The organism is Polynucleobacter sp. UK-Kesae-W10, from assembly GCF_018881575.1.
GTDB lineage: Bacteria > Pseudomonadota > Gammaproteobacteria > Burkholderiales > Burkholderiaceae > Polynucleobacter.
Window position 1 is genome coordinate 171,139 of sequence record NZ_JACVQB010000002.1, and the last position, 57,671, is coordinate 228,809.

Consider the following 57,671-nt stretch of genomic DNA (forward strand, 5'->3'; position numbering starts at 1 on the left):
GATCGGGCCTTCTTGGATAATGTTTGTACGCAAATTGTGGAGCTCGATCGGGGCATCTTGCGCAGTTATCCCGGTAACTTTACGCAATACGAGGTTTTAAAAGAGCAGGAGCTCAATGCAGAATCTTTAGCAAATGCGCGCGCCGATAAGCTATTGGCCCAAGAGGAGGTATGGATACGCAAGGGTGTAGAAGCACGTCGCACTCGCAGCGTAGCCCGTATTGCCCGCCTTGAAAAGCTCCGTACCAGCCGTGCTGAGCGCAGAGACGCAATGGGGCAGGTCAAGTTAGCAGTTTCAGCAGGAGATCGCAGCGGCAAGATAGTGGCTGATCTGCAAAATGTCAGCAAGTCATATGACCGACCTATTGTGACTGACTTTACTGCGACGATTTTGCGTGGCGATAAGGTTGGATTGCTGGGTCCTAACGGCGCTGGTAAAACGACTTTACTCAAGCTGATTCTCGGTACTATTGCGCCGGACTCTGGTACGGCCACAATGGGTACTCGTATTGAAGTGGCTTATTTCGATCAAATGCGAGAGGGACTAGATCTCAATGCCTCCCTGGAGGATTACATCAGCCCTGGTAGCGAATGGATCGAAATCAATGGCAATAAAAAGCACGTCAAGAGTTACTTAAGTGATTTTTTATTTGCGCCTGAGAGAACCAATTCTCCGGTGAGCACCCTATCAGGTGGGGAGCGCAACCGCTTGTTATTGGCCCGTTTATTTGCAAGACCAGCAAACGTCCTAGTCTTGGACGAGCCAACCAACGACCTTGATATCGATACCCTTGATTTGCTAGAGCAGTTATTGCAAGACTACAAAGGTACCGTGTTCTTAGTCAGTCATGACCGCTATTTCTTGGATAACGTTGTGACTAGCATCATTGCCAACGAGGGCGATGGCTTCTGGCGTGAGTATGAGGGTGGATACGAGGATTGGAAGATTCAAAAAGCGCGCTCCGAAAAAATTCGCGCTGCTAATTCCAGCCAAAAATTGACTAAGCCAGATGCCAAAGTAGAAGCTAAGGCTGAACCTGCTCCAGAGGTAAAGCCTGCGGCTAAGAGTGGAGTGCAAAAGCTCAATGGTAAAGAGCGCCAAGAGCTTGAAGCCTTGCCTATTCAGATTGAAGAATTGGAAACGGAGCAGGCGGATATCGGAATTGCGATGAGTAATCCGGATCTGTATAAAAATGAACCCGAGTTGGCTGATAGCATGCAGGCACGCTTGACCGAAATTACAGAACAGCTTGATCACAAACTGCAACGTTGGGAGCAGCTGTTAAGCCGCTCCGAATCGTAAGCAGTTGGACTATTTAGTCGCCTCTTTGAAGGCGGGCTCTTAACTGAGCGATTTCATCGAGAAGATCCAATGCTAGGGCAACCCCTGGCACATTGAGTTCAAGATCGTGCGTGAGATGGGCTGCTGTTTTGGCTCTTCTTAGTGAATCGCCACCAAAGCGCCAGTCTTCGGGGGAGGGGCCTGTCGGGCTCAATACGCCCTCAGTTACCCAAGACATAATCAAATCTTGTGGGGTACGTGAGGCATGCGAGAGCTCAACAATACTCATGTGTACTTCATTTTCGACAACGCTACCTTCAATCCAGGTGATATTAGTTTGAGTCATCGCATCATCCCTTCAAATGGTTTCTGGGGTTGAAATCAAAAGCCTTTTCAAAGTTTTGATAGGCTTCTTTATGGGCATCACTATCAGCGGGTGGTAGTGCAATCGTTGGCACAACATACAGATCACCAGGTTCTGCACTCGGGATGCCTTTACCTTTGAGGCGCATCTTCCGTCCAGCCGTTGTTCCTGCAGGTATTTTTAGTTCTAAGGTTGTGCCTGCTGGTGTCGGTACATTGACTGTGGTACCAAGCGCAGCCTCCCAAGGTGCCAAAGGAATATCAATGAAGACATCCTTGCCATCGACACGGTAAATCGGATTAGGATGAAAATCGACCTCTAGATAGAGATCACCGGCAGGGCCTTCTCCAATGCCTGGGCCTCCCTGGCCAGAGAGTCGTAAATTCTGTCCGGCCTTGATGCCTTTGGGAATGCTCACATCCAGCTTGCGCTCTTGAGTGCTGACATGTCCGCTTGCATCTAGAGTAGGCATGTGAAGGGCAATCGTACGCTTAGCGCCGTTATAGGCATCAGCAAGATCAATCAAAATTTTGGCATGATGATCTTGGCCTTTGAAGTTCATGCCCTGACGGGTATGGCTACCGCGACCACCTTGACGGTGTTTGCCTCTACCAAAAAGAGATTCAAAAAATTCACTTTGATCACCTTCGAAGCCGCCGCCATAACCAGGGTGGCCGCCACCATAGCTATCGTCGGCATATTCAAAACCTTCATTCCAATTGGGTGGGGGCGTAAAGTCTTGACCGTTTTTCCAGTTAGCGCCAAAACGATCATAGGCAGCGCGCTTTTCAGTGTCCTTGAGAACGGCGTAGGCTTCACCAATCGCTTTGAATTGTTCTTCAGCCCCAGATTCTTTATTCACATCAGGGTGATATTTACGCGCCAGCTTGCGGTAAGCCGTTTTAATTTCTGCTTCGGTAGCAGTACGCGCTACACCTAGCGTTTCGTAGTAATCCCTAAATTTCATAAGTCTGTACGAATCCTTCAGTAGTCATTCTCAGCGGGTTACTCGCCGCTGTGCCGATAGATGAATTCTACAGTCCTATTAGCTCATCACCCCAATTTGCCAGGGAACAAACTCATAATCCCCCAATCCTAGAAGCTCGCTCTTTGTGGGTTCACCAGAAGCGGTTCTGAGGAATAGCTCAAAAATACGATGGCCCATTTCTTGTACGGAAACGGTACCTTCCAAAATTTCCCCGCAATTGATATCCATATCCTCGGTGAGGCGCTCATACATAGGAGTATTGGTAGCCAACTTAATGCAGGGTGCAGGCTTCGAGCCAAACATAGAGCCCCGGCCGGTGGTAAAGGCAATCAGGTTTGCCCCGCCCGCAATTTGGCCCGTGGCAGATACAGGATCAAATCCTGGGGTATCCATAAAGACAAAACCCTTGGCGGTGACAGGCTCAGCATATTTGTAGACTGCCATCAGCGGGCCGGTGCCACCCTTCATAGAAGAGCCGAGTGATTTTTCAAAAATATTGGCTAAGCCTCCGATTTGATTTCCGGGACTCACTTGTCCATTAATTTGCACATCCCGACCCACAGAGTATTCATCTTTCCACCAACGAATGCGCTCAATCAGTTTTTCTCCAATCGTTTGATTGGCCGCTCTACGGGTTAGGGTATGTTCTACGCCATAGATTTCGGGAGTCTCTGACAAAATACCAGTACCTCCATGGCGGGACAAAATATCAATCGCCGCACCTAGTGCAGGATTGGCGGTAATAGAGGAAAAGCCATCCGAACCGCCGCATTGCAAGCCCACGCAGAGGTGGCTAGCGGAAACAGTTTCGCGTTTGGCTTGATTGGCTTCAGGAAGTAATTTTTTCACGGCCTCAATACCGGCTTCAATTGTTTTGCGAGTGCCGCCTGACTCTTGCATGATGAAGGTGTGTAGATTCGATCCTTCTTTCAAGCCCTCTTGCTCCATTAAGCCTTTTAATTGGTTGCGCTCACAGCCCAAGCCGACGATGAGGGCGGCGGCAAGGTTAGGGTGGCGAGCATAACCGGCCATGGTACGGCGTAGAAGTTCCATGGGCTCTCCACTCATCTCCATACCGCAACCGATGTCATGACTGAAAGCAACTACACCATCGACGTTGGGATAGTCTTTTAGTCGCTCTGGAGTGAACCAATCAGCAATTTTATTGACAACTGTTGCTGAGCAGTTCACGGTTGAAAGAATGCCGATAAAGTTGCGTGTACCTACTTTGCCATTGGCCCTGATATAACCTTGAAAGCTTGCACGCTCGGATTCTGGTAGAAGAGTGGTTGGCTTGAATTCACTTGCGTAGGCGTAATCTCGGTCGAACTCTCTAAACTCCGTATTATGACTATGCACCATGGTGCCTGCTTCAATATCTACATTGGCGAATCCAACTGTCACGTTGTATTTCAGAATCGGCTCACCCTGGAGTATTTTTTTCGCAGCAATTTTGTATCCTGCTGGTACTTGACTGCGACTAGTGAAATTCTCGCTAGCCACTTCGGTGCCAATGCCAATATCTACGCGGGCTACAACAATGTTGTCGTTGGGATGGAGTCGAATAATCGGCCCAATGACGCTTTTTTCTGAGGTTTCAATCATGTCAGTAGCTTATTTAGATGTCAGTAAGATGATCCTAAGCCTAAATTCCTAAATTCTTTAATGACTCAGGTCAAAGAAGAGTACTTCAGCCTCTTTGCCATTGCTTATATTGAGTTCAGTCTCATTTTCGATCAGCAGGGCATCCCCACCAGTGAGTGGTTGACCGTTGACGGTCAGATTCCCGCGGATCAAGTGGACATAGGCCTTGCGTTTTGGATCTAAGGAGAGCTTGGCGGATTCAGTGTCATCGAAAAGCCCGGCATACATCTTCGCATCAGCATGAATTTTGACGGCACCATTCTTACCTTCGGGTGATGCGACAAGACGCAATTTGCCACGCTTATCAATCTCGGGGATAGTTAACTGTTCATAACCTGGATCAATTTCTAAAACATTGGGTTCAATCCAGATTTGTAAAAAATGGGTAGTTTGATCTTTTGCATGATTAAATTCACTATGTGTAACGCCAGTGCCAGCACTCATGCGTTGCACATCACCCGGAGGGATGCCTTTGACGTTGCCCATACTGTCCTGATGTGCCAGTTCACCTGAAAGCACATAGCTGATAATTTCCATATTGCGGTGACCATGTTTCCCAAAACCCATTCCTGGAGCCACACGATCCTCGTTAATGACCCGTAGATTCCCCCAACCCATAAATTTGGGATCGTGATAACCCGCAAAGGAGAAGGAATGAAAGCTTTTTAGCCAGCCGTGATCAGCGTAGCCACGATCTTGGGATTTTCTCAGTTGTAGCATGATTTAAGCCTTAAAAAGAGTGTCATCAGATAAGGACATTATCATTAGCTTTTGAGATATTTGCTGACGGGTAGCATATGGGAAGCTTCAAACAGAATGTGCAGGAGACCTTTTTAGGTATATCTGAAGCTGTACAAGAGTGGTGGTCAGACTTTACCCAATTTTTAGAGGAAGCCTGGCCTCTATTGCTGTTGATGCTCGTTATCCTAATGGGAATTTGGTGGTACGCAGATCCTCCGCCTCCTAGGCATGTCGTAATGGCAACAGGTTCGCCTGGTGGATCTTATGAGGCGCTTGGAAAAAAGTATGCGGATTACTTTGCCACTAAGGGCGTGGTCTTAGAGCTTGCTGCTACTGAAGGTGCGCAAGATAACCTCAATCGTTTAATCGATCGAAATGATGCCGTACAGGCTGCCTTTGTTCAAGCTGGTGTAGCGCATCCCAAGAAAGTTAGCGGCATTCAAACCTTGGGTGCGATTGCTTATGACCCCATTTGGTTTTTTTATCGCGGCCAAGAGGTCAAGAGTTCTGATTTAGAAGTCATCAGAGGCCACTCAAAGTTTTTTCATGGAAGAACGGTCTCGATTGGTGTCGAAGGTAGTGGCACTTACGCGCAAGCAACCCATATTCTGAGAGCATCGGGCCTAGACAAAACAAACGTACAGTTTGTTCATTTGCCCGGTGAAAAGGCGGTTGCAGCCCTCCAAAGTGGTCAAATCGATGGGGCGTTCATAGTGGATTCCTACGAGGCTAATAATGTCCAGACTTTGCTGAAAGATCCAAAGCTCCATTTAGTGACTTTTAAGCGTGCGGAAGCCTTCGCTAAAGAGATTCCTTATTTTCATATCCTGTCAGTGCCAGAGGGCGCGTTTAGCTTGGAGCGCAATTTTCCGAATCAGGATATCAAGCTACTAGCTACTACTACGAATTTATTAATTGATGACCGCATGCATCCTGCGATCCAATTTTTGTTTATGGAAGCGGCACGTGACATTAATGGGAAAGCCTCATTCTTTTCAAGAAGAGGAGAGTTCCCTTCTTTTAAAGATTCTCTTTTGCCAGAGAGTCCTGTAGCAATTCATTACGAAAAAAACAGCTATCCCTTATTGATGGCCTATGTGCCATTTTGGTTAGCGGAATTGATTAACCGTTTGATTTTTATTCTGCTGCCATTTTGCGTTGTGGCTTATCCACTCTTGCAGGCACTACCGGGTTACCGCAAAAAGCGGATGCAAAATAAAATTATTCGCCTGTACGGCGAACTTAAGGAATTCGAGCAGCAATTATTGCTTGAGGGGTATAGGCCCGAACAGCGTGATGAGTACTTAAGAAAACTCAATCAATTAGAGTATCAAGCCTTAAATATTAAAGTCTCTAAAAGTATGGCCAGTGACTACTACGCCCTCCGTAGCAGTATTGACTATGTACGCAATTGTCTTGATAAGGGTGTGAACCCTTATCAATTCCAAGAGCCTGTAGACCCCGATCTTTAAAAGTGCGCTTATTCGCTCTCGCTATGCCTGCTCGGAAACTTAAACGAAGCGTAGCGCACGACCGCATTGGCTAAGGCCAAGATCAGGATAGTAATCCCCATAAATAAGATCGCCATGTCAGCTTCATGTTTTGTATTGACCAGATCAATAATTAGGCGAGTGACTGCAGTAATAGCCACATAGATCAAAAAGCGAACCGGCATATGGTTGGTCTTAAAGTAAATGCCAACCATGGCGCCAATTTCTAGGTAAATAAATAATAGTAAGAGGTCTTCAATAGAGGCCGAACCTTTGTTGACCATTCCCAAGAAAGCAACTGCTGCAGACCAGACAGTTGCAGCGCCAATCCCAAATAAGGCAATGCGGTGAAATAGTGAAACGAACAGGTTACCAATAGGAACTGTCCACTTCTCAATGGCTTGTTCAATCTTGGTCGCATCTTTTGGTGAAGTCGGGGTCATGCTCATAAAACCTCCAGCGTGCTATTGATGTGTCTCAGTATATTTCTCAATGGCGCTGTGTAAATAAAAAAAGAGGCGCTAAGACCTCTTTTTTTAAAAGTGTTGATCTGGGTCAACCCAGCGTATCGGCCCAGATATTGTGTGCCCAGCCCCAGGCATAGACTCCTTCTAGGGTGCTGGGGCCCGGAGAGACGCCGCCAGAACCTGGGGCGGGTTTAAAGGTTTTTTCGGCGGCGATGTACTGGTGCACGCTTGCCACGTGAATAACTTCTTTGGCATTCACAAAGCTGTAGCAAGTATTTGTTAGTACTGGTGAGGGGTTTACCTCCCAATCATTGAGCTCCGCAACAATGGCAGCGGCAGCGACTTTGGCGTGTTGATTAGCCATATGCCCTGACTTGGGCATTGCATAGGCAACCTGGATGGAGTCGCCAAGCACATGAATGTCTTTTTGTGCAGTGGATTCAAAATTTAAAAAGTTCACGTTGACCCAGCGACCATTAGAGTTGGCGAGTCCCGTTTTCACAGCAATCTCACCAGCACTCATAGCGGGGAGCAAGTTGAGAACATCTGCTTTGATGTCATCTTGAATTTCAAATTTAATGGTTTTGGATTTACCATCAACCGCGGTCACATTATGTTTTGGTAAGTACTCCACAATGCCTGGGTATTGTTCTGCCCACACTTTTTTAAATAGTGCACCCTTAGAGACCACATCTTGGTTGGCATCCAGAATCAAGACCTTGGATTTGGGTTTGTATTGCTTAAAGTAGCTTGCTACTTGGCAGGCCCGCTCATAAGGGCCAGGAGGGCAGCGGTAAGGCGCTTCCGGGATGCTGATGGCATAAGTGCCGCCATCGCGCATCGCGGCTAGCTGTCGATGAAGCGCAACAGTTTCTGGCCCTGCCTTCCAAGCTTGTAATGTTGCACCGGTCTTATTCGCTTGACTCAAACCTTCAATGCTATTCATGAGCAAACTCACGCCAGGGGAAGCAATCACCTTGTCATACGGCAAGATTTTTCCAGAAGTCAGTTTGACAGTTTTTTTATCTGGATCAATGCTAGCTACGCTATCTTGAATAATCTTGACGCCGTGACGCTTGCTTAGGTTGTCGTAAGGACTCGTCAACTCTGCTAATGTGCGCGAGCCACCAACAACGAGATTGGACAGCGGACAAGAAATAAAGGATGCATTAGGTTCAATGAGAGTCACTCGTGCTGTGTTGTTGGAGAAGAGGCGTAGATACTTGGCGGCAGTCGCACCACCATACCCACCGCCAATCACCACAATCTCCGCCTTTTGGAGATTGGCACTTGCCTGGCCTGAAAATCCTGCTAGAAGGCCAAGAGCAGCAGTGCTTTGGCCAATAAAATGTCGACGATCCATGATGCGCTTCCTTATTTCTTGCCAAGTTGTTGAGCGATAATTTCTAATTGCTCGTCAGAGTAGCCTTTGGCTAATTGCGGCATGATGGTTCCCTCACGGGTGCCTGATTTGAAAGCTTTTAGTTGACCCAGCATCTGCTCGCTACTCAGTTCATTGATGAGTGGCATGCCTCCATTCACCACACCTTTACCATCGGTACCGTGACAGTTCGCGCAGGTTGCTGCTAGGCCGCGCTGATAGAGCGCAGTAGCGTCCCTTGTTTGAGCGCTGCTCATTGCCGAGAGAGTACTCAAGGCAAGCCCTAAAGCTAGGGTAGGCGCAATAATGGTTGCTCGCATGTAAATCATCCTCATACTGATTAAGGCAGCGCTAGAAGGGTAGCCTGCATATATTTTTCTCTTGCACTATCTTAAACAAGAAGCTTTGAAAAAGCAGGGTCTGATTCACAAGATTTTCCGATAACTACAGTAGCAAAACTCGATTAAGCGGCATTTCCTGGGTTTTGGGGTGTAAGCCCTATAAACTATAGGCATGCGCGGTTCATATACCCTTCGATACGCACTGCTGACCCTAGTGTTAGCGGTTTTTAGCTATCTTTATGGATTGGATAGTCGATTTGCCCCTAAAAATGGCGATGAGTATCCCTATATGCATATTGTCCGAATGACGGCTGATGCTGGTCATTGGTTACCGCTGCAGTCACAAATGGACGGCATTAAAAATACTAAGCCGCCACTCATTTTTTGGCAGGGTATTGCCAGTACTTCTTGGGCAAGCGAATGGTCGCTAGTGCATCTGCGTTGGCCCAGTGTTTTGTATACAGCGCTAACAGCCTTCTGTTTGTTTTTAGCTGTACGTCGCTTTAGCGGTAAAACCCAAACTGGAATATTGGCGGCTTTAGTTTGGCTTTCATTTTTTGCGACCTATCGATATGGTCGGCCATTCTTAACCGATCCACCCGAAGTGTTTTGGTTGAGCCTGCCTTTCCTGGCAATCTTGTATTGGGGTAAAAATGCCTTTGACTCCAAATGCTTTTTTCCTGTATTTGCAGGCATCTGTTTTGGATTGGCACTCTTTGCTAAATCCTTTGCCTATATTGCACCAGCCACTTTAGCGCTTGGCTTGTACTACTGGCATTGGCGAGAGTGGCGTCTTTCACAAGTGCTAGTGCGTGATGCTTATAAATTGGTGATCGCTGGGGTATTAGCCTTGGCAGTCTTTGCTCTTTGGTTTGCCTTGGACCCACAGCCTGAGGCTGTTTGGCGGGAGTTTGTGCTGGGCGAGAACGCTGGTAAGTTTTCTGCGCGCTCTTCGAACTATTTGCTAGATCTTGTGAAGGGCGGGGACAGTATTTGGATGCTGTTGTTAACCACCTTAGCAAATGCTGGCTTATTCACTTTTGTTTTATTGGCTACTTTGTTGCAATGTTGGCGCGAGCGTCGTTTCTTATCCTCTGAAGAGATCTTCTTGTTTTTATGGATCGCAGCTTTTTTACTGATCTTTAGTCTGCCAAGTCAACGCTCAGGAAGATATCTCTTGCCTGTCATGCCAGCATTTGCCGCTTTGATCGCTTTGCATTGGGAGCGCTTGCCCTTATGGGGCTTCAGGATTGCTTTAGTATTGCAGGGCCTCATCCTTGCGCTCTTATTGTGGATCGGTATTCATTTGCAACTTTCTAGCGCTATGGGAAGTGTGGGGCCGTGGATCTATAGTTATATCCATTGGGTATTGATGGCTGTTGCAGTGGCAACAGTGCTTCTGGGATTGATAAGACAGTCCCAATGCAAACCGGCAGCGCTCGCAGCCTGCTTTTTGGTTTATTGCGCACTAGCCAGCAGCCTCAGCCCCCTTGAGGGCGCATTAGGACGCTTCTCAGCGCAAACGATTGCTCAGCTTCAGGGTAAGGATGTGTGGATTCCTTGTGACTACAGAGCAAAAGACGAGGAATATCGCTTGCTCTTGCCCGGCGCTCAATTGCATGGCTATCTTGCAAAAGACGCAGGTGAAGTGGAGTACTTAAGCGCTACTTATCCTTTGGTAGCAGTGCAGGCACCATTTGGAGCTGATCTGAACTTATGTGAAAACTGTCAGATTGTGGGGCAACGTATGGAAATGCGCGCCCGTCATTCAGATCAAGAAATTCGTGAGATGTTACGGGGTCATATTGGCGAACATTTATTTGCCATGGAGTATTTAATTACTACGCCAGTCTCTAATCCTGATTTGCTCAATGTAAAGGATGTCTGTAGATGAGGCGTGTTATTGCCCTATGTTTTTTGCTGCTAGCTGCAGTCATGGGATTTATTCATATTGCCGGTCGACCTGCGTGGGCACCATTTTTGATAGTGGAGAATGCTGCTGCTAACCCGGATGAAGAGACGCAGCCTGCGGCAAAAGGAAAGGCGCTCTCTAAGCCAGCCGTTCTCACTCCCCATGCTGATTGGTTGCCCGATACTGGCGCTCCTTCGGTGCACGCCGCCTCTTTAATTGCGCTGAAGGATGGAGGTATTCGTGCATTTTGGTTTGCGGGAAGTCGAGAGGGCGCTCCCGATGTAGTGATTAATACTTCTGCATTGGATACCAAGACCAATACGTGGACTTTGCCAACCGTTGTGATGGACCGCGTTACTGCCGAGAAAGGCTTGGCTCGCTACATTGCTAAGTTAGGCAACCCCGTGCCAGCACGTTTGCCCGATGGTCGCTTGCAATTGTTTTTTGTCACGGTATCGATTGGTGGGTGGGCTGGTAGCTCAATTAGTAGCATGATCTCAGAAGATGATGGTCTTACATGGAGCAAGCCGCAACGCTTGATCACATCACCTCTACTCAATCTAAGTACTTTAGTGAAGTCTCCTGCCATCACTTTTGCCGATGGGCACTTAGGTTTGCCGGCTTATCACGAATGGATTGGACGCTTTGGTGAGTTTTTAAGGCTCGATGTCACACAAGTGATTGATAAACGCCGCATGAGTTCAGGGCGCGGAGCAATTCAGCCTTTGGTATTTGTGGGTGATGCTCAGGATGCGACTGCATACTTTAGGCAAACCAGAAGTGCGGGGCTGCCAAAACAGATCCCAGTAAGTCACACGCAAAACGCGGGACAATCATGGCAAGCAGCAGGGGATCTAGAGATTGCCAATCCGAACTCTGCGGTAGCGGGCCTTGTTTTATCCAATGGCATGCAATTATTAGCGCTCAATGATGTCCAGGCAGGCCGCCATCGTTTGGTATTGATGATGAGCAATCCCAAAATAGGCCAATGGCACACTATTGAGGTTCTAGAAAATGATGAAGCATTGCCTGATGAGCAGCGCAAAGAGTATTCATATCCATACTTGCTGACTGACGATAGCGGAGATGTGCACCTCGTCTATACCTGGAACCGTACGAAGATCCGGCATTACCATTTTTCTAAGCCATGGCTAGCGCAGGCTCTGAGTCAATTACCGCAAGCGGGTACTAATGCCAACCCACAATCTGAGGGCGCACAATGACCAACTTCCTACAGACTTTCGCTTTAGCGGAGATGGCGATTACTTGTGCCATCCTATGTATTTGGGTGATGCAAAAGGTTTCAACACAGTTGTTACCCACTTTTGTCAAAGCATTGTTCGTGTTGGTATTGGCAAATGCATTTTTCTGGCCACTCGGCTTCTCATTAGAGTTGCCGTTGGCTGGCTATGTGCGCGGTATCACAGGGGATCTCAGTATTGTGACGACACTATTGTTGTGGAGTGCCTTATTGAAAAACCATAAGCCAGCGCCGCTCGGTTTTAAATTGAGCGTTGCCATCATTGCGCTGGTTTTTTATCCATTAGCCTTGGGTCTAGGCATGATCGACCCCTATGCCTGGGGGTATGGATCTATCGCGCTTTTGATTGCAGTTCTGATCTGCGCTCTGATCTGCGGCCTGACAAATTGGACGCAGGGCGTTTGGATTATCGCGCTTGCCATTATTGCTTGGGCGTTTGGGCTGCAAGAATCTACCAATCTTTGGGATTATTTACTGGATCCATTTTTGGCGATCTGGGCCATTTTTTCTGTTGTCAGCAATATTCTTCGGGCGCGTAAGGAGAAGGCGCGTTCGGGTTATTTGTTTAGACCGGGTTAATGGGCATTCAAGTGCAAAGTAGTAAAGTAAGGTGAATCGAGTGCGCTATTGAGATGAGTCAAGACTGAGGCAAATATGAAGCAGGTAAGTCAACTGAACATGCCAGCATTTGGCAATAAGAGCATCCGGCAGATCCTATCAGCCATCGTTTGCGGATCTACATTGAGTGGATGCGTCATGAACCCAGGCCCCTATCAGCCAAGTGGAAACTATCCGCCTGTGTATATGCAAGATGGTGGCTATGTTAATCAAGGCTACGCGCAAGACCCAAATTACAACGCTGGTCCACAAACGATTTCTACTGCGCAACTGCAGTCGTTGGTTTCTCCGATTGCACTTTACCCAGACTCATTGCTTTCATTGATGCTGCTGGCTTCGACATATCCACTAGAGATTGCAGAGGCTTACAACTGGCGAAACAGTAATGCATCCCTCAAGGGTGACGCTCTTCAAAATGCGCTAAAGGCGCAGTCGTGGAACGATAGCGTGAAATCATTAATAGCATTTTCAAAAGCATTTAACTTGATGGGTTCAAAGTTGCAGTGGACGCAGAACTTGGGGAATGCTTATAAGCTCCAGGCTGCCGATACGATGCAAGCGGTACAGAATCTGCGGAAGCTTGCCGTTAAAACTGGCAGCCTAAAGTCGAATAAAGAAATTACTGTGACCACGGATGCAAACGGCAATATCCTCATCAGCTCGGCTAATGAAAAAGTGGTTTACATTCCAAACTACAACCCGACGGTAGTGTATGGACCATGGCCATATCCTGATTACCCGCCATATCCTATTTATGACCCTGCTTGGGGTTTCTTGGATTTTGGTCTGGGCTTTGCGATTGGCGATGCCTTTTGGACCTATCCCAATTGGTCTAACGGCACGATTAACTCTACAACGATCACCCCATCTGGGCGCGTTCCTGCGCGACCTGTGATTGGGCCGGCCAGCATTGTGAACCAGCAGCGCTTATTGAATGACTGGAAGAATAATGCTACCCCTGGGGAGAAGCAGGCGGCTCGTCTGGATGGTCAACGTGCTAACAATGCGTTCCAGAAAGATGCAACACCTCAAGAAAGAAATCAAGCCGAGCGTCTCAATCAAGAGGCGCGTAACGATGCTCAAGTCGATAGGACTGACCCCAATGTCTATCGTGAGGCGGCCCAAGAAAACGCTTTACGTGATCAAGCTCGCTTTGATGGTGATGAAGATCGCTCACGTGGCTTTGGCGGAGGCCACATGGGTGGATTTGGAGGTGGTGGAGGCGGCTTTGGTGGTGGAGGTCACATGAGTGGATTTAGTGGCGGCGGTGGTCATATGGGCGGTTTTGGTGGCGGCCATATGAGTGGATTTAGACGTTAATCTTTATTAAGAGAAAAGCATCATGAAAAAAATATCGACAGCATTCGTTCTGATTGCATCAATTCTTTGCTTTGCCCCAAGTGCATTCGCACAGAAAGACCTCCCAGCAGATGATGCTAGCACGGCAGCATTTGTAGAGCTCTGCAAAAATCCTGACGATGTCGCAGGACGCAGTTTTTGTTTTGGCTTTGGTGAAGGCGTGTATCAGGAGTATTTGGCGTCGCGCACACCAAATGCCAAGCCAGCTATCTGCTTTGCAAACCGAAGTGATACTCGTGATCAAGTGCTGCAGAAATTTTTAATATGGAATAAAGCCAATCCCCAGTTCAATCAAGAGAAGGCGGCCAAAACCTTAATACGCTTTTTTATTGACAATTACCCCTGCAAACAAGGGTAAGTCGATAGGCCAATAAAAAACCAGCTTAGCGCTGGTTTTTTATTGACTAGGTATTTATAAAATTAATCTGCATAAGCTCCAGCCTTACGAATCACTGGACCCCACTTGTTAATTTCTGCTTCCAGATGTTCTTTAAGGCCATTTGGAGTTCTCTTGGCAGGTGGCACAATTTCAATATTCGATTCCGCTAAGCGAGCTTTAACTTCAGGATCGTTCAGGGCAACATTGAGAGCCTTGTTAATCTTGGCAACTACAGCTGGAGGTGTGCCTTTAGAGACGTACATACCATGCCAAACTTTGACCTCAAAGCCTTTGAGGCCTTGCTCATCTAAAGTTGGAATATTTGGTAGTGCTGGAAGGCGCTTAGGAGTGGTCACACCATAAGCCTTAACCAAGCCGTCTTTAATATAAGGAACGGTTTGGGTGGTTTGGTCACACAATAAGTCGACTTGGCCGCCCAGCAGGTCTGTCAAGGCAGGACCAGTCCCTTTGTAAGGAACGGTTGTGAGTTCTACGCCTTCGCGGGACATAAATAAGAGTCCGCAAAGCTGTGAAACTGCACCCGGGCCAGCATTGGCTAAGGTTACCTTGTCTTTATTTGCTTTGATATAGACCTCGAGCTCCTTGAAGTCTTTTGGAGGAAAGTTTTTACGACCCAGGAGCACCATTGGCACATCTACAACTTGACCGATGTATTCAAAATCCTTCATTGGGTCAAAGTTCAGCTTCTTGTATAAGGCCGGTGCAGTGGCCATTCCCATATGGTGAATGAAGATGGTGTAGCCATCCGGTGCGGAGCGCGCAACGCGAGTTGCGGCAATGGTTCCGCCAGCGCCTACGGTGTTTTCAACGATCACGGTTTGACCGAGCTCTTTGCCCATCGGCACGGCAATGAGACGGGCCACAGCGTCTGTCGGGCCACCAGCAGAGAAGGGGACCACCAAAGTGATTGGTTTATTAGGGTATGGATCAGCAGCGAGTGCGGTTCCCGCAAGGAATGCAGTGCTGGCCAGTGTCAATAAACCAGCAAATAGCGATTTACGTAATTTCATCATGAGTCTCAGTAGTGTTTGTTATAAAAAGCGCGAATGTACTACGTTGGTACAACCTTATTTTGCCAGTATTTTGGCTAATTGCGGGCCTGCTTGCGATTAGTGTTTACCAGCAAGAGCAAGTGTTCTCTGAGCTAGAAGGACTACTGGGCGATCAATCATTTTTCCATCGAGCTTTACAGCACCTCCTTTTGAGGCGTGATCGGCCTCAATGACTCTTTGGGCCCAAGTGAGCTCCTCTTCAGTAGGCATAAAGGCTGCTTTCACGATAGCGACTTGTTTGGGGTGTATGCAGAGCTTGGCACCGAATCCCATGCGCTTTGCTCTCTCAGAGTCTTCGGTGATCCGCGGAAGATCATCGGTTGATGGTGTAACCCCATCAATAGGAGGGGCAATTTGCGCCAAACGGGATGCCAGGACTATTTGGTAGCGGGCAGGTTGTAATTCCGTTTCTTGTGCATCGCAAACCATACCAAGATCTGCCTGCAGATCAAGATTACCTAAGGCAAGGCGCAATACTTGGTTGGAGTTTGCAATCTCACGCAAATGATCTAATCCTTTAGCGGTTTCAATCATTGGAATCATCGCGGTGTGCGGCAACATGAGGGCCGCACCATTGATTTGATCTAAAGATTCACTTTTGGGAATGAGTAGGCAGCTGATTTTGAGTTCTTGCGCCAAGATTAAATCCGCCGAATAGAACTTCGTGCCAGGAGAGTTGCTGCGAATCACTAAGCGTTTTTTTTGTTCCTCAGAAAACTGGGGCCATGCAGCACGAATGGCATTGCGTGCCGCCTCTTTATCTTCCTCGGCAACAGCGTCCTCAAGATCTAGTACAACACCGCTCGCCCCGCTATCGAGTGCCTTAGCAAAACGTTCAGGGCGCGTGCCTGGAACGAATAAAAAGTTACTACTAAAGCCAAGGGGAGTATCGAGTGGGTTCATATTCAAAGGGTGACTAGTTTATTCAAGCAAATATTATTGGACGGGTAGTAATAGACCAATCTTGGCCTGATTACGGATATTCCACAAGCGATCAATTGCCTGGGCCATTTCTGCGGGGCTAGCGCCACCACTAAAAGCCGCTAGGCGCATGGCTTTATCAGTGATTTCAGCTCTAGAAAGAGTATTGCCTGGATCGCCTTTTGGCTCATCAACGCGACCTGTCAATATTTGGCCGTTATTTAAATGTACTTTCACTTTGCCAATCCAACGCTGCGGGTAAGCGCCATCCACTTCGGGATCTAAGGTCATAGAAACGTGATCGCGGAATAAGCAAATCGCATCATCGTGAAAATGGTCATCAAATTCTTGTAAGCCAGCAAATTGATAGTGTGCAATTAAAGCCAGCACAGTGCCCATCGAGAATTTGGATTGATGCACAGTTGCAGGATCGGTGACAGGACCCAGTACGTCAATAGCACCTTGATGCACTAAGGTTTCTACTTTGGCGATATCGCTCGGTTTGAGGTGGTGTGCCAGCATGACTTGCAAAAGTGCGTCAGCAGCAGGATGGGTATGACGACAGGAGGCGTGGTACTTAAAGCTGGTTTCAGCCAGAGTCCAGCGGGTGCCCAAACGATCTACTAATTTGCTGGGGTCCGCATCGCTTGACATGCCAGCAGCCAAGCCTTGCTTGCCTTCAAGAATGTGATGTGCCCCAGTAAAGCCAGACTGGGCAATATAAGCAGACATCAGTCCAGTGGAGGCAGCGTGCGCTGTATGCAATTGCTTAGAATCAGCGGCATCACGTAAGAACTCCCACAGTCCTGCAGATTGGGTTCCAGCAGAACCAAAGGCATGCAACATTTGTTCTGGGTTGAGTTTAAGCAAGCGACCCACTGTAGCAGCGGCAGCAATCGTGCCCGCAGTACCTGTAGTGTGAAAGACCTTGTAGTGTGATCGCCCTAAAAATTCACCCACACGAATGCCGACTTCATAACCCGCAATTGCGGCAACTAACAATTCTTCGCCAGATGCGCCGATTGCTTGCGCACACGCTAAGGCCGGTGGAAAGACAACGGTAGCGGGATGAAAGACTGAACCATTATGAACATCATCTTGCTCAGCTACGTGAGAGGCTGCTGCATTTGCCATGGCCGCTAAAAAAGGGCTCGAACTCGAGCGGCTAATGAGGATCTCTGCGGGGCCTGGGTGCGTAGCATTAAAGCCACCCATGTTTTGAGCAAATTGGGTAATCGTTTCAACAGGGCGTGAGCCTTTGCCTGCAATGGCTGAGCCAAACCAGTCAACGAATAAATCTTCTGCGCGAAGGATGACATCGTTTGGTATTGCATCAATTTGCAGATTGGCCGCAAAAGTGGCTAGTTCACGCGAGAGATCATTAGTAGACATTGGATGGATCTTTTAAAGGAGTGGCTTAAGCGAGAACAGCGGTGGCTTGCATGGTTAGCCAGCCTTCATGATCTTGTGCCCAAATAGAAATCGTTTTGCCAGAGGGATCTTTTTCAAGATCAGGTTTTGCATTTACCTTAAACAAATTGATGTCAAAAGTCGGGCGAATCGCGCGGAATTCAAAACTGTTGAGCCTGCAGCCAGGAATGCTTTGGCGCACGAGGTCCACTAGCAGTGTGGCAATTAATGGACCATGAACGATGAGGCCGGGGTATCCTTCCACTTCGGTAACGTATTGACGATCGTAGTGAATGCGATGCCCGTTAAAGGTCAGTGCGGAATAGCGGAATAGCAGGACATCATCCGGGGTAATGGTTTTGCTCCACTGCGCATCACTGGGGGCTGGTGTGGGCGCGACAGGTTTGTCATCAGGCCCTGGCGCATCGCGATACACAATGTCATGCTCTTCGATAATCGCTAAACCCTCTTGATTCGAAATCTCGTGTTTTACTAAAACGAAAATTAAATCACCGGTGCGACCCGCTTTATGAGTAACGGATTCAATTGTTGATGTGCGGGTAATCTCATCGCCTACGCTCAGGGGTTTGAGCCACTGCACGCGACTACCTGCCCACATGCGGCGAGGCAACGGCACGGGAGGTAAAAAACCACCACGCTTCGGATGGCCATCAGGACCAATTTCAGATTGACGGGCGTGTGGCAAGAAATACAGCCAGTGCCACAGTTCAGGCAAAAAGCTCCCTTTAGTGGGGTCTGGATCGGGGCGATCTAACGTTGCCGATAGCGCTCTTACAGGCGCTGCTGTAACGGAGTCAGATAGTGACTCGGTTTTGCCGAGCCACTCTTGAAGATGGGTAATGGTTTGGGGTTCGATTCGCATAACTTCCATTATGCCAATCTTAAGAAAAAGGATTTAGCCGATTAAAACGCCAGCAAAATAGATGAGCAGACCAGCCAGCGCGCTGCCACCTAGAACGGCCATTACGCCTTTTTGGAATTTAAATAGCGCTAATCCTGTAAGAGCGCAAATCAATATAGAAATCCAGGAGATGGAGCCACCTAGACCATGCGGTAAAAAGACGTGATATGCAAAAAATAGGCCAAGATTGACGATCACGCCAACAACTGCAGCGGTGATTGCTGTCAGTGGGGCAGTAAAGCTGAGTTTGCCGTGGGTGGACTCCACCAAAGGACCGCCGACCAAAATAAAGAAGAAGGAGGGCAAGAAGGTGAACCAAGTGGCAACGCAAGCACCGAGCACGCCAAACCAAAATGGATTGCTATTGCCGATGAGATGTTGAATGTGTCCCGCTAGATAGCCAACAAACGCAACTACCATGATGAGGGGGCCTGGCGTGGTTTCACCAAGTGCTAAGCCATCAATCATCTGATTCGCGCTGAGCCAATGAAAGTGATCGACCGCACCTTGATAAACATAAGGCAATACTGCGTAAGCGCCACCAAAGGTCAGAAAGGCTGCCTTCGTAAAGAACCAGGCGATATTGGGATAGAGGGTTTTCCAGCCAAAGATGAGTAGTAAGGCGCCTATGGGTAAGAGCCAGCATGCTAAGGCAACAGCGCTATGCAATAAGGTTTTTTGGTAACTAAACAAGGCATGCGCTGGTGTTGGGGTGTCGTCATCAATCATGGCAGCGCCATAACTCTTGAGATCTTTATTGCCGCGTCCGCTCGCTTGAAAATATTCTGGATAGCGTTTGCCGCCCCAGTATCCAATGGCTGCTGCAATCACAACAATAATTGGAAACGATAAGTTCAAAATAAAGATAGCTAAAAAGGAAGCTAAAGCAATCCACTTTAAAGCTGAGTTATGAATCGTGCGTTTACCAATGCGTACTGCTGCATGCAACACGATTGCGGTGACCGCAGGTTTAATACCAAAAAAGATCGCAGTAATCCAAGGCACTTGTCCAAAAGTGAGGTAGATCCAAGATAGCGCAATAAGAATCATGAGTGAGGGCAGCACAAATAAGGTGCCCGCTAAAATTCCACCCCAACTGCGGTGCATGAGCCAACCGATATAAGTGACAAGTTGTTGCGCTTCAGGTCCTGGCAGCAACATGCAGTAATTCAGCGCATGTAAAAAACGCCGCTCAGAAATCCAGCGGCGCTTCTCAACTAACTCCTGATGGAGGACTGCAATCTGGCCTGCGGGGCCACCAAAGCTAATAAAGCCAAGCTTTGTCCAAAATTTGAGGGCCTCTCGCAGGCTAACGAAGGGAGGACGACTCAAGCGTCTTCCATTCCGCCAACCACTTGGCTAAAGCCGTTATCCACATAAATGATTTCGGCAGTGATGCCGTTTGCTAAATCCGACAATAAGAAAGCGGCAGTATTGCCCACATCATCAATGGTTACATTGCGACGTAATGGGGCAGTTTGTTCAACAGCTTCCAAAATTTTTCCGAAACCTTTAATGCCGGATGCAGCCAAGGTCTTAATAGGGCCAGCAGAAATGCCGTTAGCACGAATACCTTTAGGGCCCACTGAGCCAGCGAGGTAACGTACTGAGGCTTCTAATGAGGCTTTGGCTAAACCCATGGTGTTGTAGTTCGGAACATTCTTCATGGAGCCTAAATAGGTCAATGTCAGCAAAGAAGATTTGTCACGTAGCATTGGGAGCGCTTCTTTAGCCATCGCAGGGAAGCTATACGCAGAAATGTCATGCGCAATTTTGAAGCCTTCACGTGAAAGGCCTTCTAAGAAGTCGCCCGCAATTGCCTCACGTGGTGCAAAGCCAATCGCATGAACAAAGCCATCAAACTGCGGCCATGATTTGGCTAAATCTTTAAAGAGGGCAGAAATCTGCTCATCACTACCCACATCACAATCAAAAATCAGTTCGGTGTTGAATTCTTTTGCGAAATCGACGATGCGGTCCTTGAAGCGCTCTCCAACGTAGGTAAAGGCCAATTCGGCACCTTCACGATGGCAGGCCTTAGCGATGCCATAGGCAATAGAACGGTTGGAGAGGAGGCCGGTAATGAGGATTTTTTTGCCGGATAGAAAGCCCATGTTGTTTCCTTTGCTTCAAATATGATTAGCTATCTACAATTGTTGCATATATGCCAGCCCAAACCCCTTTTCGCCAAATTGCCTATTTCTTGCTGCTTTCCCTGCTGGCGGGGCTTGCGGGCAATATTACGCAGGCGGCGCAAGGAATCGCGCAGTACGGCAAACCCAAGTATGCGGATGGATTTGCCCATTTTGACTATGTAAATCCCAATGCCCCCCGGGGTGGCACCTTGGTTTTACCTAACCCTGGCCAGAGAACGAGTTTTGATAAGTTCAATCCCTACACATTGCGGGGAATCACTGCCCCTGGCATCGACCTCATGTTTGAATCTTTGGCAGAGGGGAGCGCGGATGAGGTATCGAGTATTTATGGTTTATTGGCCGACGATATTGAGGTAGCTAAAGATCGTCAGTCTGTGACATTCCATATTCGTCCAGAGGCGAAATTTTCCGATGGAAGTCCGGTACTCGCTGCAGATGTGAAATATAGCTTTGACACGCTGATGAGTGGTCTGGCTCATCCTCGTTACAAAACTACGTTTGCGGATGTGAAACAAGCTGTAGTGATTTCAGATCGCGTAGTGCGTTTTGATTTCAAAAATAACAATACCGAGCTTCCGATCATGGTCGGCACTTTGCCAATCTTTTCTCGCAATTGGGGGAAAAAACCCGATGGCACGATGACCCCCTTTGATAAGTTGGCTTTTGAGACGCCAATCGGCAGCGGGCCCTATCTGATCGAGTCCTATAAGGCTGGGAAGTCGATTACCTATAAGCGTAACCCACAGTACTGGGTTGATCAACTCACCAAGCCATTAAATGTGCGCATCGGTTTTTATAACTTTGATCGCGTGCTCTATAAGTTATATAGCGATGATGCTGTACGTCTTGAAGCTTTCAAGGCTGGTGAGTTTGATGCGCTGGTGGAATACCGCGCAAAGATTTGGGCCAAAGGCTATGTGGGCTCTAAATTTGATAATGGTAGCTTGCTCAAAAAAGCTTTCATCAATCACAACGGCGCAGGCATGCAGGGATTTGCGATGAATGTGCGCAAACCTAACTTGCAAGACCCCCGAGTTCGTCAAGCATTAGGTTTGGCGCTTGATTTTGAGTGGCTCAATCGCCAAATATTTTTTGATCAGTACGGCCGTATCAGCAGCTACTTTACGAATAGTGATTTGAGTGCAAATTTTGATGGACCTCGCAAGCCAACAGAAGCGGAGTTGAAATTACTTAGACCTCTAAAAGCGAAATATCCGCAATGGGTTCCTGATGCGGTATTTGGACCTATGCCTGCACCACCATCGACTAAGCCTCCTGGCAGCCTGCGTCAGAATCTACGTCAGGCGCGTGAATTGCTCATGCATGCGGGCTGGCAGTATCGCGATGGGGCTCTGCGAAACGAAAAAGGGGAGCCATTTCGCATTGAGATGGTGGAAAACGGTGGATTTTTCTTGCGAGTTCTCTCAGCTTACGGTCGCAACTTAGAAAAGTTAGGCATCCAGCTCGATATTCGTACTAGTGACTTTGCTTTGTATCAAAAGCGTATGGATGAATATGACTTTGATATGACCACTACGCGTTTCCCGGATTCGCAAAATCCTGGTAATGAATTATGGGACCGCTTTGGTAGTCAGGCTGCCAAATCAAAAGGCTCGGACAATATTATTGGCATACAGTCGCCGGTAGTCGATGCTTTGATCGAAGCGATTACCAAAGCGCAGAATCGTGAAGAGCTCCGCGCCGCGTGCCGTGCGCTGGATCGTGTCTTGTGGAATAGTTATTACGTCATACCGCAGTGGTACAACCCTACTCATCGGGTTGCCTTCCGAAAAGAAATGCGTTACCCAGAGCCACCTTTGTACTATCAAGCGGAGCCCTGGATTATGCAAAACTGGTGGAAAGAAGAGAGTAAATAATGCAAGGACAAATGCGCGCCTATATCTTTAAGCGTTTATTGCTCATGATTCCTACCTTGTTAGGCGTCTTGACGCTGACTTTTGCGGTCGTGCAATTTGTTCCCGGTGGTCCTGTTGAGCAGATGGTCTTGGAGCTCAAGGGCAAAGGCGATGCCGCAGTAGGCGGCACGGAATCTTCTGGTGCTGGCGCCACTTATCGTGGGCGCCAGGGTATCGATGCGCAGCGCCTTGAGGAAGTGAAAGCCTTATATGGTTTTGATAAGCCTCCACTGGAGCGTTATTTCATGATGTTGGGTCGTTTTGCGCGCTTTGATTTGGGTGAGAGCTATTACCAGCACGAAAGTGTGTGGCGCTTAGTGGTTTCCAAATTACCGGTATCGATCAGTATTGGTTTGTGGACCTTCTTTATTACCTACTTAGTTTCAATTCCCTTGGGTATTGCCAAGGCGGTACGGGATGGGTCACGCTTTGATGCCGTCACGAGCACCATGATCTTGGTGGGCTACGCTATTCCTGGTTTTGTTTTGGGCGTGCTCTTGCTGGTGCTGTTCGGTGGCGGTAGCTTTCTGCAACTTTTTCCATTGCGAGGGCTGACCTCAGATGATTGGAGTGATCTCAGTCTGATGGGCAAGGTCATGGATTATTTATGGCACTTGGTACTGCCAATTACGGCATCCGTTTTAGGTAGTTTTGCAGTGGTCACCATGCTGACAAAAAACGCTTTTCTAGAAGAGATTCGCAAGCAATACGTCTTAACAGCTCGGGCGAAGGGGCTCACTGAGAAACAAGTACTTTGGAAGCACGTGTTCCGCAATGCGATGTTGCCATTGGTGACTGGCTTTCCTGCGGCGTTTATTGGAGCCTTTTTTACAGGCTCACTGCTAATTGAAACCCTCTTCTCTCTTGATGGGCTTGGCTTGCTCTCGTATGAGTCAGTCATGCGTCGAGATTACCCAGTGGTGTTTGGGACCTTGTATCTCTTTACCTTGATTGGCTTGTTTACCAAGCTCATTTCCGATCTTTGCTACGTCTATGTTGATCCTCGTATTCAGTTTGGAGCAGGGGGTGGATCATGAGTCGTTGGCAGCGCTTTAGAAATAATCGTCGGGGCTATGCCAGCTTATGGATATTCATGATCTTGTTTGGGCTTTCGCTTTGTGCAGAGCTGATTGCCAATGACAAGCCATTAGTAGTGCGCTATGACGGACATTTTTATTTTCCGATTGTGAAAAATTTGCCTGAGACGGTTTTTGGTGGTGACTTTGCCACCCCAACCGATTTTTTAGACCCGGATATTCGTCACAATATAACGAGTGATGGTAACTGGGTGATCTATCCACCCATTACCTATAGTTTTGAAACCCTCAATTATTTCTCGCAGGTTCCTAATCCTGCACCGCCTTCTTGGCAAAACTGGTTAGGCACCGATGACCGGGGAAGGGATGTGCTTTCGCGCCTGATTTATGGCTTTCGGCTCTCTATTTTGTTTGGCTTGGCACTGACGGTAGTTGGCGTGACCGTTGGCATCATTACTGGATCCCTAATGGGATTTTTTGGTGGTAAGTTTGATTTGATTTCACAGCGCCTGATTGAAATCTGGTCAGCCATGCCCGAGCTCTATCTCCTAATTATTTTTGCCTCTATCTTTAATCCGAGCGTGGCCTTACTCATCATCTTGCTCGCTGCTTTTGGCTGGATGGGGCTATCCGATTACGTTCGTGCAGAGTTCTTTCGTAACCGTGCCTTAGAGTATGTGCGTGCAGCACGTGCTTTGGGTTTAACGAACTTACAAATTATGTGGCGCCATATTTTGCCCAATAGTTTGACACCGGTAATTACCTTTTTACCATTTCGTATGAGTGCTGCCATTTTGTCTTTAACTAGCCTGGACTTTTTAGGCTTGGGTGTGCCACCAGGCACACCGAGCTTGGGAGAGCTGCTATCCCAAGGCAAAGGCAATTTAGATGCCTGGTGGATTTCGCTATCAACCTTCGTGGTCTTAGTCACAACACTCCTCTTGCTCACCTTTATGGGTGAAGCCTTACGCGATGCTTTTGATTCACGTAAAGCAGGATTAATGAGCGGAGGTCGCTCATGAGTTTGTTGCGCTATGAAGACTTTTGTATCTCTTTTGGAGCAGGGCGCCGCGAGAAGTTTGCTGTTAATCACCTGGACTTAGAGATTGGAGTGGGTGAGCGTGTGGCTTTGGTGGGTGAATCAGGTTCAGGAAAAACCTTAACTGCACTCGCCCCACTCCGACTCGAGCCTGAGGGTGCAAAAATTTCCGGAAAGATTCTCTGGAATAAAAAGGATGGGCAGGGAACGGTGGACTTGTTGTCCTTGCCAATTGATAGCATCCGAGAAATTCGTGGGCGCGAAATTGCCATGATTTTTCAGGAGCCAATGACTGCGCTCAATCCACTATTCACTATCGGTAATCAAATTATCGAAGCAGTGCAGATTTATCAGCCGCTCATTTCTAAATCGGATTGCGCAGATGCAGCAATAGATCTACTCAGAAAGACGGGTATTACGGAACCGGAGCACCGTTTTTACTCTTACCCTCACCAGTTGTCTGGTGGACAACGTCAGCGCGCGATGATTGCCATGGCTTTAGCGTGCAAGCCACGCTTGCTGATCGCAGATGAACCGACGACCGCCTTGGATGTCAGTTTGCGTTTGCAAATTTTAGAATTACTCAAAGAGCTGCAAGAAGAATCCAAAGATCATGGCGGTATGGGGATCTTACTCATTACGCATGATCTCAATTTGGTGAAACATTTTGCGCAACGCGTAGCTGTATTAAATCAAGGGAACTTGATGGAGGCAGGGCCTACCAAACAAGTATTTGAGCATCCTACTGATCCCTATACTCGCGCATTAGTCAATAGTGAGCCTGTGCGAGAGTTGGCGCCGGTGATGCCTCTGGCTCCAGTCTTATTGAAGACCGACAATTTGTCTGTCGCTTACCCAAGCTCGGAGTCGGTTGCTTGGTTTAAGAAGGCGCCACCACATAAGGTCTTAAAAAAAGTCAGCTTTCAGTTAAAGCAGGGTCAAACTATCGGCGTGATTGGAGAGTCTGGTTCTGGCAAGACCACATTAGGTATGGCGGTGTTGGGTTTGCTTGGCGACTCAGCCGCATTAGTTTCGGGTGACGTAGATATCTTGGGTAAAGATTGGCAGGCTCTCAAGCCGATTGAGCGTCGTGCCATGCGCTCAAGTTTGCAAGTGATCTTTCAGGATCCCTTTGGTTCTTTATCGCCACGCATGAATGTGATGCAAATTATTGCTGAAGGTTTGGATATTCACTATCCAACATTATCGGCAGCAGAGCGTGAATCGCGCGTAGTGGACATGCTCAAAGAAGTTGGTCTGGATCGATCGGCATTGACGCGTTATCCCCATGAGTTTTCTGGTGGACAACGTCAGCGGATCGCGATTGCTCGCGCATTGATTTTGCGTCCTCAAATTCTGGTGCTCGATGAGCCTACCTCAGCATTGGATGTCTCGATCCAAAAACAAGTGCTTGCATTACTTTCCGAGCTGCAAAAGAAATACAACTTGGCCTATCTGATGATCAGCCATGATTTGGCAGTCATTCGCGCCATGTCGCACGAGATGATGGTTCTAAAGGAGGGCAGGGTTATGGAGTTTGGGGATACCGAAACCATGATTGCCCACCCAAAGCAGGTTTACACCAAGGAATTGTTCGCCGCAGCTGAGCTGACTTAGTCCCCCAATAAAATTTGGACCCATGGGCTAATTTGGTGCATCCGAAGTAGAAATAATGCACTAAAAAACAAAAATACCAATAAAAACAGTCATTTAAGGGTAGTTCTTAAACTTGGTTAAATAAAGGTTCTTTGTTAAACTGACTAGATGTCATTGAAAAAAGCACTCCTTTCGCAAGTCCTGGGTCTCGCCCTAGGTTTGGCGAGCTCTTTTTCTGCTTTTGCAGTGGATGCAACTGCATCAGTGGAGGCTCCAGCAGTCGCTGAGACAGTCGTTCCCAAAGAGAGCATGTTCCAGGCTGGAAGAGCCTACATCGCTAAGGTGTCTGATCGCTTTGCTGACACCGTCACAGGTAAGTCTGAAGAACTGATTAATCGCGCAATGGAAGTGATTGGCGTGCGTTACCGCTGGGATAGTGAACTGCCACAGTCTGGTTTAGATGGCAGCAGCTTTGTGGGCTACGTATTTAAAGACAAGCTTGGATTTTTACTGCCACGCAAGTCAACGCAAATGAGTCGTGTTGGTAAGCCCGTTAATCGCGATGAGCTGCAACCAGGTGATCTCGTATTTTTTAACACCATGCGTTTAACATTTTCGCATGTGGGTATTTACGTTGGCGACAACAAATTCATTCACTCTCCATCCAAGGGCACAAGCGTTCGTGTTGATGATCTAGGAAGCTTGTATTGGGACAAACGTTTTGATGGTGCACGTCGCTTAGACGGCAGTGACAATCTCGACGATTCTGAGCGCCAAGAGTTGCTCAATGAAGTGAAAAATCTCAAGCGTAAATCACGCAGCTTGTAATACCGATATTGCCTCTAGAGCCTTGAGCGCTCTAGCCTTTCAGCTTTTCCTTAATGAGACCCATTTGTTCTTGGGCGGCCACTTCACCAGCTAAGATGGCGGCATTTCGGGATTTGAAATCACCACCACTCATTTGCTTGAGTTGTGGTTGAATCACAATGTCAGCACTCTTTAGCTCATACTGATTAATGCTTCTTTGCATAATCGAAATGGTTTGTTGCAGTACCCCAAACGTACCGCTCGCATCTTGATGCACCGGTTCAGATGAAATATTGACAGCAATTACCAAGGTGGCACCCATTTGTCTGGCATAACTCACCGGTACAGGCGCTACTAAACCGCCATCAACATATTCTTTTCCGCCAATGATGGTGGGTTGAAAAACGCCTGGAACGCTACAAGAGGCGCGGACAGCCTGTCCAGTATTGCCACTGCGAAAGAGAACCCCTTTGCCTGACTGTAATTCTGTTGCCACAATTCCAAGGGGAATACGCATTTGCTCTATCGTTTTGTTTTGCACTTCACGATTGACCATGTTTTGCAGTGCATCCCCTTTAATAAGTCCACCAAAACGGCCGACAAATGGGAGGCCCCAATCGGCAATCGTGGCTTCATCTAAGTTGAGGGCCAATCGATTTAGGTCGTTTCCGCTTGCTCCGGATGCAAGTAGGGCGGCAATGACGCTGCCAGCACTACTGCCAACCACAATGTCTGGGCGAATCCCTTGAGCCTCTAGCGCCTTAATGACGCCCACATGGGCAAAACCTCTGGCTGCGCCAGCGCCCAGGACTAGTCCAACCACAGGTTTCTTAGACCCCATCAGCCCGCAAGAACTTAAACCTCCCGCAGCAAATAAGGTTCCGACGCTCATGCCAAGGCCAAGTAGGCGGCGGCGATCCATAGAAAGAGGGTGTTTTGGTGAAATATCGTGCATGTGGCTATTGTATTGAGCCTACCTTATAATGGCAGGACGGTGAACGAAATGGACTTCGTTGCAGCGCGGATATATCCCCAAACTAGAAATTCAGATGGATTGCCCGTAGTCGCTAGAAAACACCAAAACCCATTACTGAAATACATTTTTTTAAAGCCTACTCAGGAATATGCCTGATAGCCCGACTTTTATGGACGATCACAACAAGCGCGTAATTGAAACAGCCCTCCTGTGCGCGCAGGAGCCACTCACCGTTGCTGACCTGTCTCGTTTATTTGTTGAAGACATCACCACCGCTGACATTGATGAAGCGCTCGTTGAGATTCAGCGTGCCTGGGATGACAGTGGTATGGAGCTGGTGCATATTGCTACTGGCTGGCGTTTCCAGAGCCGTTTATCCATGCGTGAGTACCTTGACCGTTTAACGCCTGAAAAGCCACCGAAATATTCCCGTGCAGTAATGGAAACCTTGGCGATTATTGCCTACCGTCAACCAGTGACCCGTGGTGAGATTGAAGAGATTCGTGGTGTAGCGGTAAGCAGTAATGTCATGAAACAGTTGGAGGATCGTGGTTGGGTAGAAGTCATTGGCCATAAAGATACCGTTGGCCGCCCAGGTTTATATGCCACCACTAAGCAATTTTTAGATGATTTAAGTCTCACGAATTTACAAAGCCTGCCAATCCTAGAGGATGCAGCACCAATGGCTGCGGCTGAGCAATTAGGTCAAGCGGTCATGGAGTTTGATCCAAGTGCAACCGTGGAAACCGTTGTGATTGATGGTGAGCTAGAAGTGGTGGAAGAAGTGGTGGTGGAAGAAACTACCGTTGAGATCACAGAAGAAATCAGTGTTGAAGATGCGCAAGCAGAAGAAGCAGAAGAGACAGAAGAAGTAAGCCCTGAGTCTGATAGCCCATCAGACGAAACAAAATAATGATTAATGACAAGCTCTAACGAAAACGATTCATCCCCGGTAGCACCCCAAGTAACGTCATCCAGTGTTGATGGCGCCAAGCCTGAAGGCGGCGAGCGTGCGCCACGCGAAGATCGTGGCCCGCGTAACCCACGCCGTGCGGGTTCGGGAAAGCACCCCTTTAATAAGAAGCGCCCCTTCAATAAAGATAAGCCACGTCGCGAAGGTACTGAAGGCAATGGTCCCCGTGAGGGTGGCGGTAATCAGGCCAGCAAGTTAGCTCCCAACGCTGCGGATGCGGAGGCATTATTTGCTTCAGTCGTTTCTGGGGAATTTGATGCAGCGCTAGATGCCCCTGAAGTTTTGGAAACCAAAAATCCAGATGGCTTTAATGAAAGCGACATCTCTCATCAAACTGGAGTAGAGCGTCGTGCACAACGTGCTCAGCGTTCACGTGAGGATGAAGATCCAGATGCGCCGACAGAAGAAGAGATGAGTAGTTTGCAGTTTGCAAACGTTGATGATTTGCCGCTCAGTTTGCGCGACGAAGTATGGTCCGACCTTGATGGTTTGGATGATGATGCTGATGATGAAGATACCGTTAAGTTGCATAAGGTATTGGCTGACGTTGGTATGGGATCACGTCGCGATATGGAAGACTTGATTATTCAGGGCCGCGTCTCCGTGAATGGTTTACCGGCGCACATCGGCCAACGGATTGGACCAACAGATCAAGTGCGCATCAATGGCAAGCCAGTTCATCGCAAGATTCAGACTAAGCCGCCCCGCGTCATCATGTATCACAAGCCTGCTGGAGAGATCGTCAGCCAGTCTGATCCCGAGGGTCGCCCAACCGTATTTGATCGTTTGCCAAAGCCACGTCAAGGACGTTGGATTGCAGTAGGTCGCTTAGACTTTAATACCGAAGGCCTCTTGTTATTCACCACTTCTGGTGAGTTAGCAAATCGCTTGATGCATCCACGCTACGGCGTCGAGCGTGAATACGCTGTGCGTATTTTGGGTGAGTTGAGTCAAGAAAACACTGCGCAGTTAAAGAGCGGCATTACGCTCGATGATGGACAAGCCAAATTCTTACGTCTTGCCATGGGTGGTGGTGACGGTGCCAACCGTTGGTATCACGTTGCATTAACTGAAGGTCGTAACCGTGAAGTACGCCGCATGTTTGAAGCGGTAGGTCACACGGTATCGCGCCTGATTCGTACTCGCTACGGCATTTTCTTATTGCCCCCACGCTTGAGACGTGGAAAGTGGGAAGAGATTGAGGCTGGTGGCATTTACAACTTGATGAAGTTTGCGGGCTTAAAAATGCCGCAACCGCAAGATAAGGGTCGCAATCCAAACGCAGGCGGCCAGAGTCGCAATCCTGCTGGTGCTGATTTCCAGCCAGATCCAATGCAGACCTCAGTGTCTTACTGGGGGTCGCGTGATGCACTGACCTTAGCCAGTGGACATAATGGCCTCACCCATCAGGGAAGAGGCGGTAAACCTGGTGGCGGCGGTGGCTCCGGAGAGGGTCGCGGACCTTTCCGAGGTCGCACCCAAGGCGGCAGACCGGGACAAGGCGGCCAAGGTGGGCAGGGCGGTCAGGGTCAAAATCGCAATAAAGGCAAAAAAGTCCATCATGGGCAGTCTGCTTTTGTGTCAGGAAGCCCTCAAACCCCTGGAAATGGACCTAAACGCAGCGCCCCAAAAGGGCGTAAACCCTTCAACAAAGGGCCTCGAAAACCCCGAAATCCAGGCGAAAGCTTCTGATTTCTAACAGTTTTCTCTAAAAATCAGCTATAATTTTGGTCTTGCAGTACAAACATACTGCAAGTGTTGTTACCGACTGATGTTGCGATCAACGTAAGTCGGCCTGTTCTGAATTTCGAGAATATGGGCTTCAAAGCCCATTTTTTTTTGCTTTTTTTGTTTGAAGGGTGTCGTGAAAGATCAAAAGATCATCGCTGCAGAGTTAGAAAACTTGGGTTACACGCTAGTAGATATTGAGCGTGAAGCTGGAGGTTTGCTGCGCGTCACGATTGAAAACCCGGATTACGAGCGTTTGATTACGGTTTTAGATTGCGAAAAAGTAAGCCATCAATTGAGCTACACCTTGCCAGTCGAAAACATTCCGTATGAACGTTTAGAGATTTCTTCTCCAGGCCTCGATCGCCCTGTAAAAACGGCGCAAGATTTTGAGCGTTTTTCTGGAATGGAAGTGGATTTGAAGTTGCGTGTTGCCGTTGGTAATCGTAAGAATTTTCGTGGTGTGTTGCAAGGTTTGCTGACTGGTGAGTTGGATTCGCCTGATGCTAAATTTGGTTTGGTGTTCGAGGGTGCTGATGGTCAGCCCTCTCAATTGGAGTTTTCTTTAGCCGAGGTCGATAAGACTCGGTTGGTCCCTGTTATTGATTTCAAAGGAAGAAAGTCATGAGCCGAGAAGTTCTCATGTTGGCAGACGCCCTAGCGCGTGAAAAGAACGTTGATCAAGCTATTGTGTTCGAGGCGCTCGAAATGGCGCTGGCATCGGCCACTAAGAAGCGTTATGCAACTGAAGATGTGGATATTCGTGTATCGATTGACCGTGAGTCAGGCGAGTACGAGACCTTCCGCCGCTGGTTGGTTGTTCCAGATGAGGCAGGATTGCAAGAGCCGGATAAAGAGATTCTGCAGTTTGAAGCCAAAGAGCAAATTCCAGACATAGAAGTAGGCGACTACATCGAAGAGCAGATCGAATCTTTGGCTTTTGGCCGTATTGGCGCACAAGCTGCTAAGCAAGTGATCTTGCAACGCATTCGTGATGCCGAGCGCGAGCAAATTTTGAACGATTACTTAGAGCGTGGCGAAAAAGTCATGACCGGTACTGTGAAGCGTGCTGATAAGAATGGTTTGATTATCGAATCTGGTCGTGTTGAAGCATTGTTACGTCGCGATCAAATGATTCCAAAAGAGAACTTACGTTCTGGTGACCGCGTACGCGCCTACATCCTCAAAGTGGATCGTGAAGCCCGTGGCCCACAGATTGAACTTTCTCGTACTTGCCCAGAATTTTTAATCAAGTTGTTTGAGAACGAAGTTCCTGAGATGGAGCAGGGCTTGCTAGAGATTAAGGGCGCAGCCCGTGATCCTGGTATCCGCGCAAAGATCGCGGTTGTTACTTATGACAAGCGTATTGACCCAATCGGCACTTGCGTTGGTGTTCGTGGTACTCGCGTTACAGCGGTTCGCAACGAAGTCGCTGGTGAAGCAGTAGATATTGTGTTGTGGTCTGAAGATCCAGCGCAGTTTGTGATTGGCGCCTTGGCTCCAGCACAAGTATCTTCCATCGTGGTTGACGAAGAGCGTCATGCGATGGACGTGGTTGTTGATGAAGAAAACCTTGCGATCGCGATTGGCCGTAGCGGACAGAACGTCCGTTTGGCAAGCGATTTGACTGGCTGGCAAATCAACATCATGACTCCTGAAGAGTCTGCTGAAAAAACTGAAAAAGAAGCTTCTTCTGTACGTCAATTGTTCATGGACAAGTTGGACGTAGACCAGGAAGTCGCTGATATTTTGATTGAAGAAGGTTTCAATACCTTGGAAGAAGTGGCTTATGTGCCATTGTCTGAAATGTTAGAAATCGATTCATTTGATGAAGATACTGTGAATGAGTTGCGTACCCGCGCTCGTGATTCTTTGTTAACGATGGAGTTAGCAAAAGAAGAGCGTATTGGCGAGGTTTCACAAGACTTACGCTCCTTAGAAGGAATGACCACAGAGTTGATTGCCAAGCTTGCTGACAATCAAGTACATACCCGTGACGACCTGGCAGAACTAGCTGTTGATGAGCTGGTTGAGGCGACACAAATTGACGAAGAAACTGCGAAAACGCTCATCATGAAAGCGCGCGAACATTGGTTTACTTCATGAGAGGAAGTAGTGCATGGCAACAACAGTAAAAGTACTCGCTAAAGAATTAAAACGTACCGCGCCAGACCTCTTGGAGCAGTTAAAGGCGGCCGGTATTGAAAAAGGTTCTGAGGACGACAGCATTACCGAAAAGGACAAAACTGTCCTGCTCGAGCATTTGCAAAAAGCGCATGGTAATGCGGATGCGGGCGCTCGCAAAAAGATTACTTTAATCAAGCGCGAGAGCTCTGAAATTCGTCAGGCTGATTCTGCTGGGCGTACGCGTACCGTGCAGGTTGAAGTGCGTAAAAAGCGTGTGCTCGTTAAGGCGGGAGATAAAGCGCTTGAAGAGACGCCGGCAGCGCCAGCAAAAGAAGTGGCACCTGCTGCTCCAGCTAAACCCATTCTTTCTGAGGAAGAGTTAGAAAAGCGTGCAGCTGAGGCAACACGTCAAGCTGAGTTATTAGCGCGCCAAGAAGCAGAAATGAAGGCGGCTGAAGAGGCTCGCCAAAAAGAAGTGGCCGCCCCTGTCGCAGAGAAAGAAGTGAAAGTTGCTGACGAAGCTCCGGATGCTGCTGCAGCTGCTGCTGAGAAAAAAGCGCAAGCTGATAAAGCGGCTAAGGATTTGGCTGCAAGCAAAGAAAAAGAGTTGGCTGATATTCGTGTTCGCCGTGCTGCTGCTGAAGCAGAAGCATTGGCTATCCGCGACATGATGAGTGCGCCTGCTCGGGTTCTCAAAGCGCCAAGCGAAATTGCTGCTGAAGAAGCCAAAAAAGGTACTTTGCATAAGCCTGCTAAGGTCGAAGGTGCAGACGATAAGAAAAAGGCCGCCGTTAAAGTTGGTGGCAAAACCATTAAGTCTTCTGAGACATCCTCTACTTGGCAAGAAGAAGGCGCCAAGAAACCGGGCGGCCTCAAGACTCGCGGTGATTCCTCTGGTGGCGTAGGTGGTTGGCGTTCTGGCGGTGGCCGTAAAAAGCAACGTCAAATTGCTGAAGCTAACGTAGACACCAACTTCCAAGTTCCTACTGAGCCAGTAGTGCGCGATGTTCATGTTCCTGAAACCATTACGGTTGCTGAGCTTGCCCATGCGATGGCGGTGAAGAGTGCAGAAGTGATTAAGTTATTGATGGGCATGGGTCAGATGGTCACCATCAACCAAGTGCTTGATCAAGATACTGCCATGATCATTGTCGAAGAGATGGGTCATAAAGCCCATGCTGCGAAATTGGATGATCCAGATTTAGATTTGGGTACAGATGGTCATGATGCTGAGTTGTTGCCACGTCCTCCGGTAGTGACGGTGATGGGTCACGTTGACCACGGTAAAACTTCTTTGCTCGATAAGATTCGTGCAGCAAAAGTAGCTACTGGCGAAGCTGGTGGTATTACTCAGCACATCGGTGCATACCACGTAGAAACACCACGCGGCATGATTACCTTCTTAGATACTCCGGGTCACGAAGCGTTTACCGCAATGCGTGCGCGCGGTGCTAAGGCAACCGATATCGTGATCTTGGTTGTTGCTGCAGATGATGGCGTGATGCCGCAAACCAAAGAAGCGATTCACCATGCGATTGCTGGTGGCGTTCCCTTGGTTGTAGCAATCAACAAGATTGATAAACCTGAAGCTAATCCAGAGCGCGTAAAAACTGAGCTGGTAGCCGAGCAAGTGGTGCCTGAAGAGTACGGTGGCGATGTGCCATTTATTCCAGTCTCTGCTAAATCGGGCGAGGGTATTGATGCTTTGTTAGAGAACGTGCTCTTGCAGGCGGAGATCCTCGAACTCAAGGCTCCTAAAGATGCTCCAGCACAAGGCTTGGTGATTGAGGCCCGTCTTGATAAAGGTAAGGGTCCAGTGGCGACTGTTTTGGTTCAGTCCGGTACGCTGAAGCGTGGCGACATGTTGTTGGCTGGCTCAACCTTCGGTCGTGTGCGCGCCATGATGGATGAAAACGGTAAGCCATGTAATCAAGCGGGTCCTTCTATTCCGGTAGAGATTCAAGGTTTGGCAGAAGTGCCGGCCGCTGGTGAGTCTGTTCAAGTAGTTCCAGATGAGCGCAAGGCTCGCGAGATCGCTTTATTCCGTCAAGGCAAGTTCCGTGATGTGAAGTTGGCGAAACAGCAAGCAGTCAAGCTTGAAACTATGATGGAAAATATGGGCGAAGGCGCGATCGAAGCCAAGTTGTTGCCATTAATCATCAAGGCAGATGTACAGGGTTCTCAAGAGGCCTTGTCACAATCATTGATGAAGCTATCTACCCCAGAGGTGAAGGTGCAAATCGTTCACGCTGCAGTTGGTGGCATTACTGAGACCGATGTGAACTTGGCGGTTGCTTCTAAGGCCGTGATTATTGGCTTTAACTCCCGTGCAGATGCTGCAGCTCGTAAGCTGGCAGAAAACAATGGTGTAGATATTCGATATCACAACATTATTTATGACGCGGTAGATGAAGTGAAGTTAGCCTTGAGCGGCATGTTGACTCCAGATAAGAAAGAAGAAGTCACTGGCTTGGTCGAAATTCGTCAAGTCTTCTTGGTATCCAAAGTTGGCGCAATTGCTGGTTGCTTGGTGGTTGACGGCATCGTCAAACGCACTTCAAGCGTCCGCCTCTTGCGTGACAATGTGGTTGTCTGGACGGGTGAATTGGATTCTCTTAAGCGCTTCAAAGATGACGCTAAAGAAGTTCGTGCCGGTGTTGAGTGCGGACTGTCATTAAAAGGCTACAACGATATTAAAGAGGGTGATCAACTCGAAGTGTTTGAAGTTACCGAAGTTGCTCGTTCACTGTAAGTCGTAGTCCATATGCATAAAACCAGCCCGCATCGTAACCAGCGTCTCGCCGATCAAATTCAGCGAGACCTGGCCGAGCTTATTCCTCGCGAATTACGCAGCTCCAGCTTGGGTTTGATTACCTTACAAAGTATTGAACTTTCGCCGGACTTAGCGCATGCCAAAGTATTCTTTACTGTTTTGGGTGCTGAGCCTGAGCATGCATTAAAGGCGCTTCAGGAAAAAGCAGGCTACTTACACTCTCTTTTGTTTAAGCGTTTGCATATTCATACTGTGCCAACCTTGCATTTTCACTATGACAGCTCAGTAGAGCATGGTATTGAAATGTCCCGATTGATTGATCAAGCAGTCGATAGCGATCGCAGCGATCCAGCGGACGAGACTAAATAATGTCTAATCGTATCGACGGCGTGGTATTGCTGGATAAACCTATGGGTATGAGTTCTCAAGGTGCGGTCACAGCCGTCAAACGCGCATTTAATGCTGATAAAGCAGGCCATACCGGTACGCTTGATCCGATGGCCACAGGCTTATTGCCAATCTGCCTGGGCGAGGCTACTAAATATTCTCAAGATTTGCTAGAGGCTGACAAAACCTACGTTGCCCAAGTGAAGTTCGGTTCTCGTACCGATACTGGCGATGCTGAAGGTCTCACGATCGAAGAATTACCATTACCAAATTTTGAAAATGCGGATGCTATTCAAAAAGCGTTGGATGCACTGTTACCAAAATTTACCGGCGCCATTGCTCAAGTGCCACCGATGTATTCAGCGCTAAAGCGTGATGGCAAGCCGTTATATGAATATGCTCGTGCTGGCGTGGAATTGGAGCGTACTCCCCGTGAGATTTCGATCCATAAAATTCGCTGGACTAATATCCAGTGGCCCGAAGCTACTTTAGAAGTGACCTGTAGCAAAGGTACCTATATTCGTGTGCTTGCTGAAGATTTGGGTAACGCCTTAGGTTGCGGTGCTCATTTAGTGGGCTTGCGTAGAACAGAAGTAGGGCACTTAACCCTGGAGCAGTCTTTTACGCTGGATTCTATTCAAAAAGGCTTACTTGATAGCTCTAGCTATATTCTGCCAGTGGATGCGTTGTTGCAGACCTTGCCGCATCTCACGGTCGACGAGCAGCAAGCCAAGCGCCTAGAAATGGGCCAGCGAGTTCCACTGAACTTACCTTCTATCGAGGCATTAGTACGAATTTATCGTGCTACTGCTGCTCCACATAACTTTATTGGAACTGCGGATTGGCGTTCTGGGGTATTACACCCAAAGCGCTTGATTTCGCAGGCGTCTTAACAACCCTTTTATTTATCTTTAACTTTAGAAGCTTCACATGACTAAACGCGCACTTCGTAACATCGCCATCATCGCCCACGTTGACCACGGTAAAACTACTTTGGTTGACCAACTCTTGCGCCAATCCGGCACATTCCGCTCCAATGAAAAAATGACCGAACGTGTCATGGACTCAAACGACTTGGAAAAAGAGCGCGGCATTACCATTTTGTCCAAGAACTGTGCTGTTGAATATGACGGTACACACATCAACATCGTTGATACTCCAGGACACGCGGACTTCGGTGGTGAAGTAGAGCGCGTACTCTCCATGGTTGATGGCGTATTGCTCTTGGTAGATGCGGTCGAAGGCCCAATGCCACAAACTCGCTTCGTAACCAAGAAGGCGCTTGCTTTAGGCTTGAAGCCAATCGTGGTGATCAACAAGGTTGACCGCCCAGGTGCACGTACCGATTACGTAATTAACGCTACTTTTGAATTGTTTGATAAATTGGGCGCTACAGAAGAGCAGTTGGATTTCCCAGTGGTCTACGCATCTGGCTTGAATGGCTATGCTGGTATGACTGATGATGTGCGTGAAGGTGATATGCGTCCATTATTTGATACTGTGCTCAAGCACGTTCCAGTGCGTGACGACAATCCAGAAGGTCCATTGCAGTTGCAAATTACCTCGATTGAATACAGCACATACGTCGGCAAGATCGGTGTTGGCCGTATCAACCGCGGTACTGTAAAGCCGGGCATGGATGTGGTCTTTATGGATGGTCCAGATGGTACGCAACGTAAAGGCCGTATTAATCAGGTATTGAAATTCCGTGGCCTAGAGCGTGAGTTGGTTGATGAAGCGCAAGCAGGCGACATCGTTCTCGTTAACGGTATTGAAGATTTAGCAATTGGCACAACGATTTGTGCTCCAGATACTCCTGAGGCATTGCCAATGCTCAAAATTGATGAGCCAACCTTGACCATGAACTTCATGGTGAACACCAGCCCATTGGCAGGTCGTGAAGGTAAGTTTGTGACTAGCCGTCAGATTCGCGAGCGTTTAGATCGTGAATTGAAATCTAATATGGCCTTGCGCGTTAAAGATACGGACGATGACACTGTGTTTGAAGTATCTGGCCGTGGCGAATTGCACCTCACCATCTTGGTTGAGACGATGCGTCGTGAAGGTTATGAATTGGCAGTTTCCCGTCCTCGTGTGGTATTCCACGAAGAAGATGGTGTGAAGATGGAGCCGTACGAGAACTTAACAGTTGACGTTGAAGACACTACTCAAGGTGCTGTGATGGAGGACTTGGGTAAGCGTAAGGGTGAATTACTTGATATGGTGAGCGATGGTAAAGGTCGTACTCGTCTCGAGTACCGCATTCCCGCACGTGGCTTGATCGGCTTCCAAGGCGACTTTATGACCATGACTCGCGGTAATGGTTTGATGAGCCACACCTTTGATTCTTATGCACCAGCAAAAGACGGCATTTTGGGTGAGCGTCACAACGGCGTATTGATTAGTCAAGACGATGGCGAAGCAGTTGCTTACGCATTGTGGAAATTGCAAGACCGTGGTCGTATGTTTGTGAGCCCTGGCGATCCTTTGTATGAAGGTATGGTCATTGGTATTCATAGTCGTGATAACGACTTGGTTGTGAACCCAATTAAGGGTAAGCAATTAACCAACGTTCGTGCCTCGGGTACTGACGAAGCAGTGCGTTTGGTTACACCGATCGCAATGAACTTAGAGTACGCAGTAGAGTTTATTGATGATGATGAATTGGTTGAGGTAACACCAAAGAGCATTCGTATTCGTAAGCGCTATCTCAAGGAGCATGAGCGTAAGAAAGCTTCACGCGAGTAAGTAGACTCAAGCTTCAATACAAAAGTCACCTCCGGGTGGCTTTTGTTCTTCAGTCAGTGCCGATATTCCAAAAATAGAAACATAATTCAGTTTTAGAAAAAGTAAATACATGCTGCCATCGATTGAACAACGTCTTGCCCAAGAACTTTCTGCCAAACCCAATCAAGTCGCTGCAGCGGTAGCCTTGCTAGACGAAGGCGCCACTGTACCGTTTATTGCCCGCTACCGTAAAGAAGCAACAGGTGGTCTTGATGATGCGCAATTGCGCCTCTTAGAGGAGCGCTTAAGCTATTTAAGAGAGCTCGAAGAGCGTCGCAAGACTATCGTGGCCTCAATTGAAGAGCAGGGGAAGATGACTCCCGAATTGCTCAAAGCAATTTTGTTGGCCGAAGATAAAACACGCCTAGAAGATCTATACCTGCCATATAAACCTAAGCGAAGAACCAAAGCCCAGATTGCGCTTGAGGCTGGTTTGGAGTCATTGGCCAATGACTTGTTGGCTAATCCCAGTCTAGACCCAGAGGTCGAGGCAGCTAAATATATCAAGCCTGCTTTTAAGATCGAAGAAACTGAGAACCCAGGTGTACCCGATACCAAAGCAGCGCTGGAAGGTGCGCGTCAAATTCTGATGGAGCGTTTTGCAGAAGATGCTGCCTTGGTTCAGTCACTTCGAACTTACCTGCAAGATCATGGCGTTGTGGAATCGAAGGTCATTGCAGGCAAAGAGCAAGAGGGTGAGAAGTTTGCCGATTATTTTGATTATTCAGAGTCTATCAAGACGGTTCCCTCCCATCGCGCGTTGGCGCTCTTTAGAGGTCGTCGTGAACAAGCATTAATGGTCAGTCTGCGCTTGGATTCTGAAGAGGAGAAACCAAAGTGGGATGCACCACACAATCCCTGTGAAATGCGGATTGCTAATCATTTTAAGATTAAGAATGAAGGTCGCAAGGCTGATGCATGGCTTTCTGATACCGTCCGCTGGACCTGGCGCATCAAATGCTCGCTCCACTTGGAGACTGAGTTGATGACAGCATTGCGTGAGCGCTCGGAAACTGAGGCGATTAATGTCTTTGCCCGCAATCTCAAAGACCTACTCTTGGCGGCACCAGCCGGCCCAAGAGTTACTATTGGATTGGACCCTGGTATGCGTACCGGTGTGAAGGTTGCAGTAGTGGATGAAACCGGAAAAGTAGTCGATACCGACGTGATCTATCCGCACCAACCAAAAAATGATTGGACTGGCTCCCTTGTCACGTTGGCTAAATTGGCTGAGAAACACAAGGCGACCTTAATTTCCATCGGTAACGGTACCGCTTCGCGTGAAACCGATAAATTGGCGCAAGATTTGATTAAGGCGAAACCCGAATTGGGTCTTACCAAGATCGTCGTTTCAGAAGCGGGTGCTTCGGTCTACTCTGCTTCAGAATATGCATCAAAAGAATTGCCTGGCATGGATGTGTCTTTGCGCGGTGCAGTATCAATCGCCAGAAGATTGCAGGATCCATTAGCAGAATTAGTCAAGATTGATCCAAAATCGATTGGAGTCGGTCAATATCAGCATGATGTGATGCAAACCCAATTGGCTAAATCCCTGGTGGCTGTAGTAGAGGATTGCGTGAATGCGGTAGGGGTAGATGTAAACACTGCCTCTGCACCATTACTGGCAAGAGTTTCTGGTTTATCTAGCACGGTAGCGGAAGGCATTGTTGCCTATCGCGATAGTAAGGGTGCCTTTAAGTCCAGAATGGACCTAAAGAGTGTGCCCCGCCTGGGCGACAAGACCTTTGAGCAGGCAGCAGGTTTCTTGCGCATCATGAATGGTCAAGATCCATTGGATGCATCCGCTGTTCATCCCGAATCCTATCCATTGGTTGAGAAAATTCTGAAAGACATCAAGAAGGGCGTCAAAGAGGTGATCGGTGATGCGAGTCTCTTAAAGTCTTTGTCACCAGAGAAATATGCAGATGGTCAGTTTGGTGTACCGACTGTCACAGACATTCTTAAGGAATTAGAAAAGCCTGGTCGCGATCCACGCCCAGAATTTACAACGGCCACCTTTAAAGAGGGGGTGGAAAAAATCAGCGACCTGAAGGTTGAGATGATTCTAGAGGGTGTAGTAACAAACGTTGCAGCCTTTGGCGCATTTGTAGATATTGGCGTTCATCAGGATGGTCTGGTGCATATCTCCGCACTTTCCAATACCTTTGTAAAAGACCCGCATACGGTTGTTAAAGCTGGGCAAGTGGTTAAGGTGAAGGTATTGGAAGTGGATGAACAGCGCAAACGAATTGCTTTAACTATGCGCCTATCAGATGAGGCACCTAAAGCTGGGACCAAGCCAGAGCAAAAAGCCCCAAATCATCGCCCTAGATCAACTGAGGCTAGAAAGCCCCAAGATGATAGAAGACAGGCTGCTCCTATGAATAATGCAATGGCGATGGCTTTGGCTAAGCTCAAGAAGTAAGATGAGTTTATGGAGCAATTCCTCAGCAATCAGCAGCTTATTTACTTTCTACCACTGATCGCAGTAGCGATCTTGGTGGAGTCGCTCGTCTATCGGTGGCGCTACCAAAAATCCTACCCATGGGTAGAAAGCGCTACTTCGCTGGGTGTTGGGGTAGGGCATCAAATTACCGGCATCATCAATCGCTTACTGATTCAGGGCGTGATGGCTAGTTTTATTTGGCAATATCGACTCTTTACGATTCCGAACGAGTGGTGGACTTACCCAGCGTTATTTTTAGGGCTAGAGTTTTGCTACTATTGGTATCACCGTGCATCGCATGAAGTCTTCTTGATGTGGGCAACACACAGCACACATCACTCTCCAAACGAAATGACTCTCTCAGCTGCCTATCGCTTAGGTTGGTTGCCATTTTTATCGTTTACCTGGGTATTTTTCTTCCCTTTAGTCTTCATTGGTTTTTCTCCCATTGCAGTCTTTACGATGCTATCCATCAACTTGATGTATCAATTCTGGTTGCACACCAAATTGATACCAAGATTGGGATTTTTGGAGGGCATTATCAATACGCCCTCAGCTCACCGGGTGCATCATGCAAGCAATCTCCAGTATTTAGATAAGAATTACGGCGGAATCTTGATGATTTTTGACAGAATATTTGGTACTTACATTAAAGAAGATCCCAATACTGAAATTGTGTATGGCCTCACACATCCCAATTACTCAAAGAACCCTGTCAATGTGGTTTTTAGCGTCTGGAAACAGTTAGTCAAAGGCGTCATGCAGAAGCCTACCTTGAGCGAGAAGCTCAAATTCATCTTTTCTCCGCCGCAATAAGCCTCAAGAACGCTTAAATAGTCTGTCATGAATCTGTAATAATCATTTCTATATAATTGGAAATATGAAAAATACTGATGCCGTACAGGCTTTTCTTGCTTTAGGGCAGGAATCTAGACTCAATATATTCCGTTTGATCGTTCAGCGCGGTGATATTGGCTTAACACCTACTCAAATTATTGAAAAATTAGGTATTCCGAACGCCACTCTGAGCTTTCACTTAAAAGAATTAGCCCAAGCTAATCTGCTTTTGGTTGAGCGCCAAAGTCGCAATCTAATTTATCGCCCCAATGCAAAGTTAGTCCAGGACCTAAGCATATTTCTTTTAGATAACTGTTGCGGTGGTAAAGAGTGCGCGCCCGTCAAAGTTCATAAGAAGGTAAAGTCGACATGAAGCCATACAACATTCTTTTTCTATGTACCCACAATTCAGCACGCTCTGTTATCGGTGAAGCCCTCGCTTCCACACATGCTAGTGGACAGTTTGTAGGTTACTCTGCAGGCTCTACGCCAGGCACAACAGTGAATCCCTTTGCAGTAGAAATTGCTAAAGAATTGGGATACCCAGAATCAAAGCTACGAAGTAAAAGCTGGGATGAATATGGCTTACCTGATGCTCCGAAGATGGATTTCATCATCACCGTATGTGATAACGCTGCTGGCGAGGTGTGCCCATTCTGGCCGGGAAAACCAGCGACGGCCCATTGGGGATTCCCGGACCCATCTCAAGTTCAGGGCTCTGACGAGGACAAAAGAAGGGCCTTTAAAGGGGTCATGATCGGGCTCAAAAAGCGTCTAGATTTACTGGCATCCATGCCATTGGATAAGCTCGATTCTATGTCTTTAAATGCTGTTCATACCCAATCCTAAAATCTAAATGACAACTCTTACTAAACAACTCTCCTTTCTAGATCGTTATTTAACGGTTTGGATTTTTGTTGCAATGGCCCTTGGTATCGGATTGGGCTATTACATTCCTGGCATGGAGGGATTTATCAATTCCTTTCAGGTTGGCGCTACCAATTATCCCATTGCGATAGGGTTAATTTTGATGATGTATCCCCCGTTTGCAAAAGTGCGATACGAAGATCTACCGGATGTTTTTAGAGATAAGCGCATCTTTGGCATCGCTTTTCTGATGAACTGGATTATTGCTCCAGCATTCATGTTTTTGCTGGCAATTACCCTTGTGCCCAATCAGCCAGAATATATGGCTGGCCTGATTTTGATAGGCATTGCTCCTTGTATTGCAATGGTAATCGTTTGGAATGATATTGCTAAGGGTTCGACGGAGTATGCAGCTGGTCTGGTCGCATTTAATGCCATCTTTCAAGTGCTTTTCTTCAGCCTTTATGCCTATGTATTTTTAACGGTGCTACCGCCTTATTTTGGCTTGATTAGCACGCAAGTTAGCGTGACAATTGGCGAGATCGCCAAGACCGTATTTATTTATCTAGGTATCCCTTGTATTGCTGGGCTGTTAACACGCTTTGTGATGCTTAAGTTTGTTTCCAAGGAGTGGTATCACGAGCACTTTGTGCCTAAGATTGGCAAGATTACCTTAATAGCTTTGTTATTCACCATCGTGGTGATGTTTAGTCTGAAGGGTAAGTTAATTCTGCAACTTCCTGGCGATGTATTGACTATCGCAATTCCATTATTGATTTTCTTCGCAGTGATGTTTCTGCTAACGTTTTTCATTACGACCAGAATGGGCATTGATTATCAGCGTTGCTGCACTTTGTCCTTTACGGCATCGAGCAATAATTTTGAATTGGCAATTGCGGTTGCGATTGCTGTATTTGGAATCAATTCAGGGGCAGCTTTTGCTGCTGTTATTGGCCCATTGGTGGAAGTGCCCATCATGATTGGCTTGGTTTCTTTAGCTTTAGCGATTAGAGATCGGTTCTTCAGGGTTTAACCAAGTCGATCGCCTAAAATAGAGCTCTAATTAATAGGGCGCTATGAGTATTCAGGTTAATGCCGAAGGAGTATCAGCATCTCGGGTATTTTTGCCTGCTGATCAATCTCACCTAAACTTATTGCAATTCTTCATTGCTCAATTTCCCCGTATTCCAGCAAGTGAATGGGAAGAGCGCTTTAACGATAACCTCATTCTGGATATAGAGGGTCAGCCACTCTCGGCTAATGATCCATATCAACCCAATACCCATTTGATGTACTTCAGGAGATTGGCTCGCGAGCCAGAGATTCCTTTTGAGGAACAGATTCTGTATCAAGATGAGCATATTCTGGTTGCAGATAAACCCCATTTCTTGCCAGTGACACCAAGCGGCTTATATTTGCATCAGACCTTGCTCAATCGCCTCAAGAAAAAGACAGGCATTCAGGCACTTAGTCCCATTCATCGCATTGATCGAGATACTGCGGGACTAGTTGTCTTTTCCATCAATCCTGAGGAGAGGGCGCAATATCAAAATCTATTTCGGGATCGTGCTGTCACAAAGGTATATGAAGCAATTGCGCCTTATTCGGATGCATTGGCAACGCGGTTACCTATGACTTATCAAAGTCGTATTGAAGAGTCTGAACATTTTCTGCAAATGCAGGAAGTGGAGGGCGAATCTAATTCAGACACTTTGATAGAGCTCGTTGAAAATGAGGGTCCCTGGGCTAGGTATCGACTTACACCAGGTAGCGGTAAGAAACATCAATTGCGTTGTCATCTCAATGCATTAAGTATTCCGATTAAGTTTGATCAGATCTATCCGGTTCTCACGCCCTATCAAGAATATGACTTGGATTTCTCAAAACCTCTGCAGTTATTGGCTAAGGACTTGGCTTTTCTAGATCCCATTACTCAAGAAAAGCGGGCCTTTTCCAGCGAATTCAGTCTGGATCGGCTCTAAATTAGATTAAAAACCCTGTTTTTGGGCTAAAAACGCCCACCTGCACTAAAAACTAGCATTAAAACTTAGCAAGATATTAGCTCTACAGCTAGTATTTGGTTCATGCTTTCCAAACTCCGTTACCGCTGGTTGTTAAATCGATTGAGACACCAGTCCGTTGGGCTTGAGGAATGCAATCCTGATTTGGTGGCTGAGTATGCTAAGGCGACTGGAGCGAAGGTTATCTACAGGGTCAATGAACAACCTCACTGCCCACAACTCAGTCGTGATTTTGACAAGCTGGTGAAGCACAAATTGATGAAACGAAGACGCTCCTATTTATATGATTTGAGCGGATTCATGGTGGCTCCACGATCTACCTATGTGTATCGTGTGGAGCCAAAGATGATTCATTCCACAACATGGGTAGATCGTTAATGAATCAGGATATTTTTGATGGCGTTGATAATCCGTTTGGCATCAAGCCGATGGTCGCTATTGTTGCTAGCTTTATAGCTATCTTTATTATTCTTTTGGTGGATGTACTTACACCCTTAGAGTATCGACTGGTGTCGCTCTATTTATTTCCTACCGCAATTATTGCGCTCAATGCAAAATCCATGAAAGTTGTTTTTGCTGCATTGGTATTGTTGATTGCATGCGAGAACTACCTGCTGATTAAGGAGCATGATTTTGCATGGGTTTATACGCAGGAGGACGTTTTTGACTTTTTAATCCGTCTTTTATCTACATTACTAATCATCTGGCTCGCTCGAGCCCTTCGCCGTAGTCAGCTCCGCGTAAATCTGATGGCCAATACCGATTCTCTGACAGGCTTGTGGAATCGGCGCTTTGCCCGCATCTCCCTAGAGCAGGCCATTGCTCAGGTTGCGGAGAATGGTGCTGTTTTCTCTGTAGGTTTAATTGACGTCAATCACTTTAAAAAAATTAACGATGTCTTAGGCCACCTAGTTGGCGATCAGGTGCTTACGCATATTGCTCGTTTGCTATTGAAGTTTTCTCCTCGGGGTTTAACTTTTTTCCGTTTAGGCGGAGATGAATTCCTCATTTTGGCTTTAGAAAAAAACCAAGCTCAAATGCAAGCAGTTTGCGAAGAGATGGTTAGCTTAGTTGACCAGGAAATGCTGGATCTGAACTATCCGGTTTCTCTGAGTATCGGCACAGTGACTTTTCATCAGCCACCGCTATCGGTCTCTGATGTGCTGCACCAAGCGGATGTGGCGATGTATCAGAGAAAGATGGAAATCAAAAGCCGGTCAATTCCTTCCTAGGCTTGATCTTAGTTTTTCAGGGCGGCAAAACTTGCTGTCTGTGCTTTGTGCCAGTACAACTCAAAGACTCTTGGTAAATTTAGGGCTGGATCAATGTGTTCGCCCTTGAGCAAGAGTCCTGCGGGCATTTCTGGCAGAAGGAATGACAAAAGCCGGACTTCATGTTTATTGATGCGACGAATGATATGGGGCGCATCAATCTCTCCGGGATGATGTAAGCCAGCAGCTTCCACTAGCTCCTTCAATGTTTTCAAGGTTTCATTGTGAAAATTGAATACTCTCTCGGCCTTATTTGGTACTACTAAGGCTTTTTGACGAACAGGATCTTGGGTGGTTACGCCAGTAGGACAAAAGCCTGTATTGCATACCTGGGCCTGGATGCAGCCAACCGAGAACATGAAGCCGCGCGCGCTATTACACCAATCAGCCCCCAAGGCAAAGGCAACCGCCATATCAAAGGCGCTGATGATTTTTCCGGCGCAACCAATCTTAATTTGATCGCGAAGATTAACGCCTACCAGCGTGTTATGTACTAAACGTAGTCCCTCTTGGAGCGGTGTTCCTACATGGTTGGTAAATTCAACAGGGGATGCGCCTGTGCCACCTTCAGAACCATCGACCACAATAAAGTCAGGATAAATATTGGTTTCGAGCATGGCTTTGACAATGCCAAACCATTCCCATGGGTGACCTACACAGAACTTGAAGCCAACCGGCTTGCCACCCGAGAGATCGCGCAACTGTTTAACAAAATGCATCATCTCGAGGGGTGTGGAGAAAGCGCTATGTGAAGCGGGAGAGATGCAAGCTTCGCCTTCCTTGACACCGCGCGCAGCTGCAATCTCAGCTGTCACCTTTGAGCCCGGCAGAATGCCACCATGCCCAGGCTTAGCCCCTTGGCTGAGTTTGATTTCCACCATTTTGACTTGTGGGTCTAGGGCGTTTTGAGCATATTTATCAGCATTAAAACTGCCATCTTGATTGCGGCAGCCAAAGTAACCAGAACCAATTTCCCAAATAAGGTCGCCTCCATGAACCCGATGGTATTGGGAGATGGAGCCTTCGCCAGTGTCGTGAGCAAAGTTGCCTTTTTTAGCGCCTAAGTTCAGGGCCAGAATGGCATTTGCGCTCAGCGATCCAAAGCTCATTGCGGAGATATTAAAAATGCTGGCTGAGTATTTTTGTTTGCAATCCTTGCCGCCAATCTCAATTCGAAAGTCGTGATTGGGAATCTTTGTAGGCGCAAAGGATTGATTAATCCATTGGTAACCTGGCGCCATGACATCTAAAGTCGTGCCAAAAGGAATTTGATCGGGCACTGCCTTAGCGCGTGAGTAGACGAGGGTGCGCTGCTCTTTGGAGAAAGGGGTTTCATCATTATCGCCCTCGATAAAGTATTGCCGAATTTCTGGGCGAATAAATTCCAACATAAAGCGTAGGTGACCAATCACTGGGTAATTTCGCAATATGGCTACTTTGGTTTGTAGTTGATCGTAAATACCAACAGCGCTCAGAAACCCAAAGAGCAGGAAAAAATTCCAGGCCTGTGGGTGAAGCTTGAAGGATGCAAAGCTCGCAATGGCCCCAATGATGCAAAGTGCGAAGGGGATATAGCGGATTGGCAGGACTTTATTAAAGGGGTTGGCCATGTGGAGCTCAATTAATAGAGGATTCAGTATACGAATGTAATACAAAACAGGCTAATTTGACCTATATCAAGTAATCCCGAGGGCTTATCACCATAGCAGGAGTATCCTGAAAAAGTAGTCTTTATTAATTACAGGAAGAGATATGTCATTAAATCACGCAGTTATTTGGATTGATCATAAAGAAGCCCACGTTATGTTTTTGAGTGAGTCTGCTAGTGAAGCGGAAATCATTAGAAGCAAATCTAGTCACCAGCATTTGCATCACAAGGGTGGAGAAGTAGGTAGTGGCAAATTAGCGCTAGATGAAAAGTATCTACATTCAGTGATTAATGCCGTCAATGAATCCAAAGAAATCCTCGTCCTTGGGCCAGGTTCAGCTAAGCTGGAGTTGATTAAGCATGCGCATCATCATGACGCTAAAATTGCTGAGAGGATTGTTGGTGTAGAAACCGTTGATCATCCTAGTGATAAAGAAATCCTTGCCTATGCGCGCAAGTTTTTCTATAAAGTAGATCAGATGCTGTAATTTTTAAATAAACAGGAATACGCAATGACTCAAGAAACTTTAGGGCCGGATGGGTTACCAGGGCATGATTACTTTTTAGATGCTGTTAATCATATTGATGAAGCGGTTGCCAATAACACCATTGCGGCTGGTGCTGCCAAAGGTCTAATTTTCAGTATTGTTGAAACGCTAGGCGCTATGGTTGGTGATCCTGATCTACCGAGCCATCTGAAATCCGGTTACATGGGCGCTTTAGATCTAGCGGTGGAATTAGAAGCCAAGATTGCAAAATCGGGTAAATAAGTCACAAGCTTTACTTTGAGGTATTGGTAAGGGCAGCTTCGGCTGCCCTGATGCATTTAAAATACTGCTCATATCAATCTGATTGAAATCAATGTCCAATACCCTAAAGAAACGTCTGGCAGTCGCCCCAATGATGGAGTGGACCGATCGCCATTGCCGTTCTTTTCATCGCACGCTTACTAAAGAAGCTGTCCTCTATACCGAGATGGTAACGACTGGCGCCCTGATGCATGGGGATGTGCCTCGTCATTTGGATTATTCACAAGATCAACACCCGGTAGTTCTGCAACTGGGCGGTTCTGAGCCCAATGATTTGGCGAGGTCTGCAGAACTGGCCGCACAGTGGGGCTACGACGAGATTGATCTCAATTGCGGTTGTCCCTCTGAGCGTGTGCAGCGCGGTGCTTTTGGTGCCTGCCTCATGGCCGAACCCAATCTGGTTGCTGAATGCGTCAAGGCAATGAAAAATGCAGTAGACATTCCCATCTCAGTAAAGCATCGCTTAGGTCTTGACTCCATGGATGCGGCTAGCTCCGAAAAAGATTATCAGTTTGCGCTCGACTTTATTTTGACTGTTGCTGATGCAGGCGCTAGTCAAGTGACAATTCATGCGCGTAATGCAGTGCTGAAAGGTTTATCTCCCAAGGAAAATCGTAGTAAACCGCCGCTGCGTTATGAGGTTGCCGCAAGATTGCGATTGGATGCGAAAAAGCAATTCCCCAATCTTCAGGTTTTACTAAACGGCGGCCTGGAAACCAACGAACAGATTGCAAGTCATTGGAATGACTTTGATGGTTTTATGGTTGGAAGGGCTGCATATCATTTCCCGGCATTGCTTCTGGGATGGGATGATTTAATCAACACTGATGGTGATGCTGCCGGCTACCTCTTTAGCGAAACGGAATGGCATCGTATTCAGATTGCTTTAGTAAAACAAGTGACGAAATGGTTTGAAGAGTGCCAAGCCAAAGGCAAGCCTTTTTATATTGGCGCATTTACTAGGCACATCTTGGGCTTAGCGCATGGCAGGGCGGGTTCGCGTTATTGGCGCCAGCGACTCTCGGATCACCATGCTTTGGCTAAGGTTCAGAGCAAGGCGGCTATTGCGGACTTCTTTCTGGATGCTAGCCTATGCCTTGGAGATTGGGCTGCTTTTGAGCTAGAAACAGCCGATTAGGGCTGTTTTGGTAGGTTTTTAGCCAAAAAGGCTATAATCTGACCTTCTACAACGGCGGACGTAGCTCAGTTGGTAGAGTCCCAGATTGTGATTCTGGTTGTCGCGGGTTCGAGCCCCGTCGTTCGCCCCACTAAACTTTGTAGATCCAAAAGCGCCTTCGAGGGCGCTTTTTTCTTTCAGCAATCCAAATTATTTCCCGTTACGCGCATTCCTGGCTGACTCGGCAGCCAAATTCGACATCTTGACAGCCTCCGCAGCGGCCATAGCCGCTCTCTTGGTAGCTTCAGCCGCTTCCGCGGAAGCAAGGACCGACGATTCTTCCGCTTGATGGGCAACAGCAGCCGCAGCGGCCGCGGCAGCTGCTGATGCCGCAGCGGCAGCCTCAATAGCGGCCTCGGCAGAAGCAGCAGCGGCATCAGCAGCAGCTTCAGCGGCGGAGACTATCGCTTCGGAGGCAGCAAGTTTGGCAGCCTTGGCGCAACTCTTGGCCGAAAGGGAGGCTTTCTCAGCAGAGATGGCAGCCCTCTTAGCGGCCTCTAGAGCGCTTGAGGTCAAGGATTTAAGGGTGCCTAAGGCTTCAGCATACCGAGCGTTTACGGTGATGTAGCCCTGGCGTAAATTGCTCACTTCAGTCTCAAGACTAATGAGCTTTGAGTAAATCTTTTCGATATCTTCTTTCATATGCCCTTAGTGTCTAGCTTGAAAATTCATAGTCCGCCTATTTATCATAAATAGCAAGGTTTTTATCATTTTTAGATTCATAATGAAGATATGAAATCAAAGTCAATTGGATTGCCTGTTGTAAGTCCTGAGACGGCCATTCGTCATGAGTTAGAAAAGCGCGGTTGGGCCTTATCTGCATTGTCTGAAGCTGCGGCTGCATTAGCCCGTGCTCAATCTACCGATTTATTGGTTCAAGAGGTGTGTGAAGCAATTGCCAACCAAGGCCCATACGTGCTCGCTTGGGTGGGTCAAGCGGAGCATGATGCTTTCAAGACTGTCAAAGTAGTCGGAGCAGCGGGTACTGCGGTTGAATATATTCAAGAAATTGTGGTGAGTTGGTCTGAGTCCGAGGTTACAGGCAGAGGTCCAGCAGGTTCATGCATTCGCAATAATCAAACTAGCGTAGTAGTTGATGGTGAAATTGACCCTGGATTTGTTGCCTGGCGCGAACGTGCAAGAACATTTGGAATTCGTTCTGCGGTAGGTTGCCCAATTCCAGATGGTCTTACGGGCATGCCCTTTGGTGTGTTGCTAGTCTACTCAAAAGTTCCCAATACATTTGGCGCTTCGGAAGTTCAGCTCTTTGAAAGTCTTGCAAAAGAAATTGGGTTTGGCCTGCGCTCAATCGAGCGCCAGCACAAATTAGATGATCAAATTTATGACAAAGAACTTACTCAAGAGCGGCTAGCAACAGCCTTGCGCTCTACGATTGAGGCGATGTCCAAGACGATGGAATGGCGTGACCCCTATACAGCTGGGCATCAGAAGCGGGTTGCGAGCATTTCTATGGCAATTGCTCGTGAGCTTGGCTGGGAAAATGAGCGCATACAGGCTTTGTATATGGCGGCTATGGTTCATGACATTGGCAAGATGGCTGTGCCATCAGAAATACTCACCAAACCATCCCGCCTAAATGATCTTGAGATGCAATTGGTGCAGGGTCATGTCGAAGCTGGTTATCAAATTTTAAAAGATATCCCGTTTCCTTGGCCGCTGGCAGAAATGGTGCACCAACATCATGAACGCTTGGATGGCAGTGGTTATCCAAAAGGTCTCAAGGGTGATCAGATATGTGAAGAAGCGAGAGTATTGGCGGTTGCAGACACTATTGAGGCAATGGCAACACATCGTCCTTATCGCCCGGCAAAAGGTTTGGTTGCAGCCATGGATGAAATCAAATCGGAAGCAGGAACAAAATTGGATCAAAGAGTTGTTGATGCCGCATTTAAGGTGCTCAACTCTGGAAATGAACTGCAAAGATTGATTGATGCCCAGTAAAGATGCTTGCTAAGTATTGTTCGATTATTTTTTATAGTGCCGCCGTAGTTGCGCAATGTGTGGCTGCTGCATACGCTGTAAACCTATTTTTCCGCTCCAAATCTTATCGTTTAGCTAGTGGTGTGTTGGCATTGGGCTTTAGTCTCATGATTGGTAGACGAATTGCCCCCTTGCTGCTTTACTATGCTGACGGCTATTTCAATTTATTTGATGCTTTGTTGGCTTTTGTCATTTCTATGTTGCTGTTCTTGGGTCTCTCCCAAGTCAAAAGGATCATCTTAGAGTTAGAAGAGAAGAATTTCAGGCTAGATCACACTGCCAAAACGGATTCTTTAACTCAAATCTTAAGTCGTGCTGAGACTTTTAGTAGGGCAGAGCAGGAAATTGAACGTTCCCTTCGCTCCAGAAAGCCTATCGCCTTTCTGATGCTTGATATTGATCACTTTAAAAACGTCAATGACCAATTTGGTCATCCCGTAGGGGATATCGTCTTGCAAAATCTGGCCAAGTATTGCCAGGAAGAGTTGCGCGTCATTGATATTTTTGGTCGCGTAGGCGGGGAAGAGTTTTTGATTGCCCTCCCAGAGAGCTCTGAGTCACTCGCTTTTGATGTAGCTGAAAGATTGAGGAAAAAGATTGCTACCTCAGTAGTTGCCATAGTTAATGGTAAAGAAGTCTCTATTACGATCAGCATCGGAGTGGCAAGCTTTGATCCGGTTCGCAATGGTGAGAACGCGGCAGATTTAATACTGCGGTCCTGTTATCAAAAAGCCGATGAAGCAATGTATCTGGCCAAAGCAAAAGGTCGTAACCGTACTGAATGTTGGTCTTGTTAAGTAGTAAATTGATTAGAGTAAAAGAGTAATGCATAAGAATAAAAATATATTGGATGCCACAGGTAATGCCTTGAACGGGATAAAAGAGCTCATCCAAGAAAAGTCTGCTCGCAGGGAGTTGCTATTAATCGTGCTTTCTGTCAGCTTCTTTTGTTACAAGCCTAATGTCTATACCGTCCTGATTGCGGTTCTATCTTTAGTATTGCTAGCCGTCGAAGCGCTCAACACTGCGCTTGAAAAAACCTGTGATCTCATTACGGTGGAGCAACACCCCGAAATCAAGAAGATTAAAGATCTCGGTGCAGCAGCGGTATTTATTATTGTGCTGACAATAGCGCTCATCTTTATCCGATATTTATCGCCGTTTTTCTGATGACACAATTTTTATCCGCCTTTCAGTTGCATGAGATACCCCGAGAGGAGGGCGGAGCCATTCTAGCTTCTCAGAGCGCTCAAGACATTCTTTTGCAATTAATAGCCAAGACTTCTCTTGAGCATGGTGGAAAATTAGTGCAGGTGGCTGAAGATTATGGAGTCTATTCTTATGGCAATATCGCCATGGCTATAGAGGCAGGAATCTCGATACAAAAGCAGCTTGATGGACGCAATGATCAAAACCATCTTGCTCCAATTGAGCTGGCTGCTATGGGAATCGTCTCTTTGGTAAATCCCTTTACTGGTCTTGTGGAGCAGGAACGTTCACTTGAGCTAGTGGGTTTTCTGGCTAAAGCCGCTAGTGCAGGAGAGCTCTACTTATCAGAAGGGGCGTATAACGCCGTACCAAACCCCGAGTCTTTATCTTGTCGATTTGTGCGCCAACTCATTAGGACCGGAGAAACCTGGGCTCTCAATGCCTATGAAGTCTTTTGGGTGCCTACGGAAGTGGAGCTGGGTAAATTGGATAAAGATCCCAATGAAGTCGATCAAGATATTCAGCCGATTCGTTCGTTTGGCCTGAAGCTTTTCTTCAGTATTCTATTTTTATTCTTTGCTGTGCTGATGTTGACGATTGGTTGGCAACCCGTTTGGGCATTTTTCATCAAGATTGTGTACAAATAATGCCGAAGTACGATCGCCATACCAAAATTACCGCCACCTTACTGTTCTTTGGGTTTGGGGTAGGGCTCACCATCTTTTTTGCAGAAGAGTTATTAAATCTCGGCGGACAATTGTATTTGGGCTGGGGGACTTTTTTCATCATCTATTTGATGTCCAAGTTCAAGGCTTTTGGAAAACAGCCATGGCGTACTATTTTTATTATTCTCGCCCTGTTTGTTAGCTGCCGATACATCGCTTGGCGTATTTTTGATACCTTAATCTATACCAACCTAGCTGACTTTATCGGTATGGCTTTGCTTTTCTTGGCAGAGCTTTATGGCTTTACTTTATTCCTGCTAGACATGTTTGTGAATTTCTCACCCATGTCGACTGAGATCGTACCTTTGCCCAAGGATGAGTCTGTATACCCATCGGTGGATGTCTTTATTCCGACCTACGATGAGTCAGAGACGATTGTGCGCATGACAGTTACTGCAGCCACTCAAATTGATTATCCAAAAGAGAAGTTACGCGTCTATATCTTGGATGATGGTGGTTCTCATGCAAAGCGCCGCGGTAAAGAAGCGGGGGATAAGGCCTGGCGCCGTCATTACGCCCTCAGAAAATTAGCCAAAGAGTTGGGTGTAGGGTATATCACCCGCGAAACGAATCAAAAAGCCAAAGCAGGAAATATTAATCACGCCTTGCAGCATACTAATGGCGATTTGGTCTTAATTCTTGATTGTGATCAGGTACCAACGCAGGACATCTTGAAGAATACGGTTGGCCAGTTTTTGCTCGATCCCAAAATGTTCCTAGTGCAGACGCCGCATTTCTTCATTAATGAAACACCGGTGAATAACGTCATCACCGGTGTTTCGAATCGACCTGATGAGAGTGAGATGTTCTATCGCAAGATTCAGCCGGCGATGAATTTCTGGAACGCCGCATTCTTTTGTGGGTCTGCGGCTATCTTGCGGCGCAAGTATGTCATGGAGATTGGCGGAATAGCCATCAAAACAATTACAGAAGATTGTGAAACTTCCTTAATCTTGCATGCCCATGGCTATAACAGTAGTTATATCAATAAACCAATGGTATGCGGCTTGTCTCCTGAAACCCCTACAGATTATTTAACCCAGCACTCCAGGTGGGCTAAGGGCATGTTGCAAGTGCTCATGCATTACAACCCGCTATTTATGCGAGGTCTAAGCCTGCCCCAGCGCTTGGCGTATTTCTCATCTTGCTACTCATGGTTATTTGGCTTTGCGCGTTATATCTTCTTCTTGGCGCCATCGGCATTTCTGATTTTGGGACTGAATGTCTATGCGGCCAATTGGCATGAGATGGTCGATTTCACTGTGCCATATGCCTTAAGTATTTTGGTGGTGATTTCTTACTTCTTTGCAGGCTCGCGCCAACTATTCTTTTCCGAAATCTATGAGACAGTCAAAGGTTTTAGGATGATTCGGGAGTTGATGCCAGTCCTCCTCAACCCTTGGAAGCAAAAGTTTTTAGTTACTCCAAAGGGTAAGTTACTTGAAAAAGAGCAGCTCAGTTGGGATGCATTTCCCTTATTTATCTTAATTACGATCAATACGGTCTCAATCGCGATTGCCTGCATACGCTGGTATTACGAGCCGATTTGGCATGACAACATTGTGATTACCGGAATTTGGTGTTGTATCAATATCTGGTTAGGCCTCATGTCGCTGGGTGCTTTTTGGGAAAAGCGTCAGGTTCGCGCCTATTACCGTATTGGCGGTGGCGGAGAGTTGGTCATCCAGCAAGCTAATGGCCTAAGAACCCTAGTTGATGATGTTGAAGATGTTTCAGTTAGCGGCATTGGTTTTAAGCTTCCTCTCGACAACCCTCTTCAGGTGGGGGAGAGCATTGCTATTGAAGTCATTGATAGTTATGGCGCGAACTATGTATTCAATGCCAAGGTAGTTCGGATGCAAAAGCAATCAGACCATTATTTCTGTGGCACCCAATTTGCACCTGAGCAAATTGCTAGCCCGGAAGCGATTGCCTTTGTATATGGCGATAGCGGTCGCTGGCAGCGCATCTGGGATGCCAGTGCCCAGCTAAAACAATCTAAATTACAGCTATATCTTTTAACGAAGCTTGGTTTACGAGCGATTCGTGAGAACTCAGCGGGTTATTTTGCTTACATCACTAAGAGTACAGCGACATTTTTGGCGATGATGTTCAATCCTTATTTTTGGTTCTATTTAGTTGCTGGAATTGCTAGCTGGTCGGTATATCTTCTCTATCTCGCCATTACATATACGATTAGCATTACTGACCATCAGGCCTCAAGAAGCTTTCCAAGGGAGCAGGCCGGTGAAGAGATGACGATTTACTTTCCTAAGTTGGATGCTACTTTAGTAGGCTGGGGATTTGATATCTCGATGACGGGCGTTGGTATTAAAGTTAATTTGCCCTTCATTGTTCACGAGAATGAGTTAGCAGAAGTCTCAGTGCGGGGTCTTACACGTGGTCAACATCGCATGGATTGTGTGATTCGTCGTGTAATCAAAGATGGCGAGGCAGTTATCTTAGGAGCTGAATTTATTGTTGATAACAGTAATTTCTTCAAAATCGTCAGCTTTGTGTATGGTCAGGGTTCCAAGATGGTGACAGCGTTGGCCTTGAAAAACCTCAAGCGTATTCTTTCTTACTTATTTTTTATTGGGGATGTTTCTGATGAGCGTAAGGCTCATACCCAATCGACTACAAAGTCTGCGAAGTGATTCCGTGAAGACGCCAGCAAAACTTCTTCCTAGCTTACTAGCACTGTTAATACTGAGTTGCACTGGCAGCGCTTTTTCTGCAGACCAAGATCTGAGTAGGCAACAGAATATGGAGGCAAGGCGCGCCTTGACCCAAGCAACCATCTTATTAAAAAGTGGCAAGCCTGACCAGGCCAATGCTTTTTTAAAGGAGAAGTTTCCTAATGGGCCTCCTCAAGGAGATTTAGCGGTTGCTTATTACCGAATTATTGCCGTAACACCAGGTGGATGGGGTGAGGCACGTAAAGGACTAGAGGCGTTGATTAAATCCGACCGCAGAAACCTGCAATACGCTTTAGCACTAGACTCCTTGTTGGGCTCCAAAATGGAAACGCGCGATCTCGCGCTAAAGAATCTGACAGAATTGGCCAGCGAGCGAAAGGTTGACAAGCAACGTGTCTTGCAAACTTGGCGTGAAGTTTTAAATGCGCAAGAATCTAGTCCAGAATTAGCCACTTACTATCGCGCCTATTTAGACGTTGATCCCTATAACCAAGAAATTGCTGCTAAATGGGCGGCAGCTAAAGAGGCTCAGGCTGAACGCAATCGAATTGCTAATGACCCTGTACTACGGCGCCGACAGGTCGGTCTTGATCTATTGGATCAAGGGGATATTGTTGGGGCTGAAGCCCCCTTGGCCGAGACTCTCAAAATCTTACCCAATGACTATCGTTCATTAGGTGGCTTGGGCTTAATTCGGATGCGGCAGGGTCGCTATGATGAGGCTATAGCCTATTTTCAAAAAGCTTTAGCACTCAATCCAGAAAATGCCGGCAAATGGCAAAGCCTCATCGCCACCAGTCAATATTGGTTGCAAATCCATCAAGCTGAAGAAGCGCGAGATAAAAAGAACTATCCGCTAGCCCTAGAGAAAATTCGCGCGGCAATCAACCTTGAGCCACAGGGTGCTGAAGCGATTGCCGTATTGGGAACGATTGAAGCCGACCGAGGTAATGCCCACGAAGCGGAGAAGCAATTTCGAGAAGCGCTCAATCTAGAGAAAGACAACGGAATTGCTATTCGTGGTTTGGTTCAGATTTTGATTGATGAGGGCAAGCGCGAAGAGGCGCTAGTATTAATCAATGCACAAGCTGCTCAAAATAGTTCGGA

Annotated in this window: 53 protein-coding genes and 1 tRNA gene (2 of these 54 only partly in view); 38 read left to right on the plus strand and 16 right to left on the minus strand. The window is 47.3% G+C overall.

The window, feature by feature from the left end; genetic code table 11:
* Positions 1-1,302 carry the 3' portion of an ATP-binding cassette domain-containing protein gene (locus ICN24_RS07230; protein WP_216222506.1) on the plus strand. It extends 624 nt beyond the left edge of the window, so only the last 1,302 of its 1,926 coding nucleotides appear in the window; its start codon lies beyond the left edge, outside the window; it ends in the stop codon at positions 1,300-1,302.
* Positions 1,303-1,315: 13 nt separating this feature from the next.
* On the opposite strand, the gene ICN24_RS07235 is transcribed toward ICN24_RS07230, so the two are convergent.
* The 4 genes from ICN24_RS07235 to ICN24_RS07250 form a co-directional block, all read right to left on the minus strand.
* Positions 1,316-1,627, minus strand: coding sequence for a chaperone modulator CbpM (locus ICN24_RS07235; RefSeq protein WP_216222507.1), 312 nt, complete (start codon positions 1,625-1,627; stop codon positions 1,316-1,318).
* 4 nt (positions 1,628-1,631) lie between these two features.
* On the minus strand, positions 1,632-2,612 hold the full coding sequence (locus ICN24_RS07240; RefSeq protein WP_216222508.1) for a DnaJ C-terminal domain-containing protein: 981 nt from the start codon (positions 2,610-2,612) through the stop codon (positions 1,632-1,634).
* A gap of 78 nt (positions 2,613-2,690) precedes the next feature.
* The gene (locus ICN24_RS07245; protein ID WP_216222509.1) at positions 2,691-4,238 is read right to left on the minus strand and encodes a UxaA family hydrolase; all 1,548 of its coding nucleotides are present in this window, start codon (positions 4,236-4,238) and stop codon (positions 2,691-2,693) included.
* Between the two features lie 57 nt (positions 4,239-4,295).
* The gene (locus ICN24_RS07250) at positions 4,296-4,997 is read right to left on the minus strand and encodes a pirin family protein (RefSeq protein ID WP_216222512.1); all 702 of its coding nucleotides are present in this window, start codon (positions 4,995-4,997) and stop codon (positions 4,296-4,298) included.
* Positions 4,998-5,074: 77 nt separating this feature from the next.
* Between ICN24_RS07250 and ICN24_RS07255 the strand changes: the two genes are divergently transcribed.
* Positions 5,075-6,490 (plus strand): TAXI family TRAP transporter solute-binding subunit, encoded by a 1,416-nt coding sequence (locus tag ICN24_RS07255; RefSeq protein WP_216222515.1) that lies wholly within the window; start codon positions 5,075-5,077, stop codon positions 6,488-6,490.
* 8 nt (positions 6,491-6,498) lie between these two features.
* Here the strand turns inward: ICN24_RS07255 and ICN24_RS07260 are convergent, their stop codons facing one another.
* The 3 genes from ICN24_RS07260 to ICN24_RS07270 form a co-directional block, all read right to left on the minus strand.
* Positions 6,499-6,957, minus strand: a complete 459-nt coding sequence (locus ICN24_RS07260) for a phosphate-starvation-inducible protein PsiE (protein WP_216222516.1) — start codon at positions 6,955-6,957, stop codon at positions 6,499-6,501.
* 106 nt (positions 6,958-7,063) lie between these two features.
* A complete protein-coding gene (locus ICN24_RS07265) occupies positions 7,064-8,338 on the minus strand; it encodes an NAD(P)/FAD-dependent oxidoreductase (RefSeq protein ID WP_216222518.1) in 1,275 nt (424 codons plus the stop codon).
* A gap of 11 nt (positions 8,339-8,349) precedes the next feature.
* Positions 8,350-8,676, minus strand: a complete 327-nt coding sequence (locus ICN24_RS07270; protein ID WP_216222520.1) for a c-type cytochrome — start codon at positions 8,674-8,676, stop codon at positions 8,350-8,352.
* 193 nt (positions 8,677-8,869) lie between these two features.
* On the opposite strand from ICN24_RS07270, the gene ICN24_RS07275 reads away from it, so the two are divergent.
* The 5 genes from ICN24_RS07275 (at position 8,870) to ICN24_RS07295 (ending at position 14,205) form a co-directional block, all read left to right on the plus strand.
* Entirely contained in the window at positions 8,870-10,591 is a 1,722-nt protein-coding gene (locus ICN24_RS07275) for a glycosyltransferase family 39 protein (protein WP_216222522.1), read from the plus strand.
* Entirely contained in the window at positions 10,588-11,832 is a 1,245-nt protein-coding gene (locus tag ICN24_RS07280) for an exo-alpha-sialidase (protein WP_216222524.1), read from the plus strand. The genes ICN24_RS07275 and ICN24_RS07280 overlap by 4 nt, the downstream gene beginning before the upstream one ends.
* Positions 11,829-12,449: a hypothetical protein gene (locus ICN24_RS07285; RefSeq protein ID WP_216222526.1), complete on the plus strand. Its 621-nt coding sequence runs from the start codon at positions 11,829-11,831 to the stop codon at positions 12,447-12,449. The genes ICN24_RS07280 and ICN24_RS07285 overlap by 4 nt, the downstream gene beginning before the upstream one ends.
* A 75-nt stretch (positions 12,450-12,524) precedes the next feature.
* Positions 12,525-13,808, plus strand: coding sequence for a DUF3300 domain-containing protein (locus ICN24_RS07290; protein WP_216222527.1), 1,284 nt, complete (start codon positions 12,525-12,527; stop codon positions 13,806-13,808).
* Positions 13,809-13,830: 22 nt separating this feature from the next.
* Entirely contained in the window at positions 13,831-14,205 is a 375-nt protein-coding gene (locus ICN24_RS07295; RefSeq protein WP_216222528.1) for a Rap1a/Tai family immunity protein, read from the plus strand.
* 62 nt (positions 14,206-14,267) lie between these two features.
* Here ICN24_RS07295 and ICN24_RS07300 read toward each other — a convergent pair whose 3' ends face one another.
* The 6 genes from ICN24_RS07300 to fabI all read right to left on the minus strand — a co-directional run bounded on the left by ICN24_RS07300 (position 14,268) and on the right by fabI (position 20,666).
* The gene (locus ICN24_RS07300) at positions 14,268-15,257 is read right to left on the minus strand and encodes a tripartite tricarboxylate transporter substrate binding protein BugD (RefSeq protein WP_216222701.1); all 990 of its coding nucleotides are present in this window, start codon (positions 15,255-15,257) and stop codon (positions 14,268-14,270) included.
* Positions 15,258-15,356: 99 nt separating this feature from the next.
* On the minus strand, positions 15,357-16,202 hold the full coding sequence (locus ICN24_RS07305; RefSeq protein WP_216222529.1) for a CoA ester lyase: 846 nt from the start codon (positions 16,200-16,202) through the stop codon (positions 15,357-15,359).
* 33 nt (positions 16,203-16,235) lie between these two features.
* The gene (locus tag ICN24_RS07310) at positions 16,236-17,612 is read right to left on the minus strand and encodes an MmgE/PrpD family protein (protein WP_216222530.1); all 1,377 of its coding nucleotides are present in this window, start codon (positions 17,610-17,612) and stop codon (positions 16,236-16,238) included.
* Between the two features lie 25 nt (positions 17,613-17,637).
* Positions 17,638-18,522, minus strand: coding sequence for a MaoC family dehydratase N-terminal domain-containing protein (locus ICN24_RS07315; protein WP_216222531.1), 885 nt, complete (start codon positions 18,520-18,522; stop codon positions 17,638-17,640).
* Positions 18,523-18,546: 24 nt separating this feature from the next.
* Positions 18,547-19,884, minus strand: a complete 1,338-nt coding sequence (chrA, locus tag ICN24_RS07320) for a chromate efflux transporter (RefSeq protein WP_216222535.1) — start codon at positions 19,882-19,884, stop codon at positions 18,547-18,549.
* Positions 19,881-20,666 carry an enoyl-ACP reductase FabI gene (gene fabI / locus ICN24_RS07325; RefSeq protein WP_068948801.1) on the minus strand — a complete coding sequence of 262 codons (786 nt, stop codon included), beginning with the start codon at positions 20,664-20,666 and terminating at the stop codon, positions 19,881-19,883. The genes chrA and fabI overlap by 4 nt, the downstream gene beginning before the upstream one ends.
* A 50-nt stretch (positions 20,667-20,716) precedes the next feature.
* Between fabI and ICN24_RS07330 the strand changes: the two genes are divergently transcribed.
* The 5 genes from ICN24_RS07330 to ICN24_RS07350 all read left to right on the plus strand — a co-directional run bounded on the left by ICN24_RS07330 (position 20,717) and on the right by ICN24_RS07350 (position 27,124).
* Entirely contained in the window at positions 20,717-22,585 is a 1,869-nt protein-coding gene (locus ICN24_RS07330) for an extracellular solute-binding protein (protein WP_216222537.1), read from the plus strand.
* Between the two features lie 11 nt (positions 22,586-22,596).
* The gene (locus ICN24_RS07335) at positions 22,597-23,661 is read left to right on the plus strand and encodes a microcin C ABC transporter permease YejB (protein WP_216222702.1); all 1,065 of its coding nucleotides are present in this window, start codon (positions 22,597-22,599) and stop codon (positions 23,659-23,661) included.
* Positions 23,658-24,683 carry an ABC transporter permease gene (locus ICN24_RS07340; protein ID WP_216222538.1) on the plus strand — a complete coding sequence of 342 codons (1,026 nt, stop codon included), beginning with the start codon at positions 23,658-23,660 and terminating at the stop codon, positions 24,681-24,683. Before ICN24_RS07335 ends, ICN24_RS07340 begins: the two co-directional genes overlap by 4 nt.
* A complete protein-coding gene (locus tag ICN24_RS07345) occupies positions 24,680-26,317 on the plus strand; it encodes an ABC transporter ATP-binding protein (RefSeq protein ID WP_216222540.1) in 1,638 nt (545 codons plus the stop codon). Before ICN24_RS07340 ends, ICN24_RS07345 begins: the two co-directional genes overlap by 4 nt.
* 147 nt (positions 26,318-26,464) lie before the next feature.
* A complete protein-coding gene (locus ICN24_RS07350; RefSeq protein ID WP_216222542.1) occupies positions 26,465-27,124 on the plus strand; it encodes a C40 family peptidase in 660 nt (219 codons plus the stop codon).
* A 31-nt stretch (positions 27,125-27,155) separates the two neighbouring features.
* Here ICN24_RS07350 and ICN24_RS07355 read toward each other — a convergent pair whose 3' ends face one another.
* The gene (locus tag ICN24_RS07355; protein WP_370623115.1) at positions 27,156-28,058 is read right to left on the minus strand and encodes a patatin-like phospholipase family protein; all 903 of its coding nucleotides are present in this window, start codon (positions 28,056-28,058) and stop codon (positions 27,156-27,158) included.
* Positions 28,059-28,227: 169 nt separating this feature from the next.
* On the opposite strand from ICN24_RS07355, the gene scpB reads away from it, so the two are divergent.
* From scpB to ICN24_RS07435, 16 genes are all read left to right on the plus strand, one after another.
* Positions 28,228-28,992, plus strand: a complete 765-nt coding sequence (gene scpB / locus ICN24_RS07360; protein WP_255532602.1) for an SMC-Scp complex subunit ScpB — start codon at positions 28,228-28,230, stop codon at positions 28,990-28,992.
* Positions 28,993-28,998: 6 nt separating this feature from the next.
* Positions 28,999-30,744 carry a pseudouridine synthase gene (locus ICN24_RS07365; RefSeq protein ID WP_216222544.1) on the plus strand — a complete coding sequence of 582 codons (1,746 nt, stop codon included), beginning with the start codon at positions 28,999-29,001 and terminating at the stop codon, positions 30,742-30,744.
* A 172-nt stretch (positions 30,745-30,916) separates the two neighbouring features.
* Positions 30,917-31,408: a ribosome maturation factor RimP gene (gene rimP / locus ICN24_RS07370; protein WP_216222546.1), complete on the plus strand. Its 492-nt coding sequence runs from the start codon at positions 30,917-30,919 to the stop codon at positions 31,406-31,408.
* Positions 31,405-32,886, plus strand: coding sequence for a transcription termination factor NusA (gene nusA / locus ICN24_RS07375; RefSeq protein ID WP_216222548.1), 1,482 nt, complete (start codon positions 31,405-31,407; stop codon positions 32,884-32,886). The genes rimP and nusA overlap by 4 nt, the downstream gene beginning before the upstream one ends.
* 13 nt (positions 32,887-32,899) lie before the next feature.
* A complete protein-coding gene (gene infB / locus ICN24_RS07380; RefSeq protein ID WP_216222550.1) occupies positions 32,900-35,659 on the plus strand; it encodes a translation initiation factor IF-2 in 2,760 nt (919 codons plus the stop codon).
* A 12-nt stretch (positions 35,660-35,671) separates the two neighbouring features.
* Complete coding sequence (rbfA, locus tag ICN24_RS07385) at positions 35,672-36,049, plus strand: 30S ribosome-binding factor RbfA (RefSeq protein WP_216222552.1); 378 nt, start codon at positions 35,672-35,674, stop codon at positions 36,047-36,049.
* Positions 36,049-36,960, plus strand: coding sequence for a tRNA pseudouridine(55) synthase TruB (gene truB / locus ICN24_RS07390; protein WP_216222554.1), 912 nt, complete (start codon positions 36,049-36,051; stop codon positions 36,958-36,960). The genes rbfA and truB overlap by 1 nt, the downstream gene beginning before the upstream one ends.
* A gap of 37 nt (positions 36,961-36,997) precedes the next feature.
* Positions 36,998-38,815: a translational GTPase TypA gene (gene typA, locus ICN24_RS07395; RefSeq protein ID WP_216222569.1), complete on the plus strand. Its 1,818-nt coding sequence runs from the start codon at positions 36,998-37,000 to the stop codon at positions 38,813-38,815.
* 109 nt (positions 38,816-38,924) lie between these two features.
* Positions 38,925-41,279, plus strand: a complete 2,355-nt coding sequence (locus tag ICN24_RS07400) for a Tex family protein (RefSeq protein ID WP_216222570.1) — start codon at positions 38,925-38,927, stop codon at positions 41,277-41,279.
* Between the two features lie 9 nt (positions 41,280-41,288).
* Entirely contained in the window at positions 41,289-42,116 is an 828-nt protein-coding gene (locus tag ICN24_RS07405) for a sterol desaturase family protein (RefSeq protein ID WP_216222571.1), read from the plus strand.
* 64 nt (positions 42,117-42,180) lie between these two features.
* Positions 42,181-42,510 (plus strand): helix-turn-helix transcriptional regulator, encoded by a 330-nt coding sequence (locus tag ICN24_RS07410; RefSeq protein ID WP_216222573.1) that lies wholly within the window; start codon positions 42,181-42,183, stop codon positions 42,508-42,510.
* Positions 42,507-42,986, plus strand: a complete 480-nt coding sequence (locus ICN24_RS07415) for an arsenate reductase ArsC (RefSeq protein WP_216222576.1) — start codon at positions 42,507-42,509, stop codon at positions 42,984-42,986. Before ICN24_RS07410 ends, ICN24_RS07415 begins: the two co-directional genes overlap by 4 nt.
* 7 nt (positions 42,987-42,993) lie before the next feature.
* Positions 42,994-44,037, plus strand: a complete 1,044-nt coding sequence (arsB, locus tag ICN24_RS07420; protein WP_216222577.1) for an ACR3 family arsenite efflux transporter — start codon at positions 42,994-42,996, stop codon at positions 44,035-44,037.
* 43 nt (positions 44,038-44,080) lie between these two features.
* Complete coding sequence (locus ICN24_RS07425; protein WP_216859920.1) at positions 44,081-44,986, plus strand: pseudouridine synthase; 906 nt, start codon at positions 44,081-44,083, stop codon at positions 44,984-44,986.
* A gap of 102 nt (positions 44,987-45,088) precedes the next feature.
* Positions 45,089-45,403 carry a hypothetical protein gene (locus ICN24_RS07430; RefSeq protein WP_216222578.1) on the plus strand — a complete coding sequence of 105 codons (315 nt, stop codon included), beginning with the start codon at positions 45,089-45,091 and terminating at the stop codon, positions 45,401-45,403.
* A complete protein-coding gene (locus tag ICN24_RS07435) occupies positions 45,403-46,257 on the plus strand; it encodes a GGDEF domain-containing protein (RefSeq protein WP_216222581.1) in 855 nt (284 codons plus the stop codon). Before ICN24_RS07430 ends, ICN24_RS07435 begins: the two co-directional genes overlap by 1 nt.
* A gap of 8 nt (positions 46,258-46,265) precedes the next feature.
* On the opposite strand, the gene ICN24_RS07440 is transcribed toward ICN24_RS07435, so the two are convergent.
* A complete protein-coding gene (locus tag ICN24_RS07440; protein ID WP_216222583.1) occupies positions 46,266-47,906 on the minus strand; it encodes an FMN-binding glutamate synthase family protein in 1,641 nt (546 codons plus the stop codon).
* A 142-nt stretch (positions 47,907-48,048) separates the two neighbouring features.
* On the opposite strand from ICN24_RS07440, the gene ICN24_RS07445 reads away from it, so the two are divergent.
* The 4 genes from ICN24_RS07445 (at position 48,049) to ICN24_RS07460 (ending at position 50,021) form a co-directional block, all read left to right on the plus strand.
* Positions 48,049-48,432: a translational machinery protein gene (locus ICN24_RS07445; RefSeq protein WP_216222585.1), complete on the plus strand. Its 384-nt coding sequence runs from the start codon at positions 48,049-48,051 to the stop codon at positions 48,430-48,432.
* Positions 48,433-48,456: 24 nt separating this feature from the next.
* Positions 48,457-48,714 (plus strand): hypothetical protein, encoded by a 258-nt coding sequence (locus ICN24_RS07450; protein WP_216222587.1) that lies wholly within the window; start codon positions 48,457-48,459, stop codon positions 48,712-48,714.
* Between the two features lie 91 nt (positions 48,715-48,805).
* Positions 48,806-49,891, plus strand: a complete 1,086-nt coding sequence (gene dusA, locus ICN24_RS07455) for a tRNA dihydrouridine(20/20a) synthase DusA (protein ID WP_216222589.1) — start codon at positions 48,806-48,808, stop codon at positions 49,889-49,891.
* Positions 49,892-49,945: 54 nt separating this feature from the next.
* Positions 49,946-50,021 (plus strand) — tRNA-His (locus tag ICN24_RS07460).
* A gap of 59 nt (positions 50,022-50,080) precedes the next feature.
* On the opposite strand, the gene ICN24_RS07465 is transcribed toward ICN24_RS07460, so the two are convergent.
* Complete coding sequence (locus tag ICN24_RS07465; protein WP_216222591.1) at positions 50,081-50,572, minus strand: hypothetical protein; 492 nt, start codon at positions 50,570-50,572, stop codon at positions 50,081-50,083.
* A gap of 90 nt (positions 50,573-50,662) precedes the next feature.
* On the opposite strand from ICN24_RS07465, the gene ICN24_RS07470 reads away from it, so the two are divergent.
* The 6 genes in view from ICN24_RS07470 to ICN24_RS07495 are tightly spaced (at most 28 nt apart) and all read left to right on the plus strand, a layout consistent with a single transcriptional unit that may run on beyond the window.
* A complete protein-coding gene (locus tag ICN24_RS07470; protein ID WP_216222592.1) occupies positions 50,663-51,892 on the plus strand; it encodes an HD domain-containing phosphohydrolase in 1,230 nt (409 codons plus the stop codon).
* 2 nt (positions 51,893-51,894) lie between these two features.
* Entirely contained in the window at positions 51,895-52,728 is an 834-nt protein-coding gene (locus tag ICN24_RS07475) for a GGDEF domain-containing protein (protein WP_216222594.1), read from the plus strand.
* Between the two features lie 28 nt (positions 52,729-52,756).
* Entirely contained in the window at positions 52,757-53,101 is a 345-nt protein-coding gene (locus ICN24_RS07480) for a diacylglycerol kinase (protein ID WP_216222596.1), read from the plus strand.
* A complete protein-coding gene (locus ICN24_RS07485) occupies positions 53,101-53,787 on the plus strand; it encodes a hypothetical protein (protein ID WP_216222597.1) in 687 nt (228 codons plus the stop codon). The genes ICN24_RS07480 and ICN24_RS07485 overlap by 1 nt, the downstream gene beginning before the upstream one ends.
* Positions 53,787-56,522: a UDP-forming cellulose synthase catalytic subunit gene (gene bcsA / locus ICN24_RS07490; protein WP_216222598.1), complete on the plus strand. Its 2,736-nt coding sequence runs from the start codon at positions 53,787-53,789 to the stop codon at positions 56,520-56,522. Before ICN24_RS07485 ends, bcsA begins: the two co-directional genes overlap by 1 nt.
* Positions 56,476-57,671 carry the 5' portion of a cellulose synthase subunit BcsC-related outer membrane protein gene (locus tag ICN24_RS07495; protein WP_216222599.1) on the plus strand. Its footprint extends 2,635 nt past the window's final position, so 1,196 of the gene's 3,831 nt are visible here — the first part of the coding sequence; its start codon is at positions 56,476-56,478; its stop codon lies off the right edge, out of view. Before bcsA ends, ICN24_RS07495 begins: the two co-directional genes overlap by 47 nt.

Bases quoted from the DNA above. Each gene is read 5' to 3' on its own strand.
- ICN24_RS07290 (WP_216222527.1), top strand. From the start codon at position 12,525: ATGAAGCAGGTAAGTCAACTGAACATGCCAGCATTTGGCAATAAGAGC.
- ICN24_RS07465 (WP_216222591.1), bottom strand. From the start codon at position 50,572: ATGAAAGAAGATATCGAAAAGATTTACTCAAAGCTCATTAGTCTTGAG.
- fabI (WP_068948801.1), bottom strand. From the start codon at position 20,666: ATGGGCTTTCTATCCGGCAAAAAAATCCTCATTACCGGCCTCCTCTCC.
- ICN24_RS07345 (WP_216222540.1), top strand. From the start codon at position 24,680: ATGAGTTTGTTGCGCTATGAAGACTTTTGTATCTCTTTTGGAGCAGGG.
- typA (WP_216222569.1), top strand. From the start codon at position 36,998: ATGACTAAACGCGCACTTCGTAACATCGCCATCATCGCCCACGTTGAC.
- ICN24_RS07470 (WP_216222592.1), top strand. From the start codon at position 50,663: ATGAAATCAAAGTCAATTGGATTGCCTGTTGTAAGTCCTGAGACGGCC.
- ICN24_RS07425 (WP_216859920.1), top strand. From the start codon at position 44,081: ATGAGTATTCAGGTTAATGCCGAAGGAGTATCAGCATCTCGGGTATTT.
- ICN24_RS07485 (WP_216222597.1), top strand. From the start codon at position 53,101: ATGACACAATTTTTATCCGCCTTTCAGTTGCATGAGATACCCCGAGAG.
- ICN24_RS07260 (WP_216222516.1), bottom strand. From the start codon at position 6,957: ATGAGCATGACCCCGACTTCACCAAAAGATGCGACCAAGATTGAACAA.
- ICN24_RS07475 (WP_216222594.1), top strand. From the start codon at position 51,895: ATGCTTGCTAAGTATTGTTCGATTATTTTTTATAGTGCCGCCGTAGTT.
- ICN24_RS07450 (WP_216222587.1), top strand. From the start codon at position 48,457: ATGACTCAAGAAACTTTAGGGCCGGATGGGTTACCAGGGCATGATTAC.
- ICN24_RS07355 (WP_370623115.1), bottom strand. From the start codon at position 28,058: ATGCACGATATTTCACCAAAACACCCTCTTTCTATGGATCGCCGCCGC.
- ICN24_RS07315 (WP_216222531.1), bottom strand. From the start codon at position 18,522: ATGGAAGTTATGCGAATCGAACCCCAAACCATTACCCATCTTCAAGAG.
- arsB (WP_216222577.1), top strand. From the start codon at position 42,994: ATGACAACTCTTACTAAACAACTCTCCTTTCTAGATCGTTATTTAACG.
- ICN24_RS07330 (WP_216222537.1), top strand. From the start codon at position 20,717: ATGCCAGCCCAAACCCCTTTTCGCCAAATTGCCTATTTCTTGCTGCTT.
- ICN24_RS07270 (WP_216222520.1), bottom strand. From the start codon at position 8,676: ATGCGAGCAACCATTATTGCGCCTACCCTAGCTTTAGGGCTTGCCTTG.
- ICN24_RS07365 (WP_216222544.1), top strand. From the start codon at position 28,999: ATGACAAGCTCTAACGAAAACGATTCATCCCCGGTAGCACCCCAAGTA.
- ICN24_RS07335 (WP_216222702.1), top strand. From the start codon at position 22,597: ATGCGCGCCTATATCTTTAAGCGTTTATTGCTCATGATTCCTACCTTG.
- ICN24_RS07240 (WP_216222508.1), bottom strand. From the start codon at position 2,612: ATGAAATTTAGGGATTACTACGAAACGCTAGGTGTAGCGCGTACTGCT.
- ICN24_RS07245 (WP_216222509.1), bottom strand. From the start codon at position 4,238: ATGATTGAAACCTCAGAAAAAAGCGTCATTGGGCCGATTATTCGACTC.
- ICN24_RS07275 (WP_216222522.1), top strand. From the start codon at position 8,870: ATGCGCGGTTCATATACCCTTCGATACGCACTGCTGACCCTAGTGTTA.
- ICN24_RS07440 (WP_216222583.1), bottom strand. From the start codon at position 47,906: ATGGCCAACCCCTTTAATAAAGTCCTGCCAATCCGCTATATCCCCTTC.
- ICN24_RS07435 (WP_216222581.1), top strand. From the start codon at position 45,403: ATGAATCAGGATATTTTTGATGGCGTTGATAATCCGTTTGGCATCAAG.
- ICN24_RS07255 (WP_216222515.1), top strand. From the start codon at position 5,075: ATGGGAAGCTTCAAACAGAATGTGCAGGAGACCTTTTTAGGTATATCT.
- bcsA (WP_216222598.1), top strand. From the start codon at position 53,787: ATGCCGAAGTACGATCGCCATACCAAAATTACCGCCACCTTACTGTTC.
- ICN24_RS07285 (WP_216222526.1), top strand. From the start codon at position 11,829: ATGACCAACTTCCTACAGACTTTCGCTTTAGCGGAGATGGCGATTACT.
- truB (WP_216222554.1), top strand. From the start codon at position 36,049: ATGTCTAATCGTATCGACGGCGTGGTATTGCTGGATAAACCTATGGGT.
- ICN24_RS07305 (WP_216222529.1), bottom strand. From the start codon at position 16,202: ATGAACCCACTCGATACTCCCCTTGGCTTTAGTAGTAACTTTTTATTC.
- infB (WP_216222550.1), top strand. From the start codon at position 32,900: ATGGCAACAACAGTAAAAGTACTCGCTAAAGAATTAAAACGTACCGCG.
- nusA (WP_216222548.1), top strand. From the start codon at position 31,405: ATGAGCCGAGAAGTTCTCATGTTGGCAGACGCCCTAGCGCGTGAAAAG.
- ICN24_RS07405 (WP_216222571.1), top strand. From the start codon at position 41,289: ATGGAGCAATTCCTCAGCAATCAGCAGCTTATTTACTTTCTACCACTG.
- ICN24_RS07280 (WP_216222524.1), top strand. From the start codon at position 10,588: ATGAGGCGTGTTATTGCCCTATGTTTTTTGCTGCTAGCTGCAGTCATG.
- ICN24_RS07340 (WP_216222538.1), top strand. From the start codon at position 23,658: ATGAGTCGTTGGCAGCGCTTTAGAAATAATCGTCGGGGCTATGCCAGC.
- ICN24_RS07310 (WP_216222530.1), bottom strand. From the start codon at position 17,612: ATGTCTACTAATGATCTCTCGCGTGAACTAGCCACTTTTGCGGCCAAT.
- scpB (WP_255532602.1), top strand. From the start codon at position 28,228: ATGCCTGATAGCCCGACTTTTATGGACGATCACAACAAGCGCGTAATT.
- ICN24_RS07295 (WP_216222528.1), top strand. From the start codon at position 13,831: ATGAAAAAAATATCGACAGCATTCGTTCTGATTGCATCAATTCTTTGC.
- ICN24_RS07300 (WP_216222701.1), bottom strand. From the start codon at position 15,257: ATGAAATTACGTAAATCGCTATTTGCTGGTTTATTGACACTGGCCAGC.
- ICN24_RS07250 (WP_216222512.1), bottom strand. From the start codon at position 4,997: ATGCTACAACTGAGAAAATCCCAAGATCGTGGCTACGCTGATCACGGC.
- rbfA (WP_216222552.1), top strand. From the start codon at position 35,672: ATGCATAAAACCAGCCCGCATCGTAACCAGCGTCTCGCCGATCAAATT.
- ICN24_RS07235 (WP_216222507.1), bottom strand. From the start codon at position 1,627: ATGACTCAAACTAATATCACCTGGATTGAAGGTAGCGTTGTCGAAAAT.
- ICN24_RS07480 (WP_216222596.1), top strand. From the start codon at position 52,757: ATGCATAAGAATAAAAATATATTGGATGCCACAGGTAATGCCTTGAAC.
- ICN24_RS07350 (WP_216222542.1), top strand. From the start codon at position 26,465: ATGTCATTGAAAAAAGCACTCCTTTCGCAAGTCCTGGGTCTCGCCCTA.
- dusA (WP_216222589.1), top strand. From the start codon at position 48,806: ATGTCCAATACCCTAAAGAAACGTCTGGCAGTCGCCCCAATGATGGAG.
- ICN24_RS07445 (WP_216222585.1), top strand. From the start codon at position 48,049: ATGTCATTAAATCACGCAGTTATTTGGATTGATCATAAAGAAGCCCAC.
- ICN24_RS07400 (WP_216222570.1), top strand. From the start codon at position 38,925: ATGCTGCCATCGATTGAACAACGTCTTGCCCAAGAACTTTCTGCCAAA.
- ICN24_RS07410 (WP_216222573.1), top strand. From the start codon at position 42,181: ATGAAAAATACTGATGCCGTACAGGCTTTTCTTGCTTTAGGGCAGGAA.
- ICN24_RS07265 (WP_216222518.1), bottom strand. From the start codon at position 8,338: ATGGATCGTCGACATTTTATTGGCCAAAGCACTGCTGCTCTTGGCCTT.
- ICN24_RS07430 (WP_216222578.1), top strand. From the start codon at position 45,089: ATGCTTTCCAAACTCCGTTACCGCTGGTTGTTAAATCGATTGAGACAC.
- ICN24_RS07415 (WP_216222576.1), top strand. From the start codon at position 42,507: ATGAAGCCATACAACATTCTTTTTCTATGTACCCACAATTCAGCACGC.